The following is a 56,217-nucleotide window of genomic DNA, read 5'->3' as shown; positions in this document are numbered from 1 at the left end:
TTTGCCAGTATTTTTGAGATTCCCTCTGTGATTCTTGAGAGCATATAAATGCCCATCATCAAGAGTTTACATACAGCAGAGAATATCTGCTGTAGGGTTTTAAAAAATGTTTTTACCTTACTCATGATGCCATTGCTGTTCAAGTCCAACTTTTACCTTAATCCCCTTTTCAGTAAATAATTTTTTGTAGATTAATACCCAACTGCGAAACATTCGATTTTGCTCTTTTGTTTTGGGTTCATAGATCAAGTACAATTGGGTATGTAGCACTTTTGGAATTTGTATTTTTGTTTTTAATTCCTCTGCTACTTGTAATGGGTTTTTCAACAGAGATTTGCGTTTTGCATAACTGTTATAGAGGTCCGAAAATTCCGTTAAATCGCTGTATAATAGAATCACATTATTGCTTGTAGTTCCATTTTGTAGCTCCTGCAATTGCTCTAATAAGGGAAACAACACACTTGAATTCTTATAATGATAATGTTGAGCATTTTCATAAAGAATCAAAGAATCTAATCGTTTGTAAAAACGTTTGGTATCAGAATTTCTTTGATGGGTGTTTTCCAATACAGTTACCGCAGGTAATTGTATATTGTATTGCCTGATATAATCTGTATCACCAATATGTTGGTAGATAACATCTACACCAAGATTTGGGTTCGATTTGGTGTCCACTACCGATTGAACATCTGCAAGTGTGGGCTGTACAATACTTTGGTCAGTTCTGTCAGAGAGGATTACCAAAGCCATTTTCTGGGGTGTAAACTGCTCACATCCTGTGAGCAGTAAACTAGCTATACAAGCTATCTTAATTCTGTTTCGCATAATTCAAATTGGGTTTTATCTATGTTTTGGTATTGTAATTCTAAAGGAGGTAAATCATCTTTAGAAGTAAATAGTACATCACATTTAGAATTGGTTCTCAAATACAATTCCGCCTTAAACTCTTCAAAATTTCCTTTGTAATGAGTGTTTACTTCGGTTTCTAATTGTCCTGCCAATACTAAAAAGTTGTAATGTTCTGTCAATTTGTTTTGAAGTGATGTTACTTCATTGTTTTTCTGTTGGATTAAAAGCTCACGCTCTTTTTCTAATTCCTCAATCTCTTTAGTATCTAATAAATACTTTTTATACAAGTCCATTTCTTGTTTTGTAGGGCGGTACGTATATACTAAATAACAAGAGATAAGATATCCAAAGAAATTTATGAGGGTTGGAACCATAGGGGATGAAACAAACACATCTGCCATCTCAGGATTGGCAATCAATAAGGATTGAATCCTCATTGAAGAAAACATGTAAAAAAGTAAGAAGATTGGACTGGCAAAAAGTACAAACAGTAATAACTGCTTTTTTAAGTTATTTCCGCCAAACTTCACCACATATTTTGGGGTAATATGCCCCCACCAATAGACAACAAAAGCACTTATAACAGAAATGGCAATTGCTGAAAAAGCACTTCCTCCTAGTAATTGGTAAACACCGAAGTTTGCTACTAACTCAAAAATTGCTAAAAAATACAAGATCCAAACTTTCTGATGTGTCCACGTTTTTACTTTGGCTTTCAACTTCTGGGAAGCTTCATCTAACTTTCCTTTTAGTAGTACTAATTTGTCTACCACTTCTAAAATTTTTCGGTTTAAATCCTTGATGATTTTTTTTGCTTCATCAATATCTTTGATCGATTGGAAAACACTTAATTTTCCTGCCAAGGTTTTATCAATCTTATCAACCAATTTTTGATAGTCTGATTTTAAGGAGCCTAAAAAGCTTTTTATTCGAGTTCCTTTGGCAATATTTTTAAAATCTAAATTTGCCAATTGCTGTGCAGTCTTCTTATGTTTGATAAGTAGAACTGCATCTGTGGTTTGAATTTCTTTGCTTAATTCTTGATGCGCTAGAATCGTTCTAGTGGCATCTTTTTTCTTTTTCTTAAATAATCGTCTTAATAAATTCATCTTTATTTGTTTTTAAGTGATATATGTTATTGTTTCTTAATTTCCGATCTGCTCTAGATTGGAAGTAATTGTTTAGTACATTAATCTGTTTTGTTTTCATCTTGTTTGTCTTTAGCGTTATTATTCCGTTGTTTTGTATTCCACCATTGCTGTAAAAGTGAATTCGTATTTAAGTGTCTTGATGTAGAAATCGTATGATGGTTTTGTATAGCTGTGTTTGTTTTCATTATGTATTGTTTTAAAATTGGAAATAGAAAAGCACAGTTTCGATAGAAACTGTGCTTTAATTTTTAAGAGTCTAAAATATCTCTTTGTAACCAACCAAATGACCCTCCGTTATCTGGAAACTGTCTGCCCTTGTAGATTGCTATTAAATATGCTTTATTCTGTAATTCATTTTGTTTAAACAAACAGAATACATATTTAGAAAGTTTATATGTACTTTCTGCATACTTAAAGTAATATTTAGGATTTCTAACATTTACTCTATACCAACGTGCTGTTTGGAAAACTTTGCGATAGCACTTTACAGCTTCTTCTATAGAAGCTAAACTATCGTCACGTTTAAAATTTAAATAATGATGTTTACCCTGTAGATAATCAATGTACATTATAAGACCAGGGTTAAGGTCTTTAAGTTCTATTGTTTTTAAAACTTTAAAAGCTTTATTTTGTCTAGATACATCTCCAGACTTTATTTCTTTATTTAATCTCTTTAAATAAGAAAAAGTAATTTTTGCTGTTTCCATTTTTTATCGTTTTTAAAAAATTTAACTTGTGTTGAATTTTTCAAAACCGTTTCTAAATGCAGCCAATCTCTATTGTAATTTTCATTAACTAGTATACAATGAAACTTACGTTTACAATTAGTGCTAGTAACCTAATTGTCGACCAGCTATTTTTCAAAATGTGGTTTTGAAAAATGGTCACCTTTAGATTTTTTCTGAAGGTGTTTTTTATTTCCTCCTTACTCAATCTGTTGGTAAAACTACAATAGATTTTTATGGTTTTAACATATAACTAACTGTTTTACAGTATTTTAAAATCAATAAACGCGTAGTGTAATCACAGTGAAATGACAGTGAGTTCCCAATGAAAATATCAGCTTTAAAAGAAACTCTTAATACATCTATATAAACAGAGAGTTAAAATTTAGTTTTTATAGAGTGTGTTTTGTGAAGTAAAAAAATGAAGTGATTTTTCATATTGTTTTAAAAACAATAGATTTGTTATAAAAATATTGGCTTTATGGATATAAAAAGTAAAATAACTACTATTAAAGATATTCCTCCAAATACTATCAGAAAGGAAGTCCAAAAGAATATCATAGATTTCAGACTTAAATTGCATAGTAAAAACTTGGGCTTAAGTAAAGATGGTAAAAATGCTTTAATAGCAAAATTTCAATCCAATGAATTTAAAGCTTTTCTAAAAAAAGAAGATAATAAAACTGTTGAGGATTGTTTGATGAGTAATTCTGCTATTACAAACCATCAAAAAGATGGACTTATTGGCAAGAAAGGGAGAATAGCTAAATCTTTAGATTTTTACAGTTTTTATTTTCTTGAAACCAAAAATCAATGGTATCAATGGCTAGAAGAATATAAAAACCTTAAAATAAAACAGAATCCGACATTGGATCCTGATGCTGTTTCAAATGATGCTGAAAAAAACGAAAAAACAAAGTATTTCAACACAGAAAAAGTAATTATAAACACACCTGAAGTTGTTATTACGCCAAATAAGTTAATTCAAATTATAAAAGAAATAAGTCCTCTTCAAAAGAAAATTATTTCTTTTGCTTTACTCATGTCCATTCCTCTTTTCATTTTATATATGAGTTCTTTTAGTAGCAATAAAGAGAAAATTTGTTGTACAGAAAAGTCAAAATCTATCGACCAATATATTACTGATATCCAAATAGAAAATATTTCTTTTTTCTCAACAAGTTATTTAAAAAATATGCAGGATCAATTACAAGAACAGTCCTGTGATGATTGCGACTTGAAAGTGAAGTTAAAAGTTTTAAAAAAATCATTACACAAGCTAGCTATTAAACTTAATTCCATAGAAAAAGAGCAAAAAGAGGTTGAGGGAAATAATTTTACAGAACTATCAAAATTAAATATAAAATCTCAAATTACAGTATATGAAATACTTTTATATCTTTGTGAAAGTGACATTTGTACTGATAGTGAACGTGTTAGTGTTCAAACAATTCGTGATCAGTTATATGGATTAAGAAAAAGTTTTTAAATATGAAAAAGAATCAAAAAAGAACCCTCGTTCTTCCCTTTATAGGAATACTGTTAATTTATTTAGTTATTTATTCATGTGGTTCTTCCAATAACAATACTTTTAAAGTAAATGGTAAATCAAAAATTGATAACCGAAATGGTGTTATTGTTGTAGGCGACAGTAACAAAGTAGAATTAAAAGTAACCAAAATCATTAATAATTTAGAGATTAAAACTCAAAATCAGATTATTAATAATATTCATTACTACCAAGACAGCATCAACCAAATAGCAAAATTTAAAGATTCTATCTTAAATAAGATAAAAACTTTAGAAAGAAAATATCTTTTAACCTCAAAAAAAGAGAAGAAAAAAGAAGTTTTAGAACAAAAGAAAAAGCAACAAAAAGTTCTTAATAAAACCAGTAAAAGAGAAAGAGTTTATAAAACAGTAAAAAGAGAATTAGAAAAAATTCTGAAAGAAAATTCTGAAAAGACTAAAATTGAGAAGCCCAAAAAAATTGCCTATGCAAAAACTGCATTAGAATTTATAAAAGCTATTGATAGTAATACTAAAATAATTCTTACAGCATCAAGTTATGATATTTCTCAGAAAGAACTAGCCCAAAACCACAATTTATATTACCTCCCAATAAAAAACATTTCAAACTTAGAAATCGTTGGTCAAAATGAAAATCCTGTACATATTTTTTCTAATAATATTAATGACCCAGTATTAGATTTCTATAATGTAAATAATCTTACATTAAAAAACCTAAAAATAGGACATTCTGGAATTCTTGATAAAGACATAATAGGGTGTGGACCCGATGGAGATGTTTTGGATTTTTCAAATTGTAATGATGTACTTATCGAATCTTCATTCCTATATGGCTGTGGAACTCAAGGGATTGATTATTGGAAAGGTAAAAGATTAATAGTAAAAGATACTGAAATATATGATTGTACAAATGGAATTTTTTCTTCTTATGATTCCTCTGATATTTTGTTTGAAAATTGTACTTTCAAAGATAATCAAGTTACTTCTCGTTCTTTTTTTAACCTAGGTAAGACAAAAAAAATAAAAATAGTCAATTCCAAAATTGAAAACAATACAGTAAACAATAGTAAAGAAGAGCTGTTTGACACAAATAATAATCCTTTGAATAAATATTTATTTAACGCCAAGAATGAAGTTATTGAGACGTATGGGGTGGTTAATAACAATTATAGAGTAATTAAATCAGAAAAAGTGACTTCAAAGATTGAGATTATCAATACTTCTATAAAAGGAAACGAAATAGATTTTTTAGGAAATAATCAGCAAAATATTATTCTTAATAAAATTACTTATGGCTCTCCTGACAATAAGTTTCGTAAAAACAAATTGTATTCATCAAATAACTAATAAATTAGCTTTTATTTTTATGAAAACTACTCATTAAAATACCAAAACACCACAGCCAAACTCACCGCATCAAACACTCCAGCATTGTAATCTTCGGTATCCCAAGCCGTTCGTTTAGGATACTCAAAAGCTCTTAATTCTGAAAACCATTCCATTAGTTTTTTGGAGATTTCAAATTTAGATTTGCATTTAAAGTTCTCAAATACCTGTTTGATCTGTGTTCTGGTATAACTATAGACTTCTAACTTCTTCGCTTTCGCTTCATTGCATATCAAATCAATGACACGTTGGGTCTTCTTGCATTGATTCTTTTTTAAATCGTTGATGTTTCTTGAAAGCACAATATCTGGTTTGTAATACTCCATAAACTTTTTGATGTTTTTTTCTGCCTTTTTTAGTGAAAATGGATAGTTCGATTTGATGCCATAGTCAACTAAATCTGTATCGTGACATAATGCATACGCAATTCCTCTTCTGTTAGGATACAACGCCAATATGGTTTTATTTTCCATATTGTTCATCTAAATGTACCAATCGTTCAATCACTTTGTGTAATCCTTCAATACGTAAGTTGTTTTTAATCGTATTGCTTTTCTCTTGCAATTGTTCCAAGAGCTGAAAAGAACGATGCATCAGTTCCTTGTAGCCTTGCTTAAAAACTTGTCTAATGTTGCTTTGTATTGGCAAATTAAATAGAATATGATAGCCTATGAGTGCTTTGGGATAGGGTTTTCCTATCTCAAAGCGGCGCAGATTCGATGCATCAATGTTTAATATGTGAGCAAGGTCATTTAGTTTCAAATAGGATGCCTTTCTCATCTTGGTAAGGTTGTGTGTTGTAATGTGTGTCATAAAATAATGTAAAAAGGCAATGGGGTTATCTCAATGCCTTTTTACATACTAAAGAAAGTTAACAACTACGAAAAGGAGTAAAAAATGGTACGATATACCAAAAAAATTCGGGGGTACACGAAACTTTAGTGGATAGTGTGGGGATTAGTCGGTTTTAGAGGATTTGTGGTACTCGTTTGTGTTTTTAAAATTTGTTGAATCCGTTCTGTATCTGAAATGCGTTTCACCCCTTGTGCAATCATATCACATATTGGTTTTATCTCTGTTGGTTTAATTATGTGCACTGTGTTCATAGGTTTGGTGCTGGTAAGTTCACAAGCTTTTTTCTTTTTTTTAAATTCCTGCTGTTCAAGTCGTAAACGACTTGCAAAATACAAACGAGGTTTCCCTCGTCTTTTTATTTTGCTGTACAGGATGTTTCCATTGGAATCTGTTACAATTATTAATTTCTTTTGTATCAGGTTCTCAATAGCAGTAGAGACTGAACGTCCAGATAAATTACAACAGATGCAAAACAACTTTTGAGAAATCCATGCCCTATGTATTCGCCTATTCGTACTTCCCTTTTGTATCATTCCATAGGTTCTTCTGATTATCAGTAATAGAATTTTGAACTCACTGGAGGGTAATTGTTTCATTAAGGTGTCGATGACTTCATTGGGTATTTGGGTTGTTCTTTTATAGTAACTCATTACATCATTTTAACGTGGAGTTAGAAACCATAGGAGGGACAACAAATTGTATTTTGTTAATTTAAGATAGTTAAGAAAAAGTTCTGTTAAGAGGATGTTTGGTTACTTGGCTTCTTAAATGTTCTGCAGTTGCTGACAAATAAATAGTGGTGGTTTTGATATCACTGTGCCCCATCATTTTTGACAGGCTAAAGATATCACAGCCTCCCTCTAACATTAAAGTTGCAAACGTATGACGGAGTTTATGAATCGTAAAATCTAATTTTGAGGCTTTTTTGAGTTGATTCGTTACCAATTTTAGACCAGGAGCTGAAAGTCCTCGATTTCTATTGGAACAGGTAAAAAACTCTGGGCAAGTTTTAAGGCTTTTTTTACGCATTTCAAGGTATCTATTTAGACTTTGAGCCAAAGTATAGCTGATAGGGATAATACGATCCTTATTACCCTTTCCTTGCCTTACAAAGAGCGTTAAGTTCTCTAGGTCTACATCATGTAGCTTTAAATTGAGTAATTCACTTTTGCGAAGTCCTGCAAATAGAAATGTAGCAAAAATAGCATGGTTTCTGTATTTGAGGTATTTGTGGGTATAGGGGTAATGATATACCACCTCTAACAATCTAAAAGCATCTTGTTTTCTGATCGATTTAGGTAGTGATTTTTCAAGGTTAGGAAGCTCGATATCTTCAATAAAGTTTTTCTCCATGTAGTTTTGTTTTACACACCATCTAAAAAAGACGATTAAACTCATATAGTAAGTTCTGTAAGTAGTTACTTTCCATTTTTTATCCACCCTTCCATGTAGAAAAAACGAATGGACAATGGATTCGTTGATTTGATTGCTATTGGTAATCTTTGAATATCTTAAAAAATAGCCGATTTTTTCTTTATATCGCTTGGTTGTTTGATTGGTTACGTTTCTAAAATAGGTTGAATAGTGACAATATTCTGAAAGTAAAAGTTCTGTGTTCATAAGTAATATGGTTAGAGAACAGAACCATTAAAAACAACAAGTTGTATCACTGAATTTGGATGCACCTATATTCGGGACGTACTACCAAAAGGCTGTTTTGTGACTACGTATTCTTATTAGAATGTGAAAATATAAGGGCGATTTGTGGACCTGACAGGACTCGAACCTGCCACCTCGTCAGTGCAAGTTAGGTACAGAGGTCTAAATTCCCCTAATTCGTTATTTTATATAGGTTTTAGGATGATTTGGAGTCTTTTTTAAGTTAAAAATCACTACCACGTCACCTACACAAAAAAGGGGTGAATTTGCTGTATTTAAGGTTCTATCTTGCTAATATTAATTAGTAAATAAAACGACCTCTTTAGTATATGTCCTTTCCTTATATTAATCAATAGCACAAACGTTCTATTGCCCCTCTTGCATTTTCAGGTTGTATAGATCGTAGGTATTGCATCGTCATTCTAGTAGTTGTATGTCCTAATACTTTCATGATACTCGTAATATCTGCATTACTCTTGGCTAGCATACAAGCAAATGTATGTCGGAATCGATGCATATGAAATTTGACTCCTGATTTCTTTTTATATTTTTGAACCCATCCACGTAAACCATCAGGGCTTAGTGGGCTATCGCTTAAACTAGACAAAATCAATGCACCACATTGTGATGCTTTTAATTCAGGTTGTGTGAGATAGGTTTTAAGGTGGGTTAGCAATGTATAATGTAATGGAATGGATCTACTCCTTTTTGATTTTGACGTTTTTCCACTTATAAATAACGTTTGTTTTTCAAAATCTACATCTTGAATACGAAGGTTTAAGAGTTCTCCTTTTCGAATACCTGTATACAATAATAAACTTATAATCAATACATCTCTATTGTAACGAAATTCATTATCTCTTCCATGTAAGGTAATTGAGGCAATAATTTTAGAAATATCTTCTTCACTTAATGCTTTTTCATCTTCATAATTGGGCATGGGTGGTTTGGAGATTTTTGAGCTGAAAGAATTATAGGGAATAATTTCTCTTTTTTCCAACCACCGAAAAAAAGCAATGAGTTTATTATAATAGGTTCTTACAGTAGAGGGTTTAACTCCTATTACTTCTGTATCTTTTCCGATGATGCGTTTTCTTGTTTGCAATCGTCTAAAAAATTCACTCATCATACTGGGATGCAAATGTTCTATACTTGTAACTTCTGGCATTATTTTTTGAAAGGTTTGAAAAACTTCAGCATAACTTTTAATCGTTTGAGGCCGAAGTCGTTTGCTAAATTCACATTCCAACACATATTCTGCAAAATAGTTTTCTAATGCTGTTTTTGTTGTTATAGTAGGATAGTTTGGTATACTATTCATAATAGTTTAGGGACTATTAACGGATAATAAAAACGCTTTTCTCTCGATTAGCGTTTTTGTATTTAATTGTTAATTATTCTTTTAACCAAATGGCTTCAGCTTTTTCAAAACCACACCATTGGTGGTTTTCATCATATCCACGAGATGCCAATTCATAACGGATTAACTTCTCTAGTGGAATTTTATACTTTAGGATAAAGCGTAAAATTTCTCCGTCTAAAGTAGCAATGTTCCCTTTGATTTCTGCAAAATGATACAAAGGGTCAATGTCCATGCCAATATTTCGGATATGTTTATACTCCATATCAGCATAATGGTCTAGTAAAGTTTCAAATTCTTCATCTTTAAATGTAGGATGGTCGGGAGATACGATTAAGAAATCTCCCCTCACACTTTGAATCACTCCAAAACGTTTTCCCTCCACTCGATGTTTAAAGTTCAACCATATAGCAAAATCAATGGCTTTTTCTTTATTTGGTTGTCTGAGTAGGTTTGTCATCTTTTGTATTCGTTTTAGAGGTGTCAGAAGTTTCCTTTTTATCTACCTTAACCACGGGTTTTACCCGCCCGTTTAGGGAAATGATGTCTTCTCTTGAAGATGTAGCATCTTTGCTTTTGGTACGAATGAGTTTTTGTGTATTAAACAAGCTTCTGCATTTGATATTAAATGCTGAATATTTTACTGCTTCCTCATTCTTTGGAATACTTTTTACATACCCATCATACCAAGCACCATTGGTTAGTTTATTGTCTTTGGCTTTGATAATTAAATCCAAGGCAATACTGCTTACTGTATTTACATTTCTATTCGGTTCAGAAACAGTAACTCCCAATTCTTTAATCTTCAATTGTTGTGCTTCATCTGCATATTTTGATAAGATCGATAGGTCTCTATGCTGTTCTCTTAAGCGATTGACAATGGCTTGTTTTTGATCTTTTGTTTCGATCATTTTTGCTTCAACTACGTTTAAAAGCATTTGGTCTTCTTTGATGTTACTAATAAGTACATCAACTGCATTTGTGTTATTCATAATGATTGTTTTTAAATTTATATTTAATTTTTAAGCATCTCCTACCAATCTTGGTAAGACATGTAATTCTTCGTCTTTGAATTTCCCAGATGCTACCAAAGCATCTATTTCTTGTTTGGCTTGATGGTGGGTTTCATAAAAACGTTTGGGATGGGATTCCACATTTTCTACGTCCTCAATGCTGACAGTAGAATCATAAATGCCATAAATGGTATAGACTTTTCCAGCTTTTCCAGAAAGCACTATATAATTTGAAAAATCGTATTCGTCCCATAAGTCTATACTTTTACTCATCAGATAGTGGGTATGTAATCCTAATTGGTCTAATGTTCTATATACTTCGATAGAAGTGATTGCTTTGTTCTGCTCAATTTCAGCATTCCATTGTTTTAAGAAATGTTCTAAAATTTCTGCATTAGAGAGTTTATTTAAAAGCTGTTCTCTATGTAAGTGAAATGCTTTTAAATGTCCATCAGCAATACGCTCTCGATCTTTTGATTTTAAAATGGAGACGAGTTCCTCTCGAGCAAAGAAATCTTTGAAAAAGGAATCTAATTCTGTTGATTTTTGCTCTTGTAATTCTGCTAACATCTTTTCTAAAAAATGCTGTAACACTAGTCGTGTGGTAATTTTCATTGTCTATAGTATTGAGTGCGAATCGCACAGATTAGTATTAGTGTTTACAATGCTCTCGAATGGTTTCTACCAAATGTTCATGGTCATTGTGTTTTGTAGCTTCAGAAATGACAGATGCTATTTCTGATTCACTCCAACCTTCTCGATTGGCGAGATATTTAAAGAGTTCTAAAACTGTTTGTGCAGTTCCATTAAAACCTCGCAGATCGAGGTCAATCATTTTGTCTACTGTTTTCTTCATAGGTATTTGTATTTAGTTGTTAAAATTTTGGGTTGTTTGGAATTCTTTTTCCGTTTTTAACACGAACTCCTTTGGGCATTTTTACAATGACTGCATACTGCATCAAATGGTTGAAAATTTCCAAAGGATTCATATTTTTCGTTTGGTCAAATAAGGTTTGTAGTTCCAGGTATGTCCAACCTTGTTGGATTGCTGAATTTCTAAAAGCCAATAGAAATCCTAAAAAATCATCACGATATTTATAGAGACTGACTCTAATTTTTGGTTTGTTTTTTAGAGACATCTTAAATCGGATAATTGGCAGTTAAAATTTCTTTTTTTCGGCCTCTTGACTTCCCTTTTACTGCTTTATTTGCAGAGAGTGGTTTGTCAAAAGTTTTGGTAAACCATCCGTATTTTTGAATGTATAGCGTAAGAATTTCTGATGGATAAGAGCTGAGTAGGAACTTTCCTTTGATGTTGGAAAGAAGTTCTAATAGGTTTTTAAAATCTGCCTCAGTATAGCCTCCATAATGCCCCATATCACTATTGAAATACGGTGGGTCTACATAATGAAAAGCATCTTCTGTATCTCTACTTTTAATCACTTTCAAAGCATCATTATTTTCTACTTGAGTATTTTCTAATCGCTTGTAGATTTCTTCATTAAAAGCTAATTTCTTATTCCGAAAAGCTTTGACTCTTTTTCCATATTTGTCATAGCCCCAACTTCCAATCTGACAACTAAAACCCATATTAGTTCCAACATAGAATGCCCAAGCTTGTTGTAGTTTGTTAAACAAGTGTGGCATTCTGTAAATTGTCAGAGCAACTGTATAGGTGGCTCTGGAGAATAGTGTGGCTTCAATTTTTTCTTTGATGTTATCAAAATCTGTTTGTACCACTTCATAAAAATTAACCACCATATTGTTGGTGTCATTAATCACTTCTGTTTCTGATGGGGTTTTGGAAAAGAAAATTGCACCACCTCCGAAGAAACATTCTGTAAAAATTTTATGTTCTGGAATTAATGGTAGTATCTCCGATACTAAATTGATTTTACCTCCATAATAGGTGATAGGGGTTTTGGGCATAGTGGGTGTGGTGTGGGTAAGACCCACAGCTAAATATAAAATAGCGTAGGTTTAAAATTAAAAAGAATAATAATTATGAATTATCAATTACGAATTCGTAATCAAAAAATTTGTACTTCATAATTACTTACAGTTCTCCTTGATTGGAAAATGAATAATAGTCTTCTGAACTAATAATCAAATGGTCTAATAATTGGATGTCAAATAATGTCAGTGCTTTTTTGATTTTTTGAGTGATTCGTTTGTCACATTTTGAAGGGTTTAATTTCCCAGAGGGATGATTGTGAATTACAGCCACATGCACACTTGAAGTTAAGAGTGCCAACTGACAAATTTCTTTTACATCTACTGACACTCCACAAGTGGAACCTATGGCTATTTCACAAATCCCTTGTACCCTGTTGGCACGATTGAGTAAGACGACCCAAAAGAATTCTTTGAAATCAATGCGTTGTGCATTTGCATATTTTTGCATCAATTCATAAAGATCATCTGCACGAGTAATGTGTACCATTGTTTTGAATAATGGTCGTTTGTAATGCAATTCAACTTCGGAACAACCGAGTAGTTGTTTTGATAATACGTGTTTTTTCATATTGAATTAAGGTTTAGATTTAACTGTATTCTAAATCCTGTGCATTATTTTTTGGAGGCGCAAAAAATGGTACTTGGTGGACAACTAATAAATGTCTTCTGGCTCCAAGGTTCGAGCAGAAAATGCAACGGATGGAACACCCCCTATCATCATTTTTAAATAGACCTCATAATTGGCTAAATTCACAAAATCGGAAGCGGAGAAAATAGGCGAAAACTCTTTTTCCATGGTTCGTGCATCGGCTTGTCCTAACCGAAAACTCACAATAGTTCCCACATTGGATAAAATGGCATCACGCACTTTTGGGTCTAGTTGTGAACCATATTGGTGGGCTAAAATTAATCCCACTTGGAACTTACGAAGTTGACTGAGCATTTCTGCTAAAGTAAGTCCACTGTATTCTTGGAACTCATCTGCGTACACAAAAAAGGGTTTTCTATTATGTTGTGGGATATCTACTCTTGAAAATCCTGCATTAGCCAATGAGATTAATAACAAGCCTCCTAAAATCTGTGCTGGCTCATTTCCAATACTTCCCTTTGCTAAATTGACCAGCAGTATTTTTTGATCGTCCATTATGGATCGTAAGGAAATTTGTTGTTGGTTAGTCACCAAGATTCGATACACAGAGGGATAGGATAATAGGCCTCCTATTTTGTTAAATACTGGCAATAAATCTGATTTGGTGTAGGTGCTAAATTCTTTTTCAAAGAATTGTTTTACAGTAGGGTTTTCGATGTTTTTTATACAAGAATTTCTGTATGCTTTGTCTTGTAGTAATTTTAAAATATCAGAAAAATTGGCTGTGGGTTGATCTGTCAGGCAGAGGATACTATTGCGTAAAAGATGTGATAATTTTACTCCCCAGCCTTGTTTACCCCAAATTCGCTCTAGGATTTCTAAAATACTCGAAGCCACCAATGCTCGTTTTTCATAGCTTACTTTTTTTAAAGGGTTGTAGCCTAAAGTGGTCGTTTTTGAAGCATCTAAATACAATACTTCATCTCGTTTGTAGGGTGGGATACTTTGGTATACATTCTTTACCAAATCTGCATGTGGGTCTATCAAACAAAAACCATTGTTTTGAATGATGTCGTTTTTCATTTTGGTGTGTAATAAAGTGGATTTTCCAGATCCTGAACGACCGATAATGTAAAAATGATACATTCTGTCACGCATAAAAATACCAAACCGATCTTTGGTATTTCTGAAATTGGTTTCTGCAAAATAACAGATGGGATTGTTGAAATCTTTGCTCACGAGTGACAGTTTCTCGTGGGTAAAGTGGATTTAAAAGGGACTGGAAATGGTAATTGAAATTTTAAAAACATAAAAAACAATCATCATTGGTTCAATTTCTAACCTATAGAATAATTGCCAAATCAATATGCTTATTTTATGATTATTATATGAAAAACAAAACTATATTTCAAAAGAGGATTTCATTACCCATAGGAAAAGACTTGAAGAAATTTTTGAGGGTTATCAATTTACTATTTTAGAACAAAAGTTTGAGCAAGAACTGAATATTCTAAAAATAGCCAGCATTTATGAAGTAAGTACCAAGCGAGTTTCTGAAATCATTCTAGATTGTTTTAGTATATTAAAAAAAGAAGGTCTAAAAATTAGTTAAACAATTAATTTTTGTATCTTTAATTTGAAAATAGTGCGGTCTCGCACTTTCTTTTTCATAGCAATTTTTTAAACTGAAATCTCTTTTTTAATAATTAATCATCAGTTTTTTATTTACTATTCCAGTTGCATTTTGTAGTTGAATTATATACACGCCTCTTTTAAGTCTTTGATGCAAAATAGTATTTTCTTGTTTCCCTAAAAATGAAGTCCTAAAAACTTGCTTTCCAGTAATATCATATAATACTAAACTTGTTTGAAGTTCTTCTAATCCGATAATTTTAATAGTATTTTCCCTGGTTGAATACATATTTACATTGTTTAATATGGAATTCTCTAAATTAAGAGCAGTACTACTTGTATGTAAAAAATAACGCCCAGTTCCATTCATATTATTAGTTAGCGTTGTAGTATATTCGGTAGAATCATCTAAAAGCGTAAATGTATTATTTGACCTATCTTCTATGTAAGCTTGATGTGAATCTGGAAGATTTACTATTTCAGCAGAGATTTTTATTTCAGTATTCTCTGATGCATTTATTCCTAATGCTATAACTTCATCAAAACTATCAATTGGTATAGATTGTATTCCTAAACTTTGACCTTGATTATTCTCAACAAGTTCTGAATAAATAGTGAAATTATTATTTGTACCTCCAAAAATTGTTGCATCTAACCCATTGTCCCAACCTAAAGTAGCTCCGTTCATATAAATAATATCTGTACTACTATCAGATGTATTACTACTTAACTTTAACTTAATGTGTGTGTAATCATTCTGAATTCTACTAAAAACATCTGTACTTTGATGACTTTGTAATGCTTCTGGAAATGTAAAATTACCACCAGTACCATTAGATTTTACAAAAAAACCTTGACTGGGTGGGAGATACCTAATTCCGTCTATGATAGCTGATGCTTGATTTATTTGTTTGTATTGTCCTTCTACTTGATTCCAAAACCAAATTGTTTGCTCTGCTAATACCCCAGAATTGGCACTTAAAATATTATTAAGGGCTGTTGGTGAAGGATGGTTGACTGCTAAATAAGAAGGAAAAGGATTACCAATTAAATTAAAGCCATTACCACTTACTCCTCCATCAGAAATTAGTATGTTTTTTGTTTCTAAAGGCATTGTTCCTGTAATGGATATATTTCCTACTGAAGATAGTTTTACTGAACGCCCCTCTCCACTAGACAGGGTTCCTGTAGTTCCTGCATTTGCATACGTCCAACTTGGCGTAGTATTTACATAATCTCCAATACCAACATTCCCACCAGTTCCACTTGCAAAACTATTTCCTGCAATCATATCCTCTATACTTTCATTAGTCACAGCAGAGGAAATTAAATACCAATTGGTAGTTTCTAAATAACGACGATAGGTAATATCAAAACTTGTAGAGTTTTTTGCTATTAAGGAAGATTCAGAACTTAAAATGATATTCCCAGAATTTGTAAGGTTTGAAACTACTGTAAGCGATGCGTTTGATTCTAATGTCAAATTTCCTACAGAAATACTTCCAGATGCATTTACTGTTTGTCCTGCTTTAATAATCACATTGGTATTGCTTGGTATTGTTCCAAAACTCCAGTTACTAGCTGTATCCCAATTCGTATCTGTTGTACCTAAAAAAGTATTAGTTCCTGTAACAATGTGCTTCCCTATACCATTAAATGTATCTGTAGAGAGTTGATTCCATTCTGATACTGTATAAGTCGTATTTGGACTCATAATTGTATGCTTTCTTTGTAAAGTAGTATTTTGAGCAAAATTGCCAGTTCCTCCATTAAATATACCAATGATATCTATCAAGACATCATTTTTAAATAAACCAACTGGGTCATTTCCATTAAAGGTTACTTGTGTTCCTCCATTGGTAATATCTGCTTCATCTGTAATTGTATTAGATGCAGAACTATTCGCAACAACAAAAACATCTCCATTCGCCAAAGTGCCTGTTAAGCTCAACCCTGAAGACCATGAGCCTGCTCCATTGGTTTGTTTTTTTAATGAATAACTACTTAAATTTACGTTGCTCCCTGTGTAATTTGCTATTTCTAAAGCTTTATTATTAGAACTTCCTTCAATGTATTCAGAGAAAAAAAGGTCTGATGAAGTTGTGCCATTATCCGAACTTGTATGAACGATTAAAGAGGAACTTGATACTGATGTGTTACCATTGGCATCATACCCTTGTATTTTTAGATTGTAAGTAGAAGAAGAAGTAAACCCAGAGGCATTATAAGTATTCGTATTTGAAGTTCCTACAGCCACATCATTTATTAAAATGTTATATCCAGTTACCAATCTATTATCAGTAGATGCTGTCCAAGTTATTGTAAAAGAACTCCCTGTAATATTTGAAGATGATAAATTGTTAGGAATAGTTGGAGCTTGATTGTCATAAAAAGCACCAAAGAAATCTTGTGCTTGAGTTCCTCCCCATATTTGAGTAGCAAAAGCAGGATTGTCTATAAATGGATTTCTATTTCCTTGCGAATACGTGCCTGCGCTATTATGATAAGTGTTGCGTTGCTTCTCAAAATCTGATACTGGGTCATCTACATTCCATTGCAGGAATAAATCAATCATATCATCTGGAGTAGAAGCACTGCTACCAACCCCAAGTAATGTTGGCAAACATTGACTTCCGTATCTTAAATACATATACATAGCAATTCTTGCTACATCTCCTTTCCATTCATCTCCTGGATACCAACCACCGACTACAGAAGAAGCATTTCCAGTACCTGTTGCAAATAGCTTATTTCCTCTTGAAGAATTTGTGGGTGCATCTGAAGGTCTTAAATTATGTGCATCTGAATAAGGTCCGCTTGTGCCAGAATCATCAAGGTCTGGATCACCTAGGGAATTAGCAAAAACATGTTCTCTATTCCATAAACCCTCACAACTTCCTACTCCACATGTGTCATTTAACCCTCTTTCTCTATCATTATCTGGGTCTGCATCAGAACCATCTTCATATCCATAGATTAAAAGCAATTCTGCATTATTAGCTGGATTTACATCAGTGATTTTAATCGCATCTATAACATTTGCATAGGAAAGTGTATTGGTATGTGTTGTAATTATTTTGGTGGCTAATTCATTTTTTAAGGCAATACCACTTAAGCTTAAGTTTACATCATTGTAATAGGAAGGTATTTGAGAAAATCCTTTGAAAGAAATTAAAAAAAGTAGTAGTAAAAAAATCTTCTTCATATCTAATATCTAGTTATTCAATTTTTTAGGGTTACTAAAATACATTTTTTTCTATTAATTCTTTGGAATAAGAATTATGAAAACTTACTAATAAAATTAACTATCTGTACTTTTTTAAGTGTAAAAAAAGGAATATTCACAATGAATATTCCTTTGATTTCTTATAATTAAGATTGTATTTAACTCAAATCATCAACTGAAGCATCTGGTGCATTGCTTTTAACTGATGCAATTCCATTTTCCATTGCACTCTCTGAAGAATACATCTCACTTGTTCCAATTACCTGACCATTGCCAGCTTTTAAATTAAAATATGGTGAACCTCCTTTAGATTCCAGTCTTTCATATCTTGAATCATCTGGAGCATTTTTTCTTACGGATGCAATTCCGTTTTCACAACCTGTTTTATTAGAATACCCCTCACTTGCCAATATATTTTGACCATTTCCTGCTTTTAAACGAAATCGATACTCTTCTTTTTTGTCTTTGTAAATTTCAAATTTTCCCATGAATGTTTTTTTTAATTAGAATTCTAAATATAGAAAAAAATATTCAATCTTTATTTTCTATTTTAGCTTTTGAAAAAGCTATGAGAAAATGTACAAAAGAAATTATCACCCTTTGATAATTCTGCTATATGTTAGTGGAATGTTGGATGTAAAACAAATTCGTGAATTACCCAAAACTACCAAATACAATTGGAATCAGTTTAAACACGAAAACTATTATGGGAATGATTGGGTCTCACCTTATATAAATCAGTTTGAAGATATAAAAACCGTTTTTGCTTCTACTTTTCTCTTTAAATCATTGCGGTTTTTAATTGAGACTCGAAAAGGTTATCTAAATATGTTGCAAGAATTTTCTCATAACAAGCAATTATTGAAATTACACGCTGATAAAATTATTGCCTCCATTGAAAAGATGAAATCTTTGGCAAATATGAATATTAAAACTGCTTGTAAATATTATGGAATCTCTAAAGATTGGTATTACAGTCAGAAAAGAAAAATCATTTGTAATATAAGTCCGTTTCAAAAATGTTATCGTCAGCATCCAAATCAACTTACAGTAAAAGAGATTTCTAGTATTGAAAATCTAGTCATTGATCCTACAAACTATGGTAAAACAAAAGTAACGTTGTATTACCAAGCTTTAAGAAATGATTTGATCTTTTGTGGAAAATCTACGTTTAACAAATACGCTTCTGCTTTAGGATATATAAAACCAAAACGATTTAAATACCCAAGTCAAAAAGGATTAAGAGCTTCTCGTGTTTTTGAGTGGTTGCATGTAGATATTACCATTGTAAATACCATAGAAGATGGCGCTCAAAAAGTAGCTTTTGTAAAAGATAATTTTTCTAAAGGAATTTTACATTATAGTTCGACTAGCGGAAAAGTTGGAAGTGAATTTATCAAAAATCTATTTGCTGAAACTTTTGTGAAATACAATTTATTAAATGCCATTAAACCCATTAACATCTTATCTGATGGTGGAAGTGAAAATAAAGGAGAACTCTTATCTTGGATTCAAAATATTCAAGCACCTCCAGTGGTTACCAAAATAACAGCACAAACCAAAGACTTCCCTTTTTCTAATTCGATGTCCGAAAGTACCCATAGTATTTATAAAACTGAATTTCTACATGGAAAATATTCTCTCAATGAGAAATCTCATTTAAAAGATTTAGAACGGTTTGTTGATTATTATAATCATCATAGATACCCAACTGATTTATTTGGATTGACACCTTTTGAAGTTGTAAATGGTAAAATTCCTGATAAAAACCACTTTAAAGAAAAAATACAAGAAGCTCGTAAAAATAGAGTAATAGTTAATCAACAATTTAATGATTGTAAAATTACTCTTGCTTGTAATTCTTGAAAAAGCTGGTTATAGAACAAAAAACCAAAATCTTTTTAACGAACAAAACGAATTTTCGTTAAATTTTAGAAATAAAAAAAGGATATCCAATTTCTGAATATCCTTTTTATGACTATGATTAAATTATCAGTTGAAATTTAATGTCTATTTCTTAAACCCTTATCATTACTGAAATGTTCCAATTTTGGAACCCTTTTGTCGCGGTTTAAAGTAGCGAGTGCCGCGAGTAAAACGAATTTTCGTTGGATTTTAAAAATACAAAAAGGATATTCATTTTTTGAATATCCTTTTTGTATAATTAATATAATTGCAAGATTTTATTTTGAAATAAAATTATTTTCTTATTGAGCCTATAATTTTTTTTGAGATTGATTCCCATTTATCTAAATCACTCGTTTTACAATTAAAAGTACCTAATAGTAATTTTCCATCTAATACAGTTATAAACATTTTATTGTAGATTTGAGTATCTATTGCTTTCGAGATAAATTCTACAATAACATAATTAGATTCATTTATCTTAGTTTCTGAAGTATTAATTATTGACACACCAGTAGTTCTAGATAATTGAGCTTTTATAGCATCTTTAACCTGTGAGAGTTCATTCTCTTTTAGTGAATTAGCCGTATGATTAAAGGCAACATTTACACTTCCTTTAGCATTAGTATAAACTTCGTTAGGTCTATTTCCAACATTCGGATATTTCACTAAAAGGGTCGCATCATCCATCAAAATGAAATTTGAAGGTAGCAACAAACTCAACTTATTACCTAAAACCTTACGCTCTTTAAGCTCCATATCGAATGACATAAAAATTATAGATAAACAAATTATAGTTAATAATCTCTTATTTTTGGTTAAGCTTATCAATTTCTTCATTTTTATAATTATAATGTTTACGGTTTTCAAATGCTACTTTATCAATACCTATACATGGAGACATATCTCCGTCAGATATTTTAGTATTACCCCAAAAATCAAGCCAATTTAATTTTTTTAGATTTTCTATTGGTTTCAGAGATTCTATCTCTTTACAGTTATTCAACCCTAGTTTGTTAAGAGCGTATAAACTTTCAAAACCATTTATTCTTTCAATTTTAGAACAATTTTCTATTTCTAAAGTTAATAAAGTATTTCTTAAGCAATCAATACCTTTTATAGACTCCAGTTTTTTCAAGTAACTTAATTCTAAATTAGTAATACCCAAATTTTCTATCCCTAATAAAGTTACTATAGACGAATTATTTAATAAAAGCTCTTTTAAACTAGTAAGATTTTTAATTTGACTTAAATCATTAGCTTTAAATTTCCTTAAATGTAATCTCTCTATAGACTTGCACATAAAAAGGTTTTTCATCTTAGAATTCCAATCAATAGAACAATTTTTAAGTCTTGAGAAGTTTTTAAAATCTATTTCGGATGATATCTTCTTGGCCGTAATATTAAGGTTTAATAATTCTAATTCTTTTAAAAAATGTAAGCCTGATATATCAAAATTATCTTCATAACAAAATAAATGTACTTTATTAATAAAAGGACAATTTTTCAACCAGTCTAAATTTTTTAATTTATATCCTTCATAGGTTTTAATCACAATAGTTCTTACATCGTGTTTGTATATTTTTTTAATAATATCTTCAATATTATCTGTGTTAATTTCAATATAACTATTACCAAATACATTGTCAGACTTCACCTTTATTTTTTGGTTAAAACTAATCATAATTTTTTAATTCATTTTAAATTTCTTTCCAGTAGTTACATTTTTTGTCATTTCTCCTGACCTTTTTGACCCTATAGGATTTCTTTTATTTAAGAGATTATCTATACCACCAGCATCATTAATTTTCCTTTGCTCGAAAACTTCTCTTGATGTCTTATTTCCCTTGACTTGAGTAACTTTGACATCAACAATTTCATCGGATTTAAACTTAGCAGATTTATTATGCTGTTTTAATCTTTTACCGATATCTTTAGACTGTCCAATATATTTTTTACCACTTTTAGTAGTAATCTCATAAACACCAGAAACTCCTTTTACTTTTTCTATTAGTTTTTGTAATTTCTTACTATACTTATAAACTTTTCCTAGCTCACCAACGACTGGAATTATTGCTAATGCACTTATAGCAGCATTTTCATAATCTCCATTGTATAAGTAAATTCCAGCATTTATTGCATCAGCAGCTTCACCAATAACTGGTATTGCACCGACAATATCTAAACCTCCTTGAATCCAACTTAGCCATCCACTATTATTTGAAGATTCATTTTTTGTAACTTTAGCAACAATAACAACTTCATCTAAAGTACCTCCGTCTACATCGTCAGGATCAGGGTCAGGAGTAGTATCTCCAATAACATCATCTCCAGTTAAGGCATCACTAACCATCATTCCGTCAGGATCTATATAACGTATAGGATTGTTCATCGTATAGTTATATGGACTCCAACTTTCATACATATCAGCTAATGGGTCTTGTGTAGTCCAACGTGCAGTTGCTGGATCATATCTTCTAGCTCCATAATCGTACCAACCAATATCTAAATCTTCATCAAGTTCTTTATTATTGTAACCATAAGGATGATGAACTCCGTTTATTACGTTATTGTAACCCTTATGTTTCAACCCGAAGGGATAGTAACTACCCATCTTTTTTGAGGGCTTTATCTCTTTTTTACGATGTATTACTCGTAGTGGAGATTCATTAATAATATGTAATTGGAAACATCCCATAGCTTTCCAAAGTTATAGAAATTTAATCGTTTCCATTTTGCAATCTTCTTTTCTTTTTCATAAGCTCAATATACTCTTCATCATTGAGAACTTTCAATTCTCCATATTTATTACTCAATCTATCACCATAATGGTCTAATAAGATTAAAGCAGAATCTAATTTTAAATTGCTATTTCTAGAAAAACTAAAACTATAATCTTTATTTTTAATGAATGAATAATTAATACCATAATCTTCTTTCAAAAAATTATAAATGGTTTTATATACAAAAAAAGAATCTTGCTTTCGATTTAAAACCTCTTGTAGATTTTTTAAGAGATTTTCTTTTTCAAGAGCCTTTTCTTTATAAAGCATTGTTTTGCTTTTGTACGAAATTAAAGAATCTATTAAATTCAAATTTAGAGTAGACTGCTTATTTATTCTTTTAACTAATTCCTTCGCAGAGTATTTTTCTCCGTCAACATAAATAGATGATTCTTTGTAGATAATTTTTGGATTAATATCTCTAGCAGTAACAAAATGTAAAGTATCATTTACTTTGCCTATATTTATTGTCCTCTTCTCTCTTGGAACCAAATAATCTCCTATTCTAGGAAAAATGTAAGTCAAAAAAGCGGTAATTATCGCTGTTAAAAGAGCAACTTTCCATGGGCTGTACGTTTTGTTTTTTGAGTTCATCTTTTTGCTCTTAATCCTAATTATTGAAAAACTTATTAAAATAAATCCAACTTGATTTGTGTTTCAATTTTTGGTGTAAAAGTTCCAATAATAACAAATGGATTTCTACCTGTAAAATGAAAACGTTTTGTTGTACCTAGGAACAGATATAAGTCTTTAGTCTTTGCAAAATCATCTATATATTTTTGCTTAACCTTTTCGCAGGCAATTTCTTCACTACCGTATCTTCTGAGGCAATTCCAAAAAAGTTCTCCTGTTTCCCAATCCTCAATCATCAACGTACTTTCTCTTCCATTAATATCTTCAAACTTATATGAAAATTTATATGGTAATTTTTTTACTACCTCAAATCCGTTATCAGTAGTTTCAAATAAATTAAATTGTTTAAGACTTGCTAATTTTTTTTCATCCCATTCACGCTCAACTTCTTCTATCAAGAAATTAATTATTCTAACTGGTTTAAATACAGCTAATGATGTTCCTATTTCTTTGTTTTGAGCTTCAGTAATTAGCTTAGTTAAATCAGTATGGACATTATTTAAAACAATCTCTTTTCGTTTAGCCCAATTTCCTTTGGTATCTAAACTATCAATTTTAATAAAATGTGTATCTGCAGTTTTTGGGCGAAAACTCTCAGGTCTAAAGTCTGATTCATTCTTTACTAAATCTACTTCTACCCAATCATACTTTTTGTATTGATCTCTATAATCTTTCTTTCTGTATTCAACAGGGTAGATTCTAATCCATTCTCCATCTTCAGTGAACCCAGCAGTGCATACAAGCTCGTCATACTTTGTTGATAGTGTAGGGTAAGTTTTTACTGTAATTAATATTTTCTTTTTCACAATAGTTTAATTTACAAACTCTTCTGCTCAATATCCCAGTCTTTAAGTTTAGACAATTCTTTAGCAACAACTCCTCGGTGACACATGCATACTTCTTTTTCAAAGCACGTAATAGCAACTCTTTTGTGCTTGTAACACAATTCCTTTAATGTATTAAGATACTCTTGATTTGATTTGAGGGTAGTTTTCTTGTAGTTGTCAAATAATCTCTTGTAATCAACCATAGAGTTTAATTCTTTTCTTTCTTGAGACTCAATACCAAGTTGAGGAATGTGCATAAATTTTATACCAATACTCTCACATGCATTTTGCAACTGGCTTTTGGAAAAACCATACTTCATACTAAACGAGTTTTTCCTCACATCTACGAGCAATCTAACATCATTGATAATGAGCTTATTTAAATACTTTTCTAAGCTAACCCCTTCATAACCTATGTTAAAAAACATTTGTTCTGTATAGGTTCTTTTCTGAGCATTTACTTTTTCTTGTTCCTCTTTAGTTAAAACCTTATCTGCAATCTTACTTTTAGTTGCAAAGAAAGGATACTTTCTATATGTTTCTTTAATTAAGTCCTCCGCTTCAAAATCTTTATAAAGATTATAAGTAGCAATCAACGAAGCTAAGTCTTCTCTTTTTAGAAGACTTTTATATTTGGTAGTATCAGTACATACCCAAGTTTTATTATCTCTTTCAACCATCCCTAGTTTTACCATTGTTAGCAAGTCTTGGTTTGCTTGGAAAGAAAAACAACCATATTTATATGGTACAAAATCAAACGCTTTCTTCTCTTGTTTTCGGGTAGCTAAAAATAAAAGCTTCTGGAAATTTAAATTATCTAAACTTCCTCCAAACTCTTGTATGAGTGCCAGTAAGTATTTTCTTCTATAATACATTTATGAGGTCAATATAGGGATTTTATTCTTTTTGTTAGTTAGTCGACATTTCTGCAAATCTACAAAAGTACTTCTGTATAGTAATAATTATCTTTGAAAGATAATTATTACTTTGAGCTATGAAACGTTGTATATTCTGTAAGTGCAATTCTGAAAATTCTAAAAGTGTTGAACATATTATTCCTGAATCATTAGGAAATAAAGACCATGTTTTGCCTAAAGGCATTGTATGTGATTCCTGTAATAATTACTTTTCAATTAAGATTGAAAAGCCATTACTTGAAAAATCTTATTTTAAGAACCTCAGACACCGCAATGGTATCAAAACAAAAAAGAATAGATTAGTTCCTGAAAAAATAGTATTTCCACAATCTAAGAAAGGATGGGAGAATGTTTGGTTAGACATGGATGAAAAGAGTATCATATTTGATAACAATTCATTTATGGTAAATCAAATTATGAGCGAGGGTAAATTACATATGATAGTTCCTATTATTTCTCCTATTAAAGAAAATGATCCAATAATTTCAAGATTTTTAGCGAAAGTTTCATTAGAGACTCTTGTTATGAAAGCTCCAAAATATCAAGAATGGATAGATGAAATTATTGATAAGAAAGAGCTAGACAAACTTAGAAACTATGCTCGTTATGGGAAAGGTAGTCTATGGAAATATAATCAACGAAGAATCTATAGCGAAGAAGATAGATTTAGCGACCCTGTACACCATCCTGAACCTTATGAAATATTACATGAATTGGATTTTCTTTACATAGATAATCAAGTACTTTATTTTATTTTAGTTATAATGGGAGTTGAGTATGTTATTAACTTAGGAGGTTCCGAGATTGAACTCTACAAAGATTGGCTGAAAAAAAACAACAATGAATCTCCTATTCGTCGATTTTCAGAACATATGATAAAGAGAAAAGAATAGTATTAATAAATTTAATTTTTCACAAAAAATTAGTTAATCGGATGCAAAACTTCAATAACCTCTTGTAGACTTTCAAGGTCGTCTTGCACATAGCGTTCAGTTGAAGAAATATAGCGATGTCCTGCCATATATTGTACTTTTCTAATATTGTAATGACTTAGCCAATAAGTAAGCACAGAAGCCCTTATTTGCTTTAAATTTTTCACTTTGTGATTGAACTTTTTAAGTTCTTTAGCTAGCGTGTATGTAATGTAAAATCTATCGTCTTTTATCGGAAATAAAGCCTCATTGTGGCAGTTTATTTTTTCTTGGAGGATTTCTCTGTCTTTTTCTAAATAACGAAGCAGTGGCAACATTTGTTGGGATTTTAACACTAGGTTTCTACTGTTGGTTTTACGAGTACTTGGAATATAAATAGTTCCTTTTTCTATGTTGATGTTTTCATATCTCAATGATTTAAGTGCTGTTGCATTTAATCCTTGATAAACGATAAACCCAGTAATTACTTTGTTGCGAATCGCAACAGATGAACAACTTGGAAATTCTATACGTTCCGTGTTGTAACTGTAGTATAAATCTTCGAGTTCAACATAATCTAAAAGGTTGTGATTTAATGTTCTTTTGACTCCTCTAATATTCATAGTCTCCATTGGGTTATCTCCTCTGTAGTTTTCATCTATTAAATAATTAAAGAAAATCTTTAGTGAACCTACTTGATGCTTGGTACTACTTTTAGAGATGGTTTTTCCGTTTTTTGATCGTTGCAGGTATTTTACATATTCCAAACAAGATTTGTAATCAATGATTTCTACGTCATAATTTTTCTGTTCACACCATATTGCAAAAAAAGATTGATAGCGACCATAAGAAATGATGGTAGTTTTTGCATAGCCTTGTTGAAATAAATAATCTTTATATGTTTTCATAATCAAGAGTTTTAACAATATGTGTATACACTTGGGTGCTTTCCAGTGATGCATGACCAAGGAATGTACTGATAGATTTTAGCGGAACTTTATTCTGCATTAAATGCGTTGCAATACTATGACGAAGTGTATGTAATGTAATTTGTTTTTCTTGTATTACTTCATTTTCTGTTGCTGTAATTATTTCCTTTAAACGATTGGCTAGTGTTAAATCACTCATACGTTTTCCATAATTAGAAAGTAAAAGTGCATCTGTTTGATAATTCTTTAGAAAGTCTAATCGTCCTTCAAAAATATATTCCTCTAATACACTTAAATTGTATTTATTAATTGGAACAAATCGTTCCTTATAATTTTTTCCTTTTCTAACGTATATACGCCCTTTTTCAAAAAGTATATCTTCAGTATTAATGTGTATTGCCTCGTTTCGTCGGAGTCCGCAACTGTATAGCAAAACCAATATGGCTTTATCTCGCATTTGAAAATGAGTTGCCATGTGAGAAATACTACAGGCTTCAAATAACTCTTTTACTTCGTCTTGAGTAAGAATAACTTTGTTTTCTTGGTAGTTTGTTTTTTCTCCTTTTAGATGAACACCAAATTTGATATTGCTTTTATGTTCTTTTAGATATTTGAGAAATAGTTTTAATGCTTGTTGGTGCTTATTTAAAAAAGCTTTGGAAAGTGAACCGCCACGTCGTTGGTTGCCACGTTGCGATAAATGATTGTAATATTCCTTTACCATTTGGGTAGTGATTAATGAAATATCTTGATGTCCTTTTTGCTCTAAATAATAGAAAAATTCTTTTAAGTGATTTGGTAGATTGTAAACCGTAGAAGAAGCGTAACCAAACACATCTAACCAGTTCTTATAGCTATCAATTAACGTAATAAATGATGTGCTTTTTAGTTGTAATTTTTTCATACCTACCTTATGTTTTAATTTTTGTGGCGAGTTAGCCGTTACTGTTTAATTATCAGAACGTTATCCTCGCCATTATGCAAGTGGCGAACCAGTGGCGCACTGGAGGTGGCGAATCGCCACAGATAAAGCATTTAGCTGGCTTTTTTCTGTATGTTTTGTAAACATTCATCTAATGAATTGTTAATCTGTTCTTCCAAATTCTTGTACTCATCTACATCAACAATTTCATAAGAAAAAGAACTGCCGTTAATATCCTTACGTCTTGTGATATATCCTTCTTGTAATAACAAGTGGTGGTATCTGCGTAATGTACTCTCGGCAATTCTCAATTCCTTACGAATCTGTTGATTCGTAAACACTTCCTCCTTTTTCATCCCTAAGTAAGCTTTCAGCCTCTCAAGGTAATTTCGTGTTGCTCCATTCAAATTATCTGACTTAAGAAGCAATATGGATTTGATAAGTCTATTGGCTTGTCTAATATCTTCGATACTCGTTTCTATATATTCCTCTCCAGTATGAATGTCATACTTTTTTTGTCTTTGATGCTGACAGTAGAAAGTGATGGCTTCAATAAATTGTAAATAATGGGCATTGGTTCGTCTTGGTTTAAACACTGACCGTGGGAGTACAAGGTATTCAGCATAAGGATTGATAATTCTAATTGGTTGTAACAACCTCTGTACATTGCGGAGAAGCTCCGCTGCTAATAATTCTTCATCTACATTTACCTTGCCCGAGGCGGCTCGCCTCTGGTAAGCCATGATGCGTTCGTCTTGTTCTTCGCTTTCATCAATATAAAGCAAGAAACTTCTATTGGAATTATCTTCATACACACTTTCTTGTGTAGTGCATCCTGCAACAGATACTGGACCTTCTACCGTTAAATTTTTGGTTTTTCCTTGTCCGCCAATTCCTTTCTGAACAACGGATTTTGTGATTTTCTTTTTGGTTTGTAATTCTCGAAGTGGGTATAATGTCTCTTCAGCACCATCTAAATCCTCTATTAAAATCAGTTTATTTTTTAACTCATTTCTTTTGAAATAATAAAGTGAATTAGCTGATAAACTCGTGAGACTTAATCGTTCCTCCTCTGGAATGAGTTCTGATACTTTAGATTGTAAATGTGTTTTTCCCGAGCCAGAGTTTCCAAAACTGATACAATTTAATGGATTATCCATTTTACGAGAAGTGAATATCAAATACATTAACAGTCTATTATCGTCTTCCCCTATAATTCCAGATTTGCCAATGTATTTGTTTGTCTTTTCTAATAAGTCTTTCGACTTTAGAAAATCCATTGCTGAACGTCTTTCTTTTTTTGATAGCAAATATTCTTCTGCTTCTTCGTTTTCTATTTGGTCTAATAATTCTAAACGATAGCTTTCTAATTTAGAAATCAATTCCTGCAATGCTCGTCTAATTTTCGAAGTTCCTACTTCTAAATATTCAGCTAGTTTTCTAACAAACTTTTCTACAGCATTTGCATTGTATAAATCAATACTATTACGAAGTGCATAAAATTCATCTTCTATTCGATTGACTTTTAAGGTCACTCGCATACGGTCAAGTCCAAAAGTGGTAAGCCCACCTAGAACGTGGAAGTCCAAAACTTCTGTTTTGAATTTAAAATGGTTTATATTCGTAGTATCTAGTTGATTCATTTTTTGATTTAACTTTTAAAACATCATATTACACAATTATTATTTTCAAATATAAACATAAATGTTTATATAAATAAATAAAACTTGTGTTTTTTGGTTTATTTAGGTTTTTGACCTATGTTTGTGGTAAATAATTGAAGAAATGGACACAACACAAGCTCTTTTACTAGCTAACATTAAACGTATACGTAAGGAAAAAGGACTCACACAGAAAGATGTAGCTGAAGGCTGTGGAATGCTAGTTCCAACCTACTCAAGACTAGAGAGAGGCGGCTCCAATCCTAGTTTAGCTTCTATTGTTCGTATTGCTGATGCTTTGAATATAGAAGTAATAGAATTATTTCAATCTTCAGAAATTAAAGATAAATCGGTAGCTCAAAAACTTTCTATGGTTAGTGATTTATCTGAATACAACAAAAATGTAGTTACTATTCTTTTAGATTCTATCATTGAAAAAGATAGGGTCGAGAAATTACAAGATGTGAAGATGAAATCTAGATTGGCTGAATTAGAAAAAATTCGGAAGAAATAATTACAATTCTAACTTCAGTTGATCAGGATTTATATTATTTAAACTTATTTTATTAATCTTAATTTGCAAACTATCTTTCTGATATTCAATACTAAAATCAAGATTGATTTGTTTTTCAATTTTTATATTAGTATTTATTTTATTTCCTTTAGGTGGAATCAAAGGAATTTTGAACACTACCTTGTTTTTGCTAAATGTTTTACTAATGTTAATTAAATCTGTTTTAAAATTCTGATTACTAATTACTTTATTTCCTATTTGACTCTCTTCTTTAATTAAAGGAGTATCGGTAGTCGAAATCAAGTAAAAACCTTTTTCAAAACCTCCTTTTTCTTGTCTTTTTTCTTTAGCGATATTAATAATCTCTTCAAAATTTTCTCCCAACAGAGAACTCAAAGAGATTAGTATCTCATAGAGATCAGCCATTTCTTCAAGAATATTATTTTTGTCTTTCTCCCTAAATAACTCATGAGCCTCTTCAATTGCTTTTCCTTTTAACATTTCAACTAATAAATCTTTAGGTAAAGATTGAATTATTGGTAACTCACTATGTGATGATATCTTATCAGGAATTAAATCTCTAACTAATTTATTAAATGAATGTGTAGGGTAATCAATCTTAAATGGATCAGTACATTTTATTTTAACGTTTAATCTTTTTAAAATATAAAAAACATGTGAGAGGATACTACCTTCGAGGATCAAAGGAATATTATTTTTTGACAAATATTCTCCAATCTCCATAATAAACTTGTTATTCCTAATGTGTTTAGGGTTTAATTTAAGTTTAACAACAGTATCTTTCGAAAGTCTAATTTGTTTTAAAGTATTTAATTCCTCAGGTTGAGAAATTATAAAAGTTTTTTTTGGAAAAATAATTTCTGAAGCTACAAATGTAGATTCAGGAACTTCTAAAGTGTAATACCATGGTAATACATCGGGATAGCCTGTAGATTCATCAACTCCAACAAAAAACATTATACCAACAGGTTTATTAAGCTCTCTTGCAACTTCATAAGAAAAATTTGCAATTTTGTTGAGTTGATCTTCTGTTAAGGAAGATCTCCAATCCCAGTCCCAGCCACTTTTGACTGCAATCCAATCACCTTCTATATTACAGTCTAAATATTCATGCTTAGAGTTAAGGGTTTTCTTTACTTCTCCAGTAGGTAGATTAACTTCAAAAGTGTCATATGGGAAACAGTGTAGTCCATCAGGAAGCCCCCATGTAGAATCAACTCTGACCCTATTTATATCTGGTTTTGCTAGAGTTAATGCACAAGCCCTTGAGGATATATAATGATGCATTAAAAAGCAAATATTATGAAAAGAAACACCTTCTTTTTTAAAATTTCTTAAAGTATTACCCAAAAACTCTTTACAATCTTCAATTAAAGAAATTGTTGTTGTTCTTGGTAAAAGAAAAGTATTTTCCATTTCATTACAATCTGTTCTTATTACAATGGGGTTTTGTAATAGTTTTTTTAAATCTTCCTCGAGTTCATTTGAAAAAATACCATCTACTATTTGATTAAATACTTTTACATCTTGAAGAATAAAGATATTACCATAGGGAAGCTCACATTTTTTAAACGTTTCTACACTTTTTAATTTCTTCCAACTACCATTAAATTCTGAAACTGACTTTAAAATATTATAAATCTCATCAGAAGTATTGACTTCATTATATTTCCATCTACTCCCTGGAGTTATACCATTAAATTTTTCTTCTGTATCTATTTGTACAATGTGTATTTTAGATTTTCCATAAACCCATTCAATATGAAACCTTTTATGCTCTTCTATAAACATCCCTGAAAATTTTCTTAAAATTTTCTCTATTCCTTTAGAGTTTTGGAGAGACATATCTACTTTAGAAATAGACTCTGATTTTTTCGACCTTATTCTATCAATATTTTTTTGATGGTTTATACTAGATTCTTCTATTTCATAAACCCATGTATCATTATTCCTTGAAACTCTTCTTTCGTTTGATAAGTGGCCTTTAGTTTTAGGTTTAATATAAATCTGAACTATTAAACTAATAGTAGATTCCTCTGAAAATTTATTTTTTTCAAAATCAAGATAGAGATTGTTTATAGTTTTCGTTAAACTGTTTTCATTTATCCCTTCTGAAATAACTTCACTAGAAAACATTCCTCTTTGGTTAATGTTTTCATCAATTCCGCTAGATCTTATAATGATTTCTTCTTTAGCGCCAAATACAGAAATAATCTCTTGATTTACACTTTTTATTTTTTCTTTAAAAGCATTATTATCGCTTTTACTTAATTTAAATAAATCATTAGAAATAAGTAGAAATTTTGGAGTATAATCTATTATTTTTAATAACCCTAAAGATTTAACTCCAAAGCTTTTTTTAAATAAATCTAAGTTTATTTGTTTTTTATGTAGGTCTGGATTATAAACAATTTCAAAAGACATATTCTAATCTTTAGAAGTTATTCCAAAAATAGAATTTGATACTTCGACTAATTTAGCAGCAGCCTTATCCGAAAAATATCCTGAAAAAAAGCCAATTACAAATGCTATACCTCTGTTCTCTAGTAAGTCTTTATCAAAAATCCTCAAAAAATTTGATAAAATAAGAATAGAAAAAATTAATGCAAAAGATCCGCCTACAATAGGAATGAACATTCTCCATGCTCTTCTGTCCGAGTGCCATGTCCCTTTTGCTACACAATGATAGGTCCACTTTAAACCATACAAAGCTCCTCCAAAAGTGCCTCCTAGCCAAGCTAGAAAATATGGCTCTATATTACTAAGTAACTCTATGTCTATTGAAAGGAAATTTGGAAAGATTTTTAAATAACAAACAACACACAATAATGGAGCAGATATGATAAAAAAAAATAAGTATATAAATTCAAAATTTATCCAAAGACGAGCTTTTTTAGGGTATTTTGATTTCCAGTCTAAATTTTCTCTACCGTCGGTTAAATCTTTATTACCGAAACCACTTGGCTTTTTCTCATCATTATTTTCCAATTTTTTAGCATTTTAATTAAACTAAGGAAACAGCTTCCTTTTTTAGTTTTTCTAAAGTTTTTTCAATATTTTCAATCATTGGATTAGATTTCCAATCGTATTTATCAGAAATTCTTAACTCATTTGCTATAACTTTTCTAAAAAACTGACTACCAGCTTTTTTACCTGAAGCAAAAAACTTTTCTTGATTAGGAAGTTCTAAGTATAAGTAACCATTATCTTTATTAATATTTTTTAAATCTTGGATTTTTGAAATACTTTTCCAAGTCATTGTAGAATCAAAATTTTCAGAGAGATTTAATAGATCCAAACCTTTTAGAGGAACTAAATGAAGGTGGAAATGATCTACTCCGCAACCAAGTACAGTTTTTTCATCGCAAGGTCCATGCTCAAAACTTGTAATCTCTCCAAATTCTTCTGTTAATTCTAACTTTACATTATTTCTAAATTCATTTAACTCTTCAATTAACTCATTACTTAATTGTGATAAAGACAAATAATGATCTTTTGAAAAAATTAAGACCCATCCTTCAACTAAAGAACCCAATGAAGGCACTGCAAAAAAGTTTTCAGTTTCAAACAAGGGTACATCCCAAACATTCTGTTTAGGATTGCTATCTACTATTGTACAAATTTTACATTTATTTATCATAAATCTATAAAGGTTAAACATTAATATAAGTCATATAAACTCACTAATGAGTATAACAAATTTAATTAAATTTTCCTAATTATTTTATATAAATCACAATTAGTCAAAGTTTGCTCTTTTTTGTCTGTCCAAAGTCATTTTCTGACTTATTGGACATTTTTTCAATTTAACGGAAGTCGCATTGCCATGCTTTTCCGACAAATCGAGACGACAACCCAATCACAATGACGTAAATCGAAAAAGAGATTTTCTTTTAGCGACATTGTGAGCAAGATTGCTTTTGAACAGTTCAGCGGAACATTTCAAAAGCAGTCTTGGCAAAGGAATTTCCTTTTGCATTACCTTTTTACAAAAAAGAAGACAGAAGATTTGATTTTCTTCTGTCTTGTTTTTAATCACTATTTAAATGCATTTTAAACGCAATTTAATTACAGTTTATCGTTCCAACTCCTGGTCTTTATCTTTGCTTAACTTTAATTTCTGAAGTTCTTTCAAACGATTGTGTTTAATTGTTTTTTCCATACTGATACGTTCAGGGTCAAAACCTAGGGTCTTTAAACGATAACGTCTATTGAATCCCTGAACACCAACAATCTTTCCGCCTCTGGAATACAATTCTAATCCAGCTTTTTCCAGTTCTTTGTAATATACTTTCTCTATTCTTGCTTTGGCAAAGACTTCAATTAGTTTGGATTGAATTTCTTGACGCTCGCTTGTTTTTCCTCTTAAATTCAGTTCTCGTTCTATATCAAGTGCTAGCATTTGTACTTTTTTTTTGGAATGATCTACTTTGCTATGTTCAAGTCCTAATTCCTTCTCTTGCCAAACCTCCATTCGTTTTTTAACGTCCTTAAATTCTTTTCTGGTTAATCGTACCGGCTTTCCTGTAGCAAATTCCAAGGCAGAAATCACATTGTGAATATGCAGATGGTCTTTATCTGAATGCATGGTGCTAATGACCATAGAATTTGGCGAACGCTCTTTAGCATATTTTCTAGCAATTTTTAAGAGTAGCTTTTTAGGCAATTTATCGGTGTCGGATTTATGAAATGATATTATCTCATGGTATGCACGATTTGCGTTGCTTCTTTTTATTTTTCTTTTAGACTCATTAGATTCAAACTGTTTCACCATATTTTTGATTCGTTTTTCTAAAACTTGTTGTTGTTTTACCAAATCCGTTTCTGCTAGTTGCATCTGCTTATCAAAATTTCTGTCACCTTTTACATAACGATTCATAATAAACCCCAATTCTTTTTGACTCTCCTTTGTCAAAATGTATCTAATGGTATTTTCTAACGCTATTTTTGATTTAATGGGCTTACTTTTTATAATCATCTTTTATAGATTTAAAATTTGTAAAAATGAATGTTCTAGTTGTTCTAATCGCTCTAATACATCAGAGATATCTTCTGTTTCTGTGGTATCTAATAGTTCTTCAATCAGTGTAATTAACTGCATCAGTTGTAAGTGTAGCTTTGATAAGATATCAGGATTATAAAAAAGAGTGCTTTCTGATTGTAACTCTTTATCAATAGTTTGATATAGAAATTCGGAGATACTTTGTGTACCTCTTTTTTTATGAATTTCTTGTAAGCGTTCTCTACTAAAACCTAGCGTAAATTCCTTTCGAATCTTACGCTTTTCTTTTCGGTAATGAGTGTAATATAATTTCCAGTATGCACGTTTTGCTTCTTTGATTTCAGCATTCGTAGGGTCAGAAACATCTTTAAAAGCTGTGTCTAAATATTGGTGTAATGATGTATATGTAAAAGATTTCATTAGCGTTCTAGTTCTTGTTCTTTGTTTGGTTTTAACGCCGTTAATTCCAATTTCCTGTTTTGAATTTGTTTGTTGGTTAATTCTTCAATAGTTTGTTCCTTAAAATGAATATCTCTTTCTATTTTAAGTCCAAAAGGACGGTCTATTTTTTCTAGTAGTTTGGGTGAGAAAAATCTCCATTCATTATAATCCAGTCCAACTACATAGCCATAACAGATGCCTAATACAGGACAATAATCTGTTGCATACCATGTTTGAGAACCCAAAGGATCAATAAATTTAGCAACAGCGATAGGATTCTCTTTTTCTGATTGATTGCCAATCTCTTCAAATCGTTCTTCTAATTCTTTTGTCATTAATTTCATAGCTATTTATTTAGTTTTAGTGTTATTTGATGCTTCTTTTCTTGTTATATATTTATCCAAAGGCAAATACTGCACTTGATAATTGAGTGTAGGTTCAGCCTGATAATCTTCAGGAAGTTCCATCTCCATCGCCTTTACAAACTTTCGGATTTTGTAATATGGCTTTACCTTGCAATACAAAGGTTTCATACCACCATTTGGAATTACAATCACTTTATCTTTGGGCATGGTTCTAATTTCTGAACCTGTCATAAGAGGTCTGGTACGCAATATTTTTTTGTCTTTGTCTTCGTAATATTGATAATCTCCCAAAGCCTTGGAGATTCTATCACACTCATCATTAAGTCCAGTCATATATACCTTACAGGCGTTATTTAAGATGCTTTTAGCATTGTACTGACCATAATTCTCATACAACTGATTCTCACTTTGTAGTACGCCCAGTATAGACATGTATTTTCTAGCATTTGCAATCACGTTTGAAAGGCTTGGTAATGGAATTGAACTCAGTTCATCTATCAATAAATACAAATCATTGTCGGATTCTTTTGGAATGGTACGGAACAGTTCGGTAAATAATTGCTCGAAAAACAATCCAAAAATGGGGCTGTAATAGTCCATATTGGAAATATTACAGTTTAAAAACAGCACAATTTTTTCTTCTTTCATAGCAGATATGTTGAAATTATCAATACTTGTAATGTCACATAGTGATGGGTCTTTTCCAATAAAGGATAAATGTGCAATTGCCGAACTGATAATATTTGCCTTGGTCTTATCGCTGTTCATTATGACACTCTTATAGGCTCGCCATTGATTTTCGGATGCTTTATCTGCAAAAAGTCCGTTAATGGCTTGTTCATTTCCTGCTAAATTTTCTAAAAGACGATATACATTGGCTATATTCTGATAAATTTTAGAAGTGTTTTCTAATAGAAATTCAATGAGTAAACTAATGAGTTCTATGGCTTTTAAATCCCAAAAATCAGACGATTTCTTACTGTTTTTTTTCACAAGCATGGTCGCTACTTTGGTCACATCTGATGGCGATTGTATTCTATGCAAAGGGTTGTAATAAATCGACTGTTCTTTGTTGTTTGGGTCAAAGTTGTACACTCTATACCCCTGATGGATAAAGAAATTGGTCAATTTTGACAATTCCCCAGATGGATTATTAATAATCATACAGGCTGGCTTTTTTGCTGTAGCAATTTTCAAAGCAGATGGAATTAAAAATACTGTCGATTTTCCGACTCCACTGGGCGCGAAACACAATAAATGTTCTTTGCTTTTTTTAGCGCTTAGAAACTTTTTTCCTGTGATGGACAGCCCATCATATCTTGCAGAAATGAGTTTGCTTTCTCTACCAAACTTAGCAGATAAGTTGTGTTTATCTCCTAGCATACTTTGTAGGACTCCATTTAAAAATTCCTCTCCCTTTTCCGAGATAATACTTAATGTATCTGTGATATTCATTTGTCTAAAAGTTGTTTGAATGCGTTATTAAATGCTTGAAGTAATAGCTCTGCTGCCTTGGAGATTCCATAGGCACAAATGAGAAAGAGCTTCCATATAAATTTGAATAATATGCCGAGTGCTTTCATTATTAAAATTTTACGATTTGTGAGCGAGTAATATCTAGTGTAGCTCCCCTAGATTCAAATAGCTTTCTGTATAAGGCTATCATAGCGGTAAATACACGATCTTCTTTTAGATTAGGCGTATACACAATATGAATTGCTATACCCGACAAGTCATCTGGAATTGCTGTTGCTTTTTCAAACCTTTCTTGGGTTCGTTCAGGATGCAATAACAATTGTTGTACATCCTGTTTTTTATACACGGAGAAAAAACTATGTTCTTTTAAATCTGCAAACAGCACAAGGGTTCTGCTTCCTCTTACCTTGGAAAGTTTATTTAGTTCATCAACTACCAATCTAAAAATCTCCGACCGAGGACTCAATCCTCCTTTGTAATTTGTCAGCGTGTCTTTGAACTGGGTTAATAAGCGTTTTCTCTTTCGTCTTCTGGTATCTTCATTGGAAAGAAAACCAATTGCTCCAGTGGAGAGTTGAAATCTATAACTCGGTGCATATCTGGTCTCGGCAACATAACGAAGCGTGATATTTAACCCATCGCTTGAATGTTCTTTTTTCAGGTAGCTTAAAACCTCTTTAGAAGTAGGTTTATAGCTATCTGCGTCGGTCAAATCTACAAGCACACTTAAATGTGTTGTTGTTGGTTGATGCTCTTTACATCCAGTGAAAAACATCATTAGAATCATGAATCCAATTATTTTTTTCATGATGTTACGGTTTTAGAATTTGCATGAATATGGTCAAAATAGGTTTCCAGTTTTGGAGGCTCCAATAAAAAAGCTTTTGGGCTGATTTTATCTTTGCGTCTAAAAAGGTTTTCAGAAACAAAAAGTGCTGCTGAAGAGCGATATTCGTGACAAACACTACTTTCGTAATGTTTTGCCATATTATTCATGTGTTTGATGTTCTCAATCTTCTGGTCCAATTCACTTGGAATTTCAGCAAGTCTATCGTTTACTGTTTTGAGTTCAGCTTCTACTGCTTTTAACTCTTGCTTTACCTTTTTGTATTTGGCATTACTCGCAATTTCAGATTTGAGTGGTTTGTATAATAGTGCGATAATTGCTCCTGCGCACCACATAGAAAAGTTGATAATGACAAAGGAAAATTCCGAGATACTGGTCAGTTCTCCATCTTGATTTTGCATATAGGAAACACGGATGGTATTTAAGTTCCATAAGAGGGCTAATACTCCTAGTACAATTGTAATTCCTAATCCCCATTTTAAAGGTTTAGAGTTTACATAGTTTAAAAGGTCTTTAAAAGAGTGAGCAATGACAAACAAAACGGTACATAATCCTAAACTTGCCACCAATGATGTGGCTTGATTGGGCGTAATAATCAACAAAATTTTATAGTTGACAGCAACTTCACCCACACTGAGTGCGATGAGTACAAGACGCCATTTATACACCCATTTTCTGATGATATAAGAGATGTCTGTAAGCCCTACAAGATCCTTTCTAATCAAACGGATGTCTTCTAAAAGCTCGTCTTTTTTCTTCTTTAATGCAGCAACTTCACGCTCATAAATTTCTATTAGATATGCTCCAGTTTGATTGAGTACAGAAAAAGCTCCAATAATTCGCAACACTTCTTGGAGTAGTGCGTCAAAGAGTCCTTTGATTTTTGGCATAAATAAAATTTGAGGGTCGTTTTGATTCGGTCTAGACTGCCCAGCCAAATCTTGAGCAAATGTTTTTACCTCTTTATTGATTTGAGGGATTCTTTTTGCAAATAATGTATCTGCTTTTTGATTGTAAAAACCAATGGTCGGAATGGTGTTATTTTTTTTCATCTTTATTTAGTTTTAGTATTTGTATTCTCTTTTATGTAATTATTATTCAAGTTTTGTTTTGGGTAGATTCTCATGGTTTGGATTGATAAAATTTTACATTTCTGATTTGGGTCTGCATTGTGCTCTTTTACAAAAGCATCTAATTTTTCTTGAGAAATCCAGTTGTAGTTTCTTTGTTTCATTTTATATAGTTTTAGGTTAAGAAATAGAAAAGCACCTCCCGAAATAGGAAGTGCTATATAATGTTATGCTACAAGCTGTGCTTGCAACCAAAGAAAACTGTCGTTTTGAGGTTTAAAACGAAGTACGGTGTCGGTAATCTTTTGTGCTTTTTTTAAAAGCCAAGGTTTACGGTCTTGATCAAAAACTAATTGTGCCAATTTGAATTTGGTAAAAGCCCTAGAGAACAAATAACGAATGTCTTTTATTTTAACATTTTCTTGATAAGCTGTTGTAGCCATGTCATCAAAAAAATCATTCGCGTATTCTAAATTTTCAATATCATTATCTTCTCTAAATTGATACGAGTAATACCTTCCGTACAGATATAGATAGGTAACTTTATGTTTTGGCACTAACTCATCAGAGTCAATCTTGCTTAACATTTCAAGCCCAGCATTTCTGTATCTGGAGGTTTTAATTAATGATTCAATTGCTGTTAGACATAAATCTGTCTCTTTGAAATTTTGAGCATTTTGCTCTGGAGTGTTTACTTTTTTCATCTTCTGAAATTTTAATTAATGATTAATTATTTTCAGAATCCGATTAAGATGAAATGCTATTGATTAATTTCTACCTTGTGTTAAGGTTAAATTATGCTTTTAAGTTTCGCCAAAAAACTTATCCGCTAGCTGGCATCCTTTTTGGATTCGTATGTCAGTGAAGCCTGATTAAATTCAGGCTTTTTTTAATACCTAAATTCGGTGGTTTCACTGATTGCAATGTCAGGATAATCCTTTGTTTGACAGAGCTTTAAAAAGCATTTGTAGTGGCATCTACGATAGCATTTTAGCATTTATTTCAGCATTTGATGAGCAATGCTTATTTTTGGTATCTATGAAGACTCCACCCAACCTAGAAACTAAATTTTTTATTAATGATATTGATACCCATAAAGTGTGTCTAAAAATTGATAATGGTAAGTATGCAATTGGAACAAAATCTAAAAAAGGGGTAGAAGGTTTTGAGAATCTAATTAAACAAGAGTTTGGTAAAACAAAATCTGACAACTTCTTAACTTATACAAATATTAACGGAAAGGATATAGACAATAATTCTGGTAATGCATCCCCATACCAAAGTCTTAGAAATATTCATACAGTTCTGTGTTGGCTTTTTTCAGAAACAATTAGTCCTACTCATTCAATAGAACATGTAAAACGCTATTTATATAATTTAAAAATAGAAAAGGACAAAAAAGAGTCAGGAGTTATTGATTCATTTAACTATTTTATAAATAGTATAAGACCTTTCTTATCGGAAGAGTTTAAGAAATATGATTACAAAATAAATATTAAAACTTTTGATTTTAAGGTTGATGAAATTGATAAAAAAAATGTAACTAAAGGGCAAAAAAAAATAAAAACAGAAGATGCCTCTGATAATGACGTAACAGATGAAAAACCCCTTAATTTTAAGAGTGTTTTTAGTTTTTCAAAAACACTCTTAAAATTTAATGTATTAAAAAAATCAATTATTGGAATTTCTATTATTTTATTAAGTCTCTGGATATATAATTCACTTATTAAAGAGAAAATTCCTTTTAAAGAGATAAAAATTGGAAATCAAATCTGGTCAAGTGAAATTAATATTCCAATTAAAGGTAGTTTTTGTTTTAGTGATACTGAACAAAACTGTGTTGGATTTGGAAGATTATATTCATATAAGGCTGCAAAAAATATAGCAGATTTATACGATGATTGGGAATTACCTATAATAGAGGATTATCAACAATTAATCACTTTTTTAGGTGGAGAAGAAAATGCGATGCCTAAATTAATGAAAGGCGGAAGTTCTGGTTTTGATGCAACACTTTCAGGGTATAAAAGTGAAGAGGTTTTAGCAGATGGCAAACCAATTGGCTATAATGGAATCGGAAAAGAAACTTCTTTTTGGACATCTTCAATTGGAGAAATTAGAGATGAAAAAGATGTAAATAGACCTTATGCAATGCGCATTTATAAGAATGGTGTTTGGGGTAAAATTTGTGATTGTTGGACAGAAAGAGATGCGCTATCTCTACGTTTAATTAAAACAAACAGGGGTTTTGTTCAAAACTTTGTTAAAAGTAAAATGAGTGAAGAAGAAAGGAAAGCACTTCAACTTAAAAGTGAACAAATTCGTAATCAACGATTCAAAATTTTACATACTGTTCAAAATAAAATCGCTAAAGAACTTACAAATGATTATAATAAAGATGGGATAAGAAATCTCTCTACTGAATTGATACATGAAATTATCTCTATTAGTGAATCTTTAACGCCCTACTACATTGATAACAATGATGTTGAAAATTATTCTAGCCCCCAAAGAGCAAGTCTTTATGTCTTTTTACTAAAGAGTAATCTTGATACAAATACGTTCCATGCAATTATTTCAAATGCAAATTTCAAGAGTTCAGACTTTTCAGAAATGAATTTAAGCAACTTGAATTTTGCAAAATACCTGCATGGAATTAAAGGAGCTTACAAAAAAGAGCTCCGAGTATTAATAACACTTAATAAAAGACCAAACTTTAGAAATTCAACTTTTAAAGGAGCTAATTTGGAAAACACCACATTATATGGAGATTTTTCAAGTGCAGATTTTAGTGGTGCAATATTGAATAAAACTATTTTTACTTGGTCTGAATTATTTTATAGTCGTTTTAACGACACAAAAATGGTTAAAGTTTTTTTTAAAAACTCTAATTTACAAAACTCTGATTTCCGCTGTTCAAAAAATTTTGATATTGGAGGGTTTATAAATTGTGATTTAAGAGGTGTCGATTTTGATAATAGTGAGTTTTTAGGGGGTACAAATCCATTTGTTTTTGATAATTGTTTTATGTCTTCAAAAGGAACTTTTTTTAAATATGAGTTATTTAGCTCTAATCAATCAATTGGAATTAAAGGATATCCTTTCATAGAAGAAAGCCCTCTTCTCAATGAAGATATATATTATATCTACAGAGATACTAAACCTACAAGATTTAAAAAAACAATCAAAGCATCTGATTTAGATTCAGCTTTTGTGTTTTTTGGAACTAAAAAACAAGAAAAATCTTTTTTCTCCAGTTTTAAAGATTCCACATTAATTAAAGGGATAAATCATTACACTATTAGAACAAATGACAACTTTGAGAGGAGTGGCAAATATTTAAGAAGTCTTATTCGCTTTGATAAAAAAGTTTGGGATGTTTCTGGTCTTAAAAGTGATACACTCTTCAGAAGAAGTTCCCTTAATAAACTCCAAGCTGAATATAGAGGATATATTTTTGATTATTCTTTCCAAAACTACTCAACTGGAATTGCTTCTTTTAAAAACTGTAAATTCACTTTTACACATTTCAAGAACTCAAGTATGGAATATGTTAGTTTTAAGAACTCTAATTTTATAAATTACAATTCTTTAATTGGAAACTATTTTATAAACACAAGACTATTTTCAAATGATTTTAGAATTAGAGATGGTTTATTCCTCTTTGATAAAGAAACTAAATATGATGACCTTCTTATTAATAAGAATTTTCCAGTTTTTAAGTTTTTACATCAGAAAGATATATTGAATACAAATTCTTATAAAAAACATCTGATAAAAAAGAAATCTGATAAAATGTATGTGAACTCATACTATGACGATATAGAAAAAAAGATGAAATGGATTATTTTCACAGAAAATTATAATACAATTGATACTTTAGAAATTGATAATCAGAAAAAAATTATCTTAAGAAACATTAAAAAAATAAGCTCTAAAATTAAAAGAGCCTATATAAAAGATGATTTGAATATCTAAAAAGAAACTCTTTTTATAATTAATAGAATATTGAATGAAAATAAGTTTCCAAAATGGAAATTAAAAACACCATCCTAAAATGGTGTTTTACTATTCAATTTTCACTCCAACCAAACCTTTTTCGCTTTATCAAATCCGCACCACTTGTGGTCTTTATCAAATCCTCGACAAGCCAATTCATAACGAATGAGTCTTTTTAGTGGTACTTCATATGCAATAATAAAACGTAAGATTTCTCCATCCATCACAGAAAACATACCTCTGATTTCTTCCCAATGATTAAGTAGGTCTTCATCCATACCAATAGACTTGATATGATCGTAGTCCATTTTCTTGTAATTCTTGAGTAGGGTTTCAAAAGTATCGCCTTTAAAGGTTGGATGCTCGGGAGATATAATAATATAATCTCCTTCAATACTCTCTATTACACCAAAGGTTTCTCCGCTGACTCTATTTGTAAAGTTGAGCCATAGTGCATGGTCTATGGCTTTTACTTTACTTTTTTGTCGCATCAGATTTTTCATCTCTCTTTTTTGTTTCAGATACCTTTTCTAAATTTTTCTTAACAACAGGTTTTACCTGTCCATTTAAAGAAATGATATCTTCTCTAGATGATTTTGGGTCTTTGCCTTTTGTACGAATTAATTTCTGTGTATTAAACAGTGTTCTACATTTGATATTAAAAGCAGAATACTTTACAGCTTCTTCATTTTTAGGAAGGCTTTTTACATAACTGTCATACAAAACGCCATTGGTTAACTGATTGTCTTTGGCTTTGACTATCAAATCAAAAGCAACAATAGCAACTGTATTTACGCTTTTTTGCGGTTCAGAAAAATGAATCCCTAACTCCTTTATTTTTTCTAGTTGAGATTCATCAGCATATTTAGACAAGGTGGCTAAATCTCGGTGCTGTTCCTTTAAACGATTTACAATTACTTGTTTTTCGTTTTTTGCTTCTTCAATTTTTGCTTCCAATACATTTAAAAGCATTTGGTCTTCTTTGATGGTACTTATAAGTACATCAACAATAGTTATTTTACTCATAATTATTTAATTATTGCGTGCGAATCGCACAGATTAATATTCATTTTTTTCCTGCTTTTCTTCTGAGTGAACGATAATTACTACGGTCATAGGCATCCCAAGATTCTATGGGTTTAGAAGCTAGGTAATGCGTGTAATGTCCAAGTTGAGAGAGAACCTCCCATACTTCATTTGGGTCAATAGATTCATTGTCTTTCATATAAAATGGTTTTAGGTGCAAAGTGCGAATCGCACAGATAGTTATTAGTGTTTACAATGCTCACGAATGGTTTCCATAAAATGGTTGTAGTCATTGTGTTTTGTAGCTTCTGTTATTACCGAAGTAATTTCTTGTTCGTTCCAGTTTTCACGCTTGGCGATATAGGTAAATAAAGAGAGCAATGTTTTAGGCGTTCCTTTAAACCCTCGTAAATCGAGGTCAATCATTTTATTGATGGTTTGTTTCATCTTTAATTGTTTTTGGTGTTCTTAATTATTATTTTTTGTTTGGAACTCTTTTTCCATTTTTAACGCGAACTCCTTTGGGCATTTTTACAATAACAGCGTATTGCATCAAAGAGTTGAGCATTTCTAAATCAGTCATATTTTCTGCCTTGTCAAATAGCATTTGTATTTCTTGTACTGTCCATCCTTGTTTAATTCCTGCTGCTCTAAAAGCCAGTAAGAATCCTAAAAAGTCATCACTGTATTTATAGAGGCTAACTCTAATTTTTGGTCTGTTTTTAAATGACATATTAGATGGGATAATTAGCGGTTAATACTTCTGTTTTCCGTCCTCGTGATTTTCCTTTTATAGCTTTTCTAGCAGAGAGTGGTTTGTCAAAAGTTTTGGTATGCCAACCGTGTTTTTTGATGTATTTGGTTAGCAGTTTACTTGGATACGAACTCAGTAGAAATTTACCTTCTACCTTTGACAAGGTTTCCAGTAGATTTCTAAAATGTGTTTTGGTATAGCCACCATAATGTCCTTGATTGGTATCAATGTATGGCGGGTCAACATAATGAAAAGCATCTACTGCATCACGGCTTTTTATCACCGTCAGTGCATCATTATTTTCAATTTGGACTCGTTCGAGTCGTTTTGTAATCTCATGATTAAAAGCAATTTTTTTATTCAAAAATGCTTTGACTCGTTTTCCATATTTATCGTAACCCCAACTTCCTATTTTGCACGAAAACCCCATATTCGTTCCGATGTGGAACGCCCATGCTTGCATTATTTTGCTGTATAAATTAGCATTTTCACAAATGTATTTTGCCTGCATATATGCTTTTCGTGCAAAGAGTGTTGCTTCAATTTTTGATTTTAATGCTTGAAAGTCGCTTCGAGCGATCTGGTAAAACACAATCGCTAAATTGTATGTATCATTAATTGTTTCTGACTGGGCTGGCTCTTTTGCAAAAAATACTGCACCACCTCCAAAGAAGGCTTCTGTGTAGATTTTATGGTCGGGGATTCTTGGTAGTATTTCCTTAAGCAAGTTTAACTTGCCTCCATAATAGGTGATAGGGGTTTTGGGCATAGGTTGGTAAGACCAACAGCTAATCATAAATTAGTGTAGGTTTAAATTAAAAAAAGTTGATAATTGATTACAATTCTCCCTCATTGGCAAAAGAGTAAAACCCCTCCTGCGTTAAAATAATATGGTCAAGAATTTTTACATCTATGAGTTCTAATATTTCTTGGGCACGTTTTGTGATTGTATAATCACTTTTCGAAGGAGTTAGATTTCCTGACGGATGATTGTGGACTAATATACAGCCGCAAGCATTTGATAAAATAACTACTTGTGCTATTTCCTTAAATGAAATGGTGGTAGAATTTGTTTTTCCTGAAGAAATTTCTTTGAGTCCTAACACATGATTTGATTGTGTTAAAACAATAATCCAAAAATATTCTTTGTGGTTTAGTGTTCCTGTATCAATACGATCTCGCAAATATTGATACGTTTGTGCTGCTTGTTGTAAGCGAATCATCTCTGGGTAATTGGGTCTTTTAAAATATAATTCTAAAAGGTAGTCTTGTGTTTTGTTGTTGGTTTCTCTCATCGGTATTTTGTTTTGGTTTCACATAAGAGTATGCCAGAAGTCATTATTTTAATTTAGATACCATATACCTAGTCACAGTTATAGGATGTCTTGATATGGGAAAGTTGTGGCAGAAAATGGAACACTAGGTTTCCCAGAAATCATGAGTTTTAAATAGATATCGTAGTTATTCAAATTGGTAAAATCAGATGAATTAAAAATTGGATAGAACTCTTTGGATAGATATTTCGCATCTGCCTGTCCTGTCCGAAAAGCAATCAACGTTCCAATATTTCCTAATACTGCATTTCTAATGTCGGTATCTAACTGATGTAAATATTGATTGGCAAGGGTAAGGGAGATTTTAAATTTTCGAAGTTCACTTAAAACTTCAGCAATACTAGGGCTGGTATAGTTTTGAAATTCATCTAAAAACAAATGAAATGGTTTTCTTTTGTTCTCTAGTATATCTACTCGAGAAAAAGCAGCATTGGCAAAGGAGGTAATCAGTACAGAGCCAATTAAATGTGAAGCATCCACACCAATCTTCCCTTTTGAAATATCAATTAAAATAATTCGAGATTGATCGATGGATTGGCGGAGTGAAATATCATGGGTATTGCTAATCAAAAATCGTTTGATCGATGGATGGGCTAGAAAAGCACCTACTTTATTTAAAATAGGAATCAAATCATTTTTGGTGTATTTAGGGTATTCGTGTTCCCAAAAACGCAATACATCTTCATTATGGATTCGTTCTAAACAATCTTTTCTAAAGGCTGAATCGTGTATGATTTTAGGAATTTGGCTTAAATCTGCTGAAGGTTGAGAAAGTAGTGTTAGTAGGATATAGCGTAAGATATGTTCTAGTTTCACTCCCCAAGCGCCACGCCAAAGCTTCTGAAAGGCATCTAACAAACCACCGATGACCAGCGACTTTTTTTCTTCACTTACTTTTCGAAGTGGGTTGTACCGATAATTCATAAATGGATCAGCGATGTCCAAATGAACCACATCGCGAATACGGTTGCCAGGAATATGATTTAGGATGTTTTGAAGTAAATCCCCATGCACATCAAAAACAGCACAGCCTCTTCCATTATGAATATCTTGTAAGATTAGTGTGGTCATTAAATTTGTTTTTCCAGCACCCGTTTTTCCAACAATGTAAGTGTGTAGCATTCTGTCTTTTTGAAAAATACCAAAAAGTTTTCCAGTACTACGAAAATTAGTTTTGGCAAAATAACTGACTTGTGGATTCCAAAAATGCATGTCTATAACATAACTTCCTATCGGTATCTATTTTAGGCATCACTATTACTAACAAAAAGTTTTAACATCCATTATGTGTAGGTATTTGGTATCCTGATTTTTTGAGCTAATCACGTATGCTGGACACATGAAAACCAAGAAATTACAAGAATTGTTTCAACAGTATATTGAAATATGTCAGTACAGCCTTCGTCGAAGACCCGCAACAATTCAAAGCTATAAAGATTCCTATGGTCAATTAATAAAGCTCGTTCCTGAAATTGTCTATCCGCATCATTTAACAGAAACCCGTATGAATGAATTTTTTAAACGCATGCAAACCAGAAAACGGACTGTTGGAAAAAATATCATTCAAATAGGCGTAAAGGACAGCACCATTGCTTCTTATTGGAGCAAACTCAATCCGTTTTTTATGTGGCTAGAAGCCAATGGGCATATTGAAAAAAGCCCATTAACTTATTTGTCTAAACCTCAAGGAATTTACGAGAATAAACCCGCCATCAAAAAACAACAACTTGAAAAGTTATATGCCAGTATTTTACTTCATAATACCAATGCATTTCTTATTAAAAGAGATACAGCCATTTTGAGCACTTTATTTTTTACAGGAGTTCGAAAAACAGAATTGTTATCTATAAGAGTACAAGATGTCGCTTTGGATAAAAATATCATTACCATTATTGGTAAAACTTCCAAATCAAAAAAAACGCGCTGTATCCCTATTAATCCAACACTAAAAGTTCATTTGAAGGATTATCTCAAAGAGCGAAAGAAATACACCACAGAAATATTATTTGTGTCTTCAAAAACAGATGCTAGATTTACAGCACATGGCATCGAACATTGGGTCAAGCGAATGCAAAAAATTTCAGGAGTTCGGTTTCATCTGCATCAATTACGCCATACCTTTGCTTGTAACTTAGCTAGAAACAACATCAGTCTGCCTAAACTACAAAAGTTGATGGGACATACTGATCTTAGAATGACAGAGCGTTATGTACGTTCTCTAGGGGTAGAACATTTTATTGATGATATTTTAAAATTAAGTATTGATGATTCCTTTTAAATATTTTATACTGGAGGCTATCCAGAGTACTTATCAATTTAATATGATGATACACTCCCTTTTATTGATTTTTTTTAAGCGATTTTATTAGTTGGGTAGTGGTCGTAAGGTATGCAGTCTAGAGAGACTCCAAATACCCAAATCACCCTTATAATATAACAAAATATGGAAATTGAGCCTCGACTACCTTAATGGTAATTTAGTGGTCTAATTCAAATCTCTGGATCTTCCTATTTTTAAAGGCTGATTTTCGTTTTTGAAGCGTTTTACGACTACTACACTCTGGTAAGCAGTCGTAAAAAGCAAAAAAGTTTTGAAATCTTTAATCTTGATTATCGAGAAGAAACGCCACCATAGCTCAGTTGGTTAGAGCGTCGGCATGGTAAGTCGGAGGTGTTGGGTTCGATTCCCAATGGTGGCTCAATAAAGGAAGTGTATCGTCATTCATTTTAATTATGAACATACATACATTCGCAGCAGAGTTTTACGATTATTCTCTCTATATCAAAGGTTATTCAAAAAGAACCATTCAAAGCTATAAAAATGCCATTAACTTCTTTTGTAAATGGCTTGATATTACAGATTTTCAACAAATTAATGAACAAAACACACGTCAATTTTTTATTGATGGTCGCGTGCAAAGAAATTGGAAACCTGCCACATTTTTAACCTACCATAAATCACTAGTTGTCTTTTTTCGGTATTGCGTTACCAAAGGACATATACCTAAAAATTATATCCAAGAGATAGAAACTCCGAAACTCAACAAAGCCTTACCCAAGAAAATATCTACAGAAAACGCCCAAAAGCTCCTTGAAATTGTACTAAACTATCCGTATACCAATGATTTTCTACGATACCGAAATCATGCCATTTTTGCCACATTTCTCTATGCAGGTTTACGTAAAAGTGAACTCTTTCGTTTAGGGCTTTCTGATGTGGATTTAGAACATTTAACCTTACTAGTTCGTCAAGGAAAAGGAGGGAAAGATCGATTTATTCCTATTAGTCATACATTAGCAACAAGCCTACGAAAGTATCTAGTAGAGCGTAAGAAATTGAACAAAACCTGTCCCGAGTTCTTTACTTCTTACAATAGAAATCAAGGCTACACCGATTCAGGTTTAATACGAGTTGTTCGAAAATTAAAGGATATTTCGAAAATAGAATTTACCATTCATAGATTACGACATACCTTTGCCACTTTAATGTTAGAGGGTGGATGTGATATTTTTTCACTCTCCAAAATGTTAGGACATAGTGATATTAAGACAACGACCATTTATTTGTCCACAACTGCAGAACATTTGCGTGGGCAAATACTAAAGCACCCCTTAAATGTTTAGATTTCTGCTTTGATTGATTTTGCTTTGCAAAATGATACTTCTTTTTCTTCTTCTTTATGCTAATGTTATTTTTTTCAAGGTTTATTCAATGTAAGTATCATTTTTAGCGTGTTGTTTTAAAAGTAAGTATCTGGTTGTTTATTTTGAGCATTCTTGTTTTATGAAGTCTTTTTGAATGTATTTATTACCGAGTGTTATTATTTCGGTTCTACCTCTAATTGTATGAATAAGTTGTTTTATAGTATTTCTTTACTTTATTTTTTTAATAATAAACGAAGCAGTTTGTCTGTATCTGTTGTAAAACTTTGTACGACCGCGAAAAAAATTATCCATTTGGATAATTTTATGAATACAAGGTGGTATATGTAATAGATGTGATTCATTGTTACAATAGAAAGTGCTAGTGGAGATTAACCCCACTAGCACTTTTCTATTATATGATACATTCGAAAACCCTTTTAAAAGATTTGCGAACTGAATCTCCGCTAGACCAAAAAGATGTTGCCCAACTCTTGGATATCAAAGCGAGTAATTTAGTTCGTTACGAATATGGACATCGGAATCCACCACCAGAATTATTACTGATATACCACATGCTCTTTGATGCTTCTTTAAGAGATTTATTTGCACCTATTTATAAGCATATTACCGATGTGCTTCTATTTAGAAGCCGTAAACTCATTGCTGATTTTAAAACCCAAAATTCATCAAAGAGCCTTTATAAATTATCATTCTTAAATGAAATTGTCAATAGATTAGAAACTATCAAGCCTTATGAGTCAAGAAGCTAATAAACACAAAACAAAAGTGGTTATTGCCCTATTTGTGCATTCGAGAGGTTTTGCAATTTCTATTTTTGAAAATGCATTAACCGTCTTAAATGCTTATAATGTGGTGATTCATAAATATCCGATTCAAAACAAATCAGTACTTAAAAAAATAAAAGAAAAAATTGATTTCTATTTGCCAGATCTAGTCATACTAGAAGATCCAAAAGGATATGGCTCTAGAAAATCAAAACGCATACAAAAATTAATAAACCTCATTGAAAAACATGCCGAAAAATCAGCATTAAAAGTTGCCAAATATTCTAGAAATAATATTCGGTTTGTATTTAATACCTTTAAAGCAACTTCTAAATATGAAATTGCAAAAGTGATTACAGAGAATATTCAAAATCTTCCTGTAACACTTCCCCACAAAAGAAAATCACATCAGCCTGAACATTATTCGATGAATATATTTGATGCTATATCTCTTGGGATAACGCATTATTATCAGGTATAAACAAAAGCACTCAATATTTTTTGAGTGCTTTTTACTCCATTTTTTGTAATTCTTCTAGATAAAAATCTAAATCCTCATCATCAATTAGATTTTCTTCATTTTCTGCTTCTTTAATTCGTTTTGCGATAATCTTCGCTCGTTCTTTTTCAAACTCTTCTCGAGAAACTTCTTTGCCATAATTGTAATATGCTTCACTCATGATTTAAATATAACATAGAGTCTTTAAACTTTCTTGTAAAACTACATTTAAGTCATTACCTTATGAAGGTAAAATAACTTACTTTTAATAAAACTAAATTCAGAAGAAAATGGGAAAAAGAAATAATTTTAAAAAATTCAAGAAGTGGTGGAATACATCATATCAATTACAAAATTCTTTAACTTTTGAAAAAATAATAAAATACTTTGTGGTTTTTATTCCATTATTTGGGATAGCTTATCTAAATACTTTTTATTCTGAATTTGGTATTCATTACTATATTTATTTTAATCCATTGGATTTTTTTAAAGTATTTTATGAATTTAACAGCACCTTAATAATTTTTATTAGCGTTTTTAATTTTATAATTCTTTTTGTTATTTACAATTATAAGATGAAGGAAGGTAAATTACCTTGGAATAGAATGCTAATTATATTCTCGTTATCTCTTTTGTTTTTATGTGCTATCGCATTACTTCAATTTCCAACACTTAGATGCGAACTAAAAGGAATATCTTCTATGGTATTGGTATTAATCTTTTCTTTAATTCTTTCTTTATATTTTTTTAAATCATTAGACTTTGGCTTTTATATCTTTATTGGTTCGTATCTCCTTTTTGCCATATTTAATGCTAAACATGATGCAAAATTGATTTTAAGAGAAAAGATTAGTTTTGATATTTTAGATAAAAACAATAATTTTTTATTAGTTGAGAAGCCTTCGCCAAGCAATGACTTTTTCATTGGGAGCACGACAGATTATGTATTCATTTTTGACTCACAAAAAAATAAAGTAAGGGCAATTAAGAATAATGAAATAAGCGAATTTAGATTTAAAAGTAATAAAATGAAATAACAAAAGCACTCAAAAAATATTAAGTGCTTTTTAATTTATGGACTTAGTGTTACTATTTCAATTCTTTTCGTAGATACTCGGTCCACCATCATTAACCGTCATTGTTGTTCCAGTAATTGAAAATGTAATGGCTGGATAATTAGGCCATTTTAACGTTCCGCTATTTCCGCTATAAGTATACGTTCCAGATTCTATTTCTCCATCTAAAATGGATTTAAAATCTTGGTTTGATAAAAAGGTATAGCTTTCTCCCTGGTCATTTCCTGTTCCTAGCCAAGTAGTTCCTACGAGTTCTCCATCAAAAGGATTGTCTGTTTGTTCAGAACTAGAACATGCACTAATTCCTAACATAAGTACGAATATAAATACTGCTTTTCTCATAATTATTCTGTGTATCTAATTACGACTCCTTTTACTGACTGATTATCTTCTGTTAGATTGATAATTGCATGTCCTCCAATAGAAGCTGCTTTTTCTTTTAATTCCTTGTAGGTCTTTTCTTGTGTTCTTGAAAAGATGCCGACGTTTTTAGAAGATACTACTGTTCCTATTTCAGTATATTTTCTTGTTGGCTTTTTTGACATAAATACTTCAATGTCTGTCGGGTTGGTTTTTGCATAACTCTGCGTAGAAGTTTTTAAAATAGAAGCTGTTTTACAAGACTGGAAGCTAAAAGCTCCCATGACTAACAAACAAGCGAATAGAATTTTAATGGTTCTTTTTTTCATAAAAATGGTTTTAGTTGCCTTTGACCCTAAAGACGTTAGTTAAAAATGAGTCAAGCCAAATATAGAAAAACAATTTCATAAAACTACTTTAAAGTAGTAATTAATTAGTAGTAACATAATCAAAGGAACTATTCTTTATTTGTATATGGCAAATCAAGAAAAATACATCAAAGAACAACAGGAGAAGCTCGGTAAAAGATTCCGAGAATTACGAATAGCAAAAGGTTATACCAATTATGAACAGTTCGCTTTTGAGCACCGAATTCCAAGAGCACAATATGGACGTTATGAAAATGGGAGTGACCTTCGTTTTAGTTCGATTGTCAAAATTTTAAAAGCAATGGATATTTCTTTGGAAGAGTTTTTTAAAGGGATGTGAAAATATATTATTTTTAAGCATAAATATTAGAAGTTATGAAAAATAAAATTATGTTACTTTTCCTAGTTTTATCAATAGTAGGTTGTAGTCACTATGGTAGTAAAGAATACATTTCCAATGAAAATGAAGCCATCGAAGATATTATTTTCACAATAACAAATTTTAAAGAAATGGTTAAAATGAATAATATTGATACCAAAAACCTGAAACTTATATTGGTTTCTTCTTTAGATACAATTAGTTCCTATGGGTATGAACCAAAAGGTTATGATATTGAAATAAATGGAGTTAGATTATCAAAAAGTGTGATTGCAAAAAATAAAAAAAGATACGAAGAAGATTTACAAGAATATAATCAGGAAAAACAACTTTTTGCTCCACTAAGAACAGGAAAGCTAAAGAAAAGAAATTTTAATTTCAAATTAAATTATACTAATTTAAAAGTGGAGTTAGTTTCAGAAGATAAGGCAAAAAGTTTAAAGCTTAAAGATAATGAATATGGCTATTTGTTTATTTCTAGAATTATTTTTAATAAATCTTATGATAAAGGGTATTTAGCGTATTCATTTTTTTGTGGAGATGTTTGTGCATGGGGTAATAATATTGAAATCACAAAAGTTAATGGGAAATGGAAAGTAACAAAAGTTTTTTCAGGTGGTATAGCATAAAAACACTTCAAGTAATTGAGAAGTTTTTTTTAGTTTAATGGTAGTGTTTTTTTAATTAAAGTGTTAATTTAGCTTTATGATAACTTTAAACAAAATTGGATTAAAATACCCTTTAAATATGGGAGCACCATCTCCAAAAATTATCAGTGATGATATACACTTAATATTACTTTTTTATATAGATTTATTTGATTTACCTAAAACGACAGATAAGTTAAATGAAAGAGATTCACTTAATGACGAAGGAGTTGCAATTGTAAAATTTAAAAAGAAATTTATTCATAAGTTTGGAACCCCTAACGACGAAATTATCATTGGTCATCCTTATTATAAGATAGGTTTAAAGCCCTATTCTTTCTATTCAGTAGATGACTCAGATTGGATTAAAGATATTAATAGGATGCAGTCACTCCACCCATATTATAATGAACAATCAATTAATAACTTAAACCATTATATCTTCACTTTTAAAGACAATACTTTTGAATGTATTGCTCAAGATTATGTTATCGAATATTCGTTTGATTCAATGGAAAAAAATCTAAAAGCTGTTATTGGTAATATCTAACCTAACTTTTTATTTTTTCAATATACTTTTTATGTATTTCATCAGCTAACCATAATTTATTCGCTTCTTTATAGAAGTTAACTCCGTTTTGATATGCAAGTTTAGATTTAATTTTTAAAAGAACAGGAATTGATGTTTTTCTTAAAGCGACCTTAGTTGCTTCATCAATGTCTTCAGATAAATGAACATATTGTCTCCCCATAGGTAATAATCCTTTTTCGAAGATATTATCTACAAATTCATCTTTAGTAGCATGATATAAGTTTTTAGGAGGTTTAGAAGCTTGTTTTAATATCTTGTTTTCTATTGAATGTCCATAAGAAGCACGAATCTTATTATCAATTAACTCATGTCTCTTTTTTTTAGAAATTAAAATCATTTTCTCTATATCTTCTATGTTTAATGAAGAAAAAGAACTGTCTTTTATTTGAATAGAACTAATCAATAAACTTACATCAACCCAACCATCTTTATTCAATTCTAAATTGTACAAAGATGGTTCATGACGTAAGGCATGAGATATAATTTTACTTAACCTATTTAAATCTGTATCTCTCATTAATTACCTATAACATTTTTAGTTCCAGATTGCCTTATTGTACTTGTACCAGCACTAGTCAATTTGTTTCTTGTTAATTGGTTCGTTAATTGATTTTCAAAAAATTCTTGCCCTGTTCGGTTAGTCACATTCCACTGACTTCTTGGTATACCTGCTCTTGTTAATGCTGCGGATGATCTTGTATTTAAAATTAAAGCTTGTCCGTCTCTAACAACTAAATCAATCTTTACATCAGAAGGCTTCATTTTTCCTGATCTTAATAAAGCAGAAACTTCATCAACAGTTTTACCAGCAAATTTACCTCCAGCACTAAAAGATGCTCCAAAAGTCTTTTGAGCCCACTTCGCATTTAGAATTAATTTCCCAGATGAACTAGCTAATCTTCCAAAGAGAGCATATATCCCTGCTTTTGCCAACACAAATTCAGAGGCAATAGCTGTAAGAACAGCATCAGTTAGCCCCATTCCAACTCCTTGGGGAGCAGCCATCGAAGTATACTTAGTGCCATTTTTTATTAACTCGGATTCTTTAGTTCCTTTCTTTGAAGTACGCACATATTTACCATCAACATATTCTCGGTCAAAATCATCATCAGTCCTATGAATAGTTACTTCTCCAGTTTTTGAATTTGTATAGATATTATCTGGTGGGGTCTCTCCAAAATGAGATTGTGTTTCTGAAATGGCTCTTTGATAATCATCAGTTTCTTCTCCAGTCTGTCTATTCCTATACATCCCATTACCAGTGTATTGCCAACTATCTGCCCCAGAAGGGTCAGCCCAAAATATAGGATTATTATCAAAAGCTGTAAATGGAGAAAATTCATAATGTGTAACTGGATCAATAGAATTCCATCTTCCAATAGCTGGGTCATATTGACGTAAATCCATCTCATATAAATTCAGGCCTAAAGATTGTTCAAACTCTATACCATTGTACTTAAATTTCTGCGCAGTACTATTCCCATTACTCGAAACCACGTTATTATACCCTTTATGTTTTAATCCAAAAGGATAGTAGTTAGATTCTTCAACAATTTCTAAATCAGTATTACTTGTGTTATTTGGGTTACTATCTTTAT

Annotated in this window: 66 protein-coding genes and 1 tRNA gene; 15 read left to right on the top strand and 52 right to left on the bottom strand. The window is 31.2% G+C overall.

Annotation, left to right across the window (positions count from 1 at the left end; all coding sequences use genetic code 11):
- Positions 1-117 precede the first annotated feature (117 nt).
- The 4 genes from ACY2RW_RS15040 to ACY2RW_RS15025 all read right to left on the bottom strand — a co-directional run bounded on the left by ACY2RW_RS15040 (position 118) and on the right by ACY2RW_RS15025 (position 2,707).
- Positions 118-825 carry a hypothetical protein gene (locus ACY2RW_RS15040; protein WP_490123562.1) on the bottom strand — a complete coding sequence of 236 codons (708 nt, stop codon included), beginning with the start codon at positions 823-825 and terminating at the stop codon, positions 118-120.
- Positions 804-1,958 carry a hypothetical protein gene (locus ACY2RW_RS15035; RefSeq protein ID WP_490123561.1) on the bottom strand — a complete coding sequence of 385 codons (1,155 nt, stop codon included), beginning with the start codon at positions 1,956-1,958 and terminating at the stop codon, positions 804-806. Before ACY2RW_RS15035 ends, ACY2RW_RS15040 begins: the two co-directional genes overlap by 22 nt.
- A gap of 80 nt (positions 1,959-2,038) precedes the next feature.
- Positions 2,039-2,185 (bottom strand): hypothetical protein, encoded by a 147-nt coding sequence (locus ACY2RW_RS15030; protein WP_490123560.1) that lies wholly within the window; start codon positions 2,183-2,185, stop codon positions 2,039-2,041.
- A gap of 63 nt (positions 2,186-2,248) precedes the next feature.
- The gene (locus ACY2RW_RS15025; RefSeq protein WP_490123559.1) at positions 2,249-2,707 is read right to left on the bottom strand and encodes a hypothetical protein; all 459 of its coding nucleotides are present in this window, start codon (positions 2,705-2,707) and stop codon (positions 2,249-2,251) included.
- 499 nt (positions 2,708-3,206) lie between these two features.
- Here ACY2RW_RS15025 and ACY2RW_RS15020 point away from each other — a divergent pair, with 499 nt between their 5' ends.
- Entirely contained in the window at positions 3,207-4,214 is a 1,008-nt protein-coding gene (locus ACY2RW_RS15020; RefSeq protein WP_490123558.1) for a hypothetical protein, read from the top strand.
- 2 nt (positions 4,215-4,216) lie between these two features.
- A complete protein-coding gene (locus ACY2RW_RS15015; RefSeq protein WP_490123557.1) occupies positions 4,217-5,602 on the top strand; it encodes a right-handed parallel beta-helix repeat-containing protein in 1,386 nt (461 codons plus the stop codon).
- Between the two features lie 26 nt (positions 5,603-5,628).
- On the opposite strand, the gene ACY2RW_RS15010 is transcribed toward ACY2RW_RS15015, so the two are convergent.
- The 15 genes from ACY2RW_RS15010 to ACY2RW_RS14940 all read right to left on the bottom strand — a co-directional run bounded on the left by ACY2RW_RS15010 (position 5,629) and on the right by ACY2RW_RS14940 (position 18,419).
- The gene (locus ACY2RW_RS15010; RefSeq protein ID WP_490123556.1) at positions 5,629-6,114 is read right to left on the bottom strand and encodes a hypothetical protein; all 486 of its coding nucleotides are present in this window, start codon (positions 6,112-6,114) and stop codon (positions 5,629-5,631) included.
- A complete protein-coding gene (locus tag ACY2RW_RS15005; RefSeq protein ID WP_490123555.1) occupies positions 6,104-6,421 on the bottom strand; it encodes a hypothetical protein in 318 nt (105 codons plus the stop codon). Before ACY2RW_RS15005 ends, ACY2RW_RS15010 begins: the two co-directional genes overlap by 11 nt.
- Positions 6,422-6,579: 158 nt before the next feature.
- On the bottom strand, positions 6,580-7,146 hold the full coding sequence (locus ACY2RW_RS15000) for a replication protein (protein ID WP_490123554.1): 567 nt from the start codon (positions 7,144-7,146) through the stop codon (positions 6,580-6,582).
- Positions 7,147-7,216: 70 nt separating this feature from the next.
- A complete protein-coding gene (locus ACY2RW_RS14995) occupies positions 7,217-8,116 on the bottom strand; it encodes a tyrosine-type recombinase/integrase (protein ID WP_490123553.1) in 900 nt (299 codons plus the stop codon).
- A gap of 388 nt (positions 8,117-8,504) precedes the next feature.
- Positions 8,505-9,476, bottom strand: coding sequence for a tyrosine-type recombinase/integrase (locus ACY2RW_RS14990; RefSeq protein ID WP_490123552.1), 972 nt, complete (start codon positions 9,474-9,476; stop codon positions 8,505-8,507).
- 73 nt (positions 9,477-9,549) lie between these two features.
- Positions 9,550-9,867 (bottom strand): hypothetical protein, encoded by a 318-nt coding sequence (locus ACY2RW_RS14985; RefSeq protein ID WP_490123551.1) that lies wholly within the window; start codon positions 9,865-9,867, stop codon positions 9,550-9,552.
- Positions 9,868-9,946: 79 nt separating this feature from the next.
- On the bottom strand, positions 9,947-10,507 hold the full coding sequence (locus tag ACY2RW_RS14980) for a hypothetical protein (RefSeq protein ID WP_490123550.1): 561 nt from the start codon (positions 10,505-10,507) through the stop codon (positions 9,947-9,949).
- A gap of 30 nt (positions 10,508-10,537) precedes the next feature.
- The gene (locus ACY2RW_RS14975; RefSeq protein ID WP_490123549.1) at positions 10,538-11,143 is read right to left on the bottom strand and encodes a hypothetical protein; all 606 of its coding nucleotides are present in this window, start codon (positions 11,141-11,143) and stop codon (positions 10,538-10,540) included.
- Positions 11,144-11,180: 37 nt separating this feature from the next.
- Positions 11,181-11,384, bottom strand: a complete 204-nt coding sequence (locus tag ACY2RW_RS14970) for a hypothetical protein (RefSeq protein ID WP_490123548.1) — start codon at positions 11,382-11,384, stop codon at positions 11,181-11,183.
- Positions 11,385-11,403: 19 nt separating this feature from the next.
- Positions 11,404-11,667 carry a hypothetical protein gene (locus ACY2RW_RS14965; protein ID WP_490123547.1) on the bottom strand — a complete coding sequence of 88 codons (264 nt, stop codon included), beginning with the start codon at positions 11,665-11,667 and terminating at the stop codon, positions 11,404-11,406.
- A gap of 1 nt (position 11,668) precedes the next feature.
- Positions 11,669-12,457, bottom strand: coding sequence for a DNA adenine methylase (locus ACY2RW_RS14960; protein WP_490123546.1), 789 nt, complete (start codon positions 12,455-12,457; stop codon positions 11,669-11,671).
- Positions 12,458-12,584: 127 nt separating this feature from the next.
- Complete coding sequence (locus ACY2RW_RS14955) at positions 12,585-13,052, bottom strand: JAB domain-containing protein (protein ID WP_490123545.1); 468 nt, start codon at positions 13,050-13,052, stop codon at positions 12,585-12,587.
- Between the two features lie 84 nt (positions 13,053-13,136).
- Positions 13,137-14,312 (bottom strand): type IV secretory system conjugative DNA transfer family protein, encoded by a 1,176-nt coding sequence (locus ACY2RW_RS14950; RefSeq protein WP_490123544.1) that lies wholly within the window; start codon positions 14,310-14,312, stop codon positions 13,137-13,139.
- A 460-nt stretch (positions 14,313-14,772) separates the two neighbouring features.
- Positions 14,773-17,910 carry an endonuclease gene (locus ACY2RW_RS14945; RefSeq protein WP_490123543.1) on the bottom strand — a complete coding sequence of 1,046 codons (3,138 nt, stop codon included), beginning with the start codon at positions 17,908-17,910 and terminating at the stop codon, positions 14,773-14,775.
- 179 nt (positions 17,911-18,089) lie between these two features.
- Entirely contained in the window at positions 18,090-18,419 is a 330-nt protein-coding gene (locus tag ACY2RW_RS14940) for a YegP family protein (protein WP_490123542.1), read from the bottom strand.
- Positions 18,420-18,507: 88 nt separating this feature from the next.
- Here ACY2RW_RS14940 and ACY2RW_RS14935 point away from each other — a divergent pair, with 88 nt between their 5' ends.
- Complete coding sequence (locus ACY2RW_RS14935) at positions 18,508-19,797, top strand: hypothetical protein (RefSeq protein WP_490123541.1); 1,290 nt, start codon at positions 18,508-18,510, stop codon at positions 19,795-19,797.
- 333 nt (positions 19,798-20,130) lie between these two features.
- Here the strand turns inward: ACY2RW_RS14935 and ACY2RW_RS14930 are convergent, their stop codons facing one another.
- From ACY2RW_RS14930 to ACY2RW_RS14905, 6 genes are all read right to left on the bottom strand, one after another.
- The gene (locus ACY2RW_RS14930) at positions 20,131-20,607 is read right to left on the bottom strand and encodes a hypothetical protein (protein ID WP_490123540.1); all 477 of its coding nucleotides are present in this window, start codon (positions 20,605-20,607) and stop codon (positions 20,131-20,133) included.
- Positions 20,608-20,644: 37 nt separating this feature from the next.
- Entirely contained in the window at positions 20,645-21,520 is an 876-nt protein-coding gene (locus ACY2RW_RS14925; protein ID WP_490123539.1) for a leucine-rich repeat domain-containing protein, read from the bottom strand.
- A 6-nt stretch (positions 21,521-21,526) separates the two neighbouring features.
- A complete protein-coding gene (locus tag ACY2RW_RS14920; RefSeq protein WP_490123538.1) occupies positions 21,527-22,450 on the bottom strand; it encodes an RHS repeat-associated core domain-containing protein in 924 nt (307 codons plus the stop codon).
- A gap of 106 nt (positions 22,451-22,556) precedes the next feature.
- A complete protein-coding gene (locus ACY2RW_RS14915; protein ID WP_490123537.1) occupies positions 22,557-23,213 on the bottom strand; it encodes a hypothetical protein in 657 nt (218 codons plus the stop codon).
- Positions 23,214-23,248: 35 nt separating this feature from the next.
- Positions 23,249-24,058, bottom strand: coding sequence for a DUF8758 domain-containing protein (locus tag ACY2RW_RS14910; protein ID WP_490123536.1), 810 nt, complete (start codon positions 24,056-24,058; stop codon positions 23,249-23,251).
- A gap of 11 nt (positions 24,059-24,069) precedes the next feature.
- Positions 24,070-24,954, bottom strand: coding sequence for a DUF488 domain-containing protein (locus ACY2RW_RS14905; RefSeq protein WP_490123535.1), 885 nt, complete (start codon positions 24,952-24,954; stop codon positions 24,070-24,072).
- Positions 24,955-25,073: 119 nt separating this feature from the next.
- Between ACY2RW_RS14905 and ACY2RW_RS14900 the strand changes: the two genes are divergently transcribed.
- Complete coding sequence (locus tag ACY2RW_RS14900) at positions 25,074-25,889, top strand: HNH endonuclease (protein WP_490123534.1); 816 nt, start codon at positions 25,074-25,076, stop codon at positions 25,887-25,889.
- Between the two features lie 29 nt (positions 25,890-25,918).
- Here ACY2RW_RS14900 and ACY2RW_RS14895 read toward each other — a convergent pair whose 3' ends face one another.
- The 3 genes from ACY2RW_RS14895 to ACY2RW_RS14885 all read right to left on the bottom strand — a co-directional run bounded on the left by ACY2RW_RS14895 (position 25,919) and on the right by ACY2RW_RS14885 (position 29,401).
- Positions 25,919-26,815 carry a tyrosine-type recombinase/integrase gene (locus ACY2RW_RS14895; RefSeq protein ID WP_490123533.1) on the bottom strand — a complete coding sequence of 299 codons (897 nt, stop codon included), beginning with the start codon at positions 26,813-26,815 and terminating at the stop codon, positions 25,919-25,921.
- A complete protein-coding gene (locus tag ACY2RW_RS14890; protein ID WP_490123532.1) occupies positions 26,802-27,740 on the bottom strand; it encodes a tyrosine-type recombinase/integrase in 939 nt (312 codons plus the stop codon). Before ACY2RW_RS14890 ends, ACY2RW_RS14895 begins: the two co-directional genes overlap by 14 nt.
- 131 nt (positions 27,741-27,871) lie before the next feature.
- Entirely contained in the window at positions 27,872-29,401 is a 1,530-nt protein-coding gene (locus ACY2RW_RS14885; RefSeq protein ID WP_490123531.1) for a hypothetical protein, read from the bottom strand.
- 142 nt (positions 29,402-29,543) lie between these two features.
- Between ACY2RW_RS14885 and ACY2RW_RS14880 the strand changes: the two genes are divergently transcribed.
- Positions 29,544-29,933, top strand: coding sequence for a helix-turn-helix domain-containing protein (locus ACY2RW_RS14880; RefSeq protein ID WP_490123530.1), 390 nt, complete (start codon positions 29,544-29,546; stop codon positions 29,931-29,933).
- On the opposite strand, the gene ACY2RW_RS14875 is transcribed toward ACY2RW_RS14880, so the two are convergent.
- From ACY2RW_RS14875 to ACY2RW_RS14825, 11 genes are all read right to left on the bottom strand, one after another.
- Positions 29,934-32,378 (bottom strand): hypothetical protein, encoded by a 2,445-nt coding sequence (locus tag ACY2RW_RS14875; protein ID WP_490123529.1) that lies wholly within the window; start codon positions 32,376-32,378, stop codon positions 29,934-29,936.
- Between the two features lie 3 nt (positions 32,379-32,381).
- Positions 32,382-32,942, bottom strand: a complete 561-nt coding sequence (locus ACY2RW_RS14870) for a hypothetical protein (RefSeq protein ID WP_490123528.1) — start codon at positions 32,940-32,942, stop codon at positions 32,382-32,384.
- Between the two features lie 16 nt (positions 32,943-32,958).
- Complete coding sequence (locus tag ACY2RW_RS14865) at positions 32,959-33,594, bottom strand: HIT family protein (RefSeq protein WP_490123527.1); 636 nt, start codon at positions 33,592-33,594, stop codon at positions 32,959-32,961.
- A gap of 435 nt (positions 33,595-34,029) precedes the next feature.
- On the bottom strand, positions 34,030-34,932 hold the full coding sequence (locus tag ACY2RW_RS14860; protein ID WP_490123526.1) for a relaxase/mobilization nuclease domain-containing protein: 903 nt from the start codon (positions 34,930-34,932) through the stop codon (positions 34,030-34,032).
- Positions 34,933-34,935: 3 nt separating this feature from the next.
- Complete coding sequence (locus ACY2RW_RS14855) at positions 34,936-35,376, bottom strand: hypothetical protein (protein ID WP_490123525.1); 441 nt, start codon at positions 35,374-35,376, stop codon at positions 34,936-34,938.
- Positions 35,376-35,741 (bottom strand): DUF2958 domain-containing protein, encoded by a 366-nt coding sequence (locus ACY2RW_RS14850; protein ID WP_490123524.1) that lies wholly within the window; start codon positions 35,739-35,741, stop codon positions 35,376-35,378. Before ACY2RW_RS14850 ends, ACY2RW_RS14855 begins: the two co-directional genes overlap by 1 nt.
- 6 nt (positions 35,742-35,747) lie before the next feature.
- A complete protein-coding gene (locus tag ACY2RW_RS14845) occupies positions 35,748-37,217 on the bottom strand; it encodes a type IV secretory system conjugative DNA transfer family protein (protein WP_490123523.1) in 1,470 nt (489 codons plus the stop codon).
- Positions 37,218-37,347: 130 nt separating this feature from the next.
- Positions 37,348-38,046 (bottom strand): hypothetical protein, encoded by a 699-nt coding sequence (locus tag ACY2RW_RS14840; protein ID WP_490123522.1) that lies wholly within the window; start codon positions 38,044-38,046, stop codon positions 37,348-37,350.
- Positions 38,043-39,137, bottom strand: coding sequence for a hypothetical protein (locus tag ACY2RW_RS14835; RefSeq protein WP_490123521.1), 1,095 nt, complete (start codon positions 39,135-39,137; stop codon positions 38,043-38,045). The genes ACY2RW_RS14840 and ACY2RW_RS14835 overlap by 4 nt, the downstream gene beginning before the upstream one ends.
- A gap of 2 nt (positions 39,138-39,139) precedes the next feature.
- Entirely contained in the window at positions 39,140-39,319 is a 180-nt protein-coding gene (locus ACY2RW_RS14830; protein ID WP_490123520.1) for a hypothetical protein, read from the bottom strand.
- A 63-nt stretch (positions 39,320-39,382) separates the two neighbouring features.
- Positions 39,383-39,859, bottom strand: a complete 477-nt coding sequence (locus ACY2RW_RS14825; RefSeq protein WP_490123519.1) for a hypothetical protein — start codon at positions 39,857-39,859, stop codon at positions 39,383-39,385.
- 334 nt (positions 39,860-40,193) lie between these two features.
- Between ACY2RW_RS14825 and ACY2RW_RS14820 the strand changes: the two genes are divergently transcribed.
- Positions 40,194-43,133, top strand: coding sequence for an FISUMP domain-containing protein (locus ACY2RW_RS14820; RefSeq protein ID WP_490123518.1), 2,940 nt, complete (start codon positions 40,194-40,196; stop codon positions 43,131-43,133).
- A 101-nt stretch (positions 43,134-43,234) separates the two neighbouring features.
- Here the strand turns inward: ACY2RW_RS14820 and ACY2RW_RS14815 are convergent, their stop codons facing one another.
- The 8 genes from ACY2RW_RS14815 to ACY2RW_RS14780 all read right to left on the bottom strand — a co-directional run bounded on the left by ACY2RW_RS14815 (position 43,235) and on the right by ACY2RW_RS14780 (position 47,480).
- The gene (locus tag ACY2RW_RS14815; protein ID WP_490123517.1) at positions 43,235-43,657 is read right to left on the bottom strand and encodes a hypothetical protein; all 423 of its coding nucleotides are present in this window, start codon (positions 43,655-43,657) and stop codon (positions 43,235-43,237) included.
- Positions 43,629-44,180 (bottom strand): hypothetical protein, encoded by a 552-nt coding sequence (locus ACY2RW_RS14810; RefSeq protein ID WP_490123516.1) that lies wholly within the window; start codon positions 44,178-44,180, stop codon positions 43,629-43,631. Before ACY2RW_RS14810 ends, ACY2RW_RS14815 begins: the two co-directional genes overlap by 29 nt.
- Positions 44,181-44,220: 40 nt before the next feature.
- Entirely contained in the window at positions 44,221-44,400 is a 180-nt protein-coding gene (locus ACY2RW_RS14805; RefSeq protein WP_490123515.1) for a hypothetical protein, read from the bottom strand.
- Positions 44,401-44,423: 23 nt separating this feature from the next.
- A complete protein-coding gene (locus ACY2RW_RS14800; protein ID WP_490123514.1) occupies positions 44,424-44,606 on the bottom strand; it encodes a hypothetical protein in 183 nt (60 codons plus the stop codon).
- 49 nt (positions 44,607-44,655) lie between these two features.
- Positions 44,656-44,913 (bottom strand): hypothetical protein, encoded by a 258-nt coding sequence (locus tag ACY2RW_RS14795; RefSeq protein WP_490123513.1) that lies wholly within the window; start codon positions 44,911-44,913, stop codon positions 44,656-44,658.
- Between the two features lies 1 nt (position 44,914).
- Entirely contained in the window at positions 44,915-45,703 is a 789-nt protein-coding gene (locus ACY2RW_RS14790) for a DNA adenine methylase (protein WP_490123512.1), read from the bottom strand.
- 67 nt (positions 45,704-45,770) lie between these two features.
- The gene (locus ACY2RW_RS14785) at positions 45,771-46,229 is read right to left on the bottom strand and encodes a JAB domain-containing protein (protein WP_490123511.1); all 459 of its coding nucleotides are present in this window, start codon (positions 46,227-46,229) and stop codon (positions 45,771-45,773) included.
- 78 nt (positions 46,230-46,307) lie between these two features.
- Complete coding sequence (locus tag ACY2RW_RS14780; RefSeq protein WP_490123510.1) at positions 46,308-47,480, bottom strand: type IV secretory system conjugative DNA transfer family protein; 1,173 nt, start codon at positions 47,478-47,480, stop codon at positions 46,308-46,310.
- A 127-nt stretch (positions 47,481-47,607) separates the two neighbouring features.
- On the opposite strand from ACY2RW_RS14780, the gene ACY2RW_RS14775 reads away from it, so the two are divergent.
- From ACY2RW_RS14775 to ACY2RW_RS14755, 5 genes are all read left to right on the top strand, one after another.
- A complete protein-coding gene (locus ACY2RW_RS14775; RefSeq protein ID WP_490123509.1) occupies positions 47,608-48,546 on the top strand; it encodes a tyrosine-type recombinase/integrase in 939 nt (312 codons plus the stop codon).
- Between the two features lie 347 nt (positions 48,547-48,893).
- Positions 48,894-48,967: transfer RNA gene (locus ACY2RW_RS14770), tRNA-Thr, on the top strand.
- Positions 48,968-49,001: 34 nt separating this feature from the next.
- Positions 49,002-49,892: a tyrosine-type recombinase/integrase gene (locus ACY2RW_RS14765; protein ID WP_490123508.1), complete on the top strand. Its 891-nt coding sequence runs from the start codon at positions 49,002-49,004 to the stop codon at positions 49,890-49,892.
- A gap of 437 nt (positions 49,893-50,329) precedes the next feature.
- Positions 50,330-50,683, top strand: a complete 354-nt coding sequence (locus ACY2RW_RS14760; RefSeq protein WP_490123507.1) for a helix-turn-helix domain-containing protein — start codon at positions 50,330-50,332, stop codon at positions 50,681-50,683.
- A complete protein-coding gene (locus ACY2RW_RS14755) occupies positions 50,667-51,179 on the top strand; it encodes a hypothetical protein (RefSeq protein ID WP_490123506.1) in 513 nt (170 codons plus the stop codon). The genes ACY2RW_RS14760 and ACY2RW_RS14755 overlap by 17 nt, the downstream gene beginning before the upstream one ends.
- 31 nt (positions 51,180-51,210) lie before the next feature.
- Here the strand turns inward: ACY2RW_RS14755 and ACY2RW_RS14750 are convergent, their stop codons facing one another.
- Complete coding sequence (locus ACY2RW_RS14750) at positions 51,211-51,378, bottom strand: hypothetical protein (protein WP_490123505.1); 168 nt, start codon at positions 51,376-51,378, stop codon at positions 51,211-51,213.
- Positions 51,379-51,487: 109 nt separating this feature from the next.
- Here ACY2RW_RS14750 and ACY2RW_RS14745 point away from each other — a divergent pair, with 109 nt between their 5' ends.
- Positions 51,488-52,234, top strand: a complete 747-nt coding sequence (locus ACY2RW_RS14745; protein WP_490123504.1) for a hypothetical protein — start codon at positions 51,488-51,490, stop codon at positions 52,232-52,234.
- Between the two features lie 57 nt (positions 52,235-52,291).
- Here ACY2RW_RS14745 and ACY2RW_RS14740 read toward each other — a convergent pair whose 3' ends face one another.
- Positions 52,292-52,585, bottom strand: a complete 294-nt coding sequence (locus ACY2RW_RS14740) for a hypothetical protein (protein WP_490123503.1) — start codon at positions 52,583-52,585, stop codon at positions 52,292-52,294.
- A gap of 32 nt (positions 52,586-52,617) precedes the next feature.
- Positions 52,618-52,962, bottom strand: coding sequence for a hypothetical protein (locus ACY2RW_RS14735; RefSeq protein WP_490123502.1), 345 nt, complete (start codon positions 52,960-52,962; stop codon positions 52,618-52,620).
- A 145-nt stretch (positions 52,963-53,107) separates the two neighbouring features.
- Here ACY2RW_RS14735 and ACY2RW_RS14730 point away from each other — a divergent pair, with 145 nt between their 5' ends.
- The 3 genes from ACY2RW_RS14730 (at position 53,108) to ACY2RW_RS14720 (ending at position 54,577) form a co-directional block, all read left to right on the top strand.
- On the top strand, positions 53,108-53,341 hold the full coding sequence (locus ACY2RW_RS14730; protein ID WP_490123501.1) for a helix-turn-helix domain-containing protein: 234 nt from the start codon (positions 53,108-53,110) through the stop codon (positions 53,339-53,341).
- 35 nt (positions 53,342-53,376) lie between these two features.
- Positions 53,377-54,009: a hypothetical protein gene (locus ACY2RW_RS14725; protein ID WP_490123500.1), complete on the top strand. Its 633-nt coding sequence runs from the start codon at positions 53,377-53,379 to the stop codon at positions 54,007-54,009.
- Positions 54,010-54,085: 76 nt separating this feature from the next.
- Complete coding sequence (locus tag ACY2RW_RS14720) at positions 54,086-54,577, top strand: hypothetical protein (protein WP_490123499.1); 492 nt, start codon at positions 54,086-54,088, stop codon at positions 54,575-54,577.
- A gap of 1 nt (position 54,578) precedes the next feature.
- Here the strand turns inward: ACY2RW_RS14720 and ACY2RW_RS14715 are convergent, their stop codons facing one another.
- Both ACY2RW_RS14715 and ACY2RW_RS14710 read right to left on the bottom strand, forming a co-directional pair.
- Positions 54,579-55,136 carry an RNA 2'-phosphotransferase gene (locus ACY2RW_RS14715; RefSeq protein ID WP_490123498.1) on the bottom strand — a complete coding sequence of 186 codons (558 nt, stop codon included), beginning with the start codon at positions 55,134-55,136 and terminating at the stop codon, positions 54,579-54,581.
- Positions 55,136-56,217, bottom strand: a 1,082-nt coding sequence (locus ACY2RW_RS14710) for an RHS repeat-associated core domain-containing protein (RefSeq protein WP_490123497.1), incomplete at its 5' end; no start/stop codon positions are given. The genes ACY2RW_RS14715 and ACY2RW_RS14710, both read right to left, overlap by 1 nt.

Source organism: Polaribacter sp. 2305UL8-11 (assembly GCF_058147165.1).
Note: the sequence above shows the minus strand (reverse complement) of the source record. Positions and strands in the feature narration are given on the sequence as shown.

Excerpts from the sequence above, each read along its gene's own strand:
- ACY2RW_RS14900 (WP_490123534.1), top strand. The coding sequence starts at position 25,074 with ATGAAACGTTGTATATTCTGTAAGTGCAATTCTGAAAATTCTAAAAGT.
- ACY2RW_RS15000 (WP_490123554.1), bottom strand. The coding sequence starts at position 7,146 with ATGAGTTACTATAAAAGAACAACCCAAATACCCAATGAAGTCATCGAC.
- ACY2RW_RS14730 (WP_490123501.1), top strand. The coding sequence starts at position 53,108 with ATGGCAAATCAAGAAAAATACATCAAAGAACAACAGGAGAAGCTCGGT.
- ACY2RW_RS14840 (WP_490123522.1), bottom strand. The coding sequence starts at position 38,046 with ATGAAAAAAATAATTGGATTCATGATTCTAATGATGTTTTTCACTGGA.
- ACY2RW_RS14755 (WP_490123506.1), top strand. The coding sequence starts at position 50,667 with ATGAGTCAAGAAGCTAATAAACACAAAACAAAAGTGGTTATTGCCCTA.
- ACY2RW_RS14945 (WP_490123543.1), bottom strand. The coding sequence starts at position 17,910 with ATGAAGAAGATTTTTTTACTACTACTTTTTTTAATTTCTTTCAAAGGA.
- ACY2RW_RS14725 (WP_490123500.1), top strand. The coding sequence starts at position 53,377 with ATGAAAAATAAAATTATGTTACTTTTCCTAGTTTTATCAATAGTAGGT.
- ACY2RW_RS15020 (WP_490123558.1), top strand. The coding sequence starts at position 3,207 with ATGGATATAAAAAGTAAAATAACTACTATTAAAGATATTCCTCCAAAT.
- ACY2RW_RS14995 (WP_490123553.1), bottom strand. The coding sequence starts at position 8,116 with ATGAACACAGAACTTTTACTTTCAGAATATTGTCACTATTCAACCTAT.
- ACY2RW_RS14905 (WP_490123535.1), bottom strand. The coding sequence starts at position 24,954 with ATGTATTATAGAAGAAAATACTTACTGGCACTCATACAAGAGTTTGGA.
- ACY2RW_RS14715 (WP_490123498.1), bottom strand. The coding sequence starts at position 55,136 with ATGAGAGATACAGATTTAAATAGGTTAAGTAAAATTATATCTCATGCC.
- ACY2RW_RS14760 (WP_490123507.1), top strand. The coding sequence starts at position 50,330 with ATGATACATTCGAAAACCCTTTTAAAAGATTTGCGAACTGAATCTCCG.
- ACY2RW_RS15015 (WP_490123557.1), top strand. The coding sequence starts at position 4,217 with ATGAAAAAGAATCAAAAAAGAACCCTCGTTCTTCCCTTTATAGGAATA.
- ACY2RW_RS14960 (WP_490123546.1), bottom strand. The coding sequence starts at position 12,457 with ATGCCCAAAACCCCTATCACCTATTATGGAGGTAAAATCAATTTAGTA.
- ACY2RW_RS14920 (WP_490123538.1), bottom strand. The coding sequence starts at position 22,450 with ATGGGTAGTTACTATCCCTTCGGGTTGAAACATAAGGGTTACAATAAC.
- ACY2RW_RS14745 (WP_490123504.1), top strand. The coding sequence starts at position 51,488 with ATGGGAAAAAGAAATAATTTTAAAAAATTCAAGAAGTGGTGGAATACA.
- ACY2RW_RS15030 (WP_490123560.1), bottom strand. The coding sequence starts at position 2,185 with ATGAAAACAAACACAGCTATACAAAACCATCATACGATTTCTACATCA.
- ACY2RW_RS14915 (WP_490123537.1), bottom strand. The coding sequence starts at position 23,213 with ATGAACTCAAAAAACAAAACGTACAGCCCATGGAAAGTTGCTCTTTTA.
- ACY2RW_RS14930 (WP_490123540.1), bottom strand. The coding sequence starts at position 20,607 with ATGTCATTCGATATGGAGCTTAAAGAGCGTAAGGTTTTAGGTAATAAG.
- ACY2RW_RS14865 (WP_490123527.1), bottom strand. The coding sequence starts at position 33,594 with ATGATAAATAAATGTAAAATTTGTACAATAGTAGATAGCAATCCTAAA.
- ACY2RW_RS15025 (WP_490123559.1), bottom strand. The coding sequence starts at position 2,707 with ATGGAAACAGCAAAAATTACTTTTTCTTATTTAAAGAGATTAAATAAA.
- ACY2RW_RS14970 (WP_490123548.1), bottom strand. The coding sequence starts at position 11,384 with ATGAAGAAAACAGTAGACAAAATGATTGACCTCGATCTGCGAGGTTTT.
- ACY2RW_RS14880 (WP_490123530.1), top strand. The coding sequence starts at position 29,544 with ATGGACACAACACAAGCTCTTTTACTAGCTAACATTAAACGTATACGT.
- ACY2RW_RS14830 (WP_490123520.1), bottom strand. The coding sequence starts at position 39,319 with ATGAAACAAAGAAACTACAACTGGATTTCTCAAGAAAAATTAGATGCT.
- ACY2RW_RS14925 (WP_490123539.1), bottom strand. The coding sequence starts at position 21,520 with ATGATTAGTTTTAACCAAAAAATAAAGGTGAAGTCTGACAATGTATTT.
- ACY2RW_RS15010 (WP_490123556.1), bottom strand. The coding sequence starts at position 6,114 with ATGGAAAATAAAACCATATTGGCGTTGTATCCTAACAGAAGAGGAATT.
- ACY2RW_RS14765 (WP_490123508.1), top strand. The coding sequence starts at position 49,002 with ATGAACATACATACATTCGCAGCAGAGTTTTACGATTATTCTCTCTAT.
- ACY2RW_RS14850 (WP_490123524.1), bottom strand. The coding sequence starts at position 35,741 with ATGAAATTAATGACAAAAGAATTAGAAGAACGATTTGAAGAGATTGGC.
- ACY2RW_RS14875 (WP_490123529.1), bottom strand. The coding sequence starts at position 32,378 with ATGTCTTTTGAAATTGTTTATAATCCAGACCTACATAAAAAACAAATA.
- ACY2RW_RS14790 (WP_490123512.1), bottom strand. The coding sequence starts at position 45,703 with ATGCCCAAAACCCCTATCACCTATTATGGAGGCAAGTTAAACTTGCTT.
- ACY2RW_RS14815 (WP_490123517.1), bottom strand. The coding sequence starts at position 43,657 with ATGAAAAATCTGATGCGACAAAAAAGTAAAGTAAAAGCCATAGACCAT.
- ACY2RW_RS14845 (WP_490123523.1), bottom strand. The coding sequence starts at position 37,217 with ATGAATATCACAGATACATTAAGTATTATCTCGGAAAAGGGAGAGGAA.
- ACY2RW_RS14780 (WP_490123510.1), bottom strand. The coding sequence starts at position 47,480 with ATGCATTTTTGGAATCCACAAGTCAGTTATTTTGCCAAAACTAATTTT.
- ACY2RW_RS14820 (WP_490123518.1), top strand. The coding sequence starts at position 40,194 with ATGAAGACTCCACCCAACCTAGAAACTAAATTTTTTATTAATGATATT.
- ACY2RW_RS14740 (WP_490123503.1), bottom strand. The coding sequence starts at position 52,585 with ATGTTAGGAATTAGTGCATGTTCTAGTTCTGAACAAACAGACAATCCT.
- ACY2RW_RS14735 (WP_490123502.1), bottom strand. The coding sequence starts at position 52,962 with ATGAAAAAAAGAACCATTAAAATTCTATTCGCTTGTTTGTTAGTCATG.
- ACY2RW_RS14885 (WP_490123531.1), bottom strand. The coding sequence starts at position 29,401 with ATGAATCAACTAGATACTACGAATATAAACCATTTTAAATTCAAAACA.
- ACY2RW_RS14890 (WP_490123532.1), bottom strand. The coding sequence starts at position 27,740 with ATGAAAAAATTACAACTAAAAAGCACATCATTTATTACGTTAATTGAT.
- ACY2RW_RS14795 (WP_490123513.1), bottom strand. The coding sequence starts at position 44,913 with ATGTCATTTAAAAACAGACCAAAAATTAGAGTTAGCCTCTATAAATAC.
- ACY2RW_RS14935 (WP_490123541.1), top strand. The coding sequence starts at position 18,508 with ATGTACAAAAGAAATTATCACCCTTTGATAATTCTGCTATATGTTAGT.
- ACY2RW_RS14860 (WP_490123526.1), bottom strand. The coding sequence starts at position 34,932 with ATGATTATAAAAAGTAAGCCCATTAAATCAAAAATAGCGTTAGAAAAT.
- ACY2RW_RS14895 (WP_490123533.1), bottom strand. The coding sequence starts at position 26,815 with ATGAAAACATATAAAGATTATTTATTTCAACAAGGCTATGCAAAAACT.
- ACY2RW_RS14835 (WP_490123521.1), bottom strand. The coding sequence starts at position 39,137 with ATGAAAAAAAATAACACCATTCCGACCATTGGTTTTTACAATCAAAAA.
- ACY2RW_RS14940 (WP_490123542.1), bottom strand. The coding sequence starts at position 18,419 with ATGGGAAAATTTGAAATTTACAAAGACAAAAAAGAAGAGTATCGATTT.
- ACY2RW_RS14825 (WP_490123519.1), bottom strand. The coding sequence starts at position 39,859 with ATGAAAAAAGTAAACACTCCAGAGCAAAATGCTCAAAATTTCAAAGAG.
- ACY2RW_RS14720 (WP_490123499.1), top strand. The coding sequence starts at position 54,086 with ATGATAACTTTAAACAAAATTGGATTAAAATACCCTTTAAATATGGGA.
- ACY2RW_RS14785 (WP_490123511.1), bottom strand. The coding sequence starts at position 46,229 with ATGAGAGAAACCAACAACAAAACACAAGACTACCTTTTAGAATTATAT.
- ACY2RW_RS14810 (WP_490123516.1), bottom strand. The coding sequence starts at position 44,180 with ATGAGTAAAATAACTATTGTTGATGTACTTATAAGTACCATCAAAGAA.
- ACY2RW_RS14775 (WP_490123509.1), top strand. The coding sequence starts at position 47,608 with ATGAAAACCAAGAAATTACAAGAATTGTTTCAACAGTATATTGAAATA.
- ACY2RW_RS14955 (WP_490123545.1), bottom strand. The coding sequence starts at position 13,052 with ATGAAAAAACACGTATTATCAAAACAACTACTCGGTTGTTCCGAAGTT.
- ACY2RW_RS14965 (WP_490123547.1), bottom strand. The coding sequence starts at position 11,667 with ATGTCTCTAAAAAACAAACCAAAAATTAGAGTCAGTCTCTATAAATAT.
- ACY2RW_RS15005 (WP_490123555.1), bottom strand. The coding sequence starts at position 6,421 with ATGAGAAAGGCATCCTATTTGAAACTAAATGACCTTGCTCACATATTA.
- ACY2RW_RS14980 (WP_490123550.1), bottom strand. The coding sequence starts at position 10,507 with ATGAATAACACAAATGCAGTTGATGTACTTATTAGTAACATCAAAGAA.
- ACY2RW_RS14855 (WP_490123525.1), bottom strand. The coding sequence starts at position 35,376 with ATGAAATCTTTTACATATACATCATTACACCAATATTTAGACACAGCT.
- ACY2RW_RS15035 (WP_490123561.1), bottom strand. The coding sequence starts at position 1,958 with ATGAATTTATTAAGACGATTATTTAAGAAAAAGAAAAAAGATGCCACT.
- ACY2RW_RS14800 (WP_490123514.1), bottom strand. The coding sequence starts at position 44,606 with ATGATTGACCTCGATTTACGAGGGTTTAAAGGAACGCCTAAAACATTG.
- ACY2RW_RS14750 (WP_490123505.1), bottom strand. The coding sequence starts at position 51,378 with ATGAGTGAAGCATATTACAATTATGGCAAAGAAGTTTCTCGAGAAGAG.
- ACY2RW_RS15040 (WP_490123562.1), bottom strand. The coding sequence starts at position 825 with ATGCGAAACAGAATTAAGATAGCTTGTATAGCTAGTTTACTGCTCACA.
- ACY2RW_RS14990 (WP_490123552.1), bottom strand. The coding sequence starts at position 9,476 with ATGAATAGTATACCAAACTATCCTACTATAACAACAAAAACAGCATTA.
- ACY2RW_RS14975 (WP_490123549.1), bottom strand. The coding sequence starts at position 11,143 with ATGAAAATTACCACACGACTAGTGTTACAGCATTTTTTAGAAAAGATG.